Here is a 53582-nt window from a genome sequence, read left to right as displayed (position 1 = left end):
CCGTTCCTTCGAGGAGACTCGGGAAAAGCCTCGGAGTTAACAACATTCCTGACAAAGTCTGCACCTACGCCTGCGTTTACTGCCAGATAGGAAAGACGCTGAAAATGGAAATCGAGAGGAGACCCTTCTACGAGCCCGGGCAGATATTCAGGGAAGTGGAAGAGAAAGTCCAGGAAGCCAGAGAAAGGAACGAGCGGATGGACTACATCACGTTCGTTCCGGATGGGGAGCCTACCCTCGACATCAACCTTGGGAAGGAGATAGACCTCCTTAGGGAGCTTGGCATAAAACTCGCCGCCCTTACAAACGCCTCTCTAATCTGGCGGGAAGACGTTAGAGAAGACCTCTTAAAGCTCGACTTCGTCTCGCTGAAAGTTGATGCCGTCAGCGAGCCGCTGTGGAGGAGGATTGACAGGCCCCACAAGAGCCTGAGCCTTGAGAAGATCCTCAAGGGCATGCTGGAGTTCAGAAAGGAGTTCAAGGGAAAGGTAGTCACCGAGACGATGCTGATAGACGGAATAGACTACGGCGACGAGTTCGGGAAGATAGCGGAATTCCTGAGGGAGCTGAAACCCGATAAAGCGTACATAGCTGTTCCAACGAGGCCGCCAGCTGAATCCTGGGTAAAACCGGCGAAGGAGGAGTTAATCAACCACGCCTATCAGGTCTTCAGCGAGGTTCTCGGCGAGGAGCATGTGGAGTATCTAATCGGTTATGAGGGGAACGCCTTTGCGTTCACCGGCAACGTTGAGGAGGATTTGCTGAGCATAACCTCCGTCCATCCCATGCGCGAGGATGCCGTTAAGGAGTTCCTGAAAAAGGCGAACGCAGACTGGAGCGTCGTTGAGAAGCTCCTAAAAGAAGGAGAGCTTATAGAGCTCGAATACAACGGAAAGAAGTTCTACATGAGAAGGCTGAAGAGCAGGGAGTGAGCAAGCGAGGGGGGATAGAATGAAGGTGCTCTCACACTGGAGGAGCATGGCGATAGGGGTGTTTTTCTTTGCAGTGCTGCCAGCGAGCTTCATCTGCTACTTCAGGTTAGGATCTCTCCCCGCTCTCGTCCTATTCTTTTCCCTCTCTCTCCTTGAGTCGGCCCTTCTCTGGAATACGAAGATTGAACGTGCCAATAGGGAGCTGAAAACGGAGGGAAAAACTCTGATTCTCCCGAAAGAGATGGAATATCTCGTGGTTAAGTACTCCGTCGTAAAGAACCCCAAGAAAACGACGGTGGAAACGGCGGAAGTTTCGCGCGGGACTGGAAAGGCCGTGGAGGTTCCAGAATCGTCGTGCCTCTGCAGTAGAAAAATGATGATAAGAAAGGCAATGTGCATCGGTTTGCAGCTGAACGATGAGGAATACGGTGGTTTAATAGTGGCCCGAAGGGAGGGACGATTTTACCTCCTTGAAGATCCGTCCTTCTTTGCGAGCAGGCGTTTCTGCAGATGAGTTCCACAAAGCTTATAACCCATTCGGCTTCCCTAATTTTCGGAGGTGAGAGCTTGCAGATAGCCGTGAGCGGTGGAAAGGGAGGAACCGGAAAGTCAACGGTCGCGACAAACCTCGCCGTTGCACTCAGGAAGCTGGGGGTCAAGCTAACCTTAGCGGACCTTGACGTTGAGGCTCCCAACGACCACATACTCCTCGGCGTGGAGCTGGCCAACGAGGAGCCCGTGAACCAGTTCATGCCACGCTTTGACTACTCGAAGTGCACCAAATGTAGAAAGTGTGCCGAGGTATGTGAGGAGCACGCCATCATAACCATGCGCGATGGAACGCCTTTCCTGATGCCAACGCTCTGTTCGGGCTGCAGGGCCTGTGAGATAGTCTGTCCTGTACCAGGAGCCATCCTGGAAGCGTTCAGAACAATCGGCCACACCTACGTAACCCCAACACCCTACGGGTTCACCCTCGTAACGGGAAGACTGAGGGAAGGCGAGGAAAGGTCAATGCCCCTTGTAGTCGAGGCAAGAAAGAGGGCCGAGAAAGTTAGAGAGGGTCTTCTAATGGTGGACACAGCAGCCGGGACTGGCAACACAGTTTCCAAGGCCATCGAGGGCTCAAAGCTCCTCATTGCAGTCACCGAACCAACTCCCCTCGGAATCCACGACACGGAACTTATCCTCGAACTCGGAAGGCTCATGGGCATCCCAACGTGGGTAGTAGTCAACAGGGCGGACCTTGGCGATATAGAAAAGGTCCGCGCTCTCGCGGAGAAGTACGGCGCCCAAATCGTTGCTGAGATTCCATACAGCGAGAACATAGTTAAAAGCTACGTTGAGGGAAAGCCGATAGCCCTCACGGATTATCCCGAAGCGGAGATATTCAAAGGCCTCGCCGATAGGGTTGCGGAGTTCATCGGGGGTGATGAGTGATGCAGATAGCGATAGCGAGCGGCAAGGGCGGCGTCGGGAAGAGCACGATAACGGCTTCACTCCTCTACCTGCTGAAGGACGAGTACTCCTTTGTTGCGGTTGATGCCGACGCGGAGGCTCCAAACCTTGGCCTCCTCCTGGGAGTAACGAAATGGGATGAGGAGAGGGAGCACTTAGGAGCCAAAGTAGCGAGGATAAACACTGAGAGCTGCATAAGGTGCGGCATCTGCTACGAGCGCTGTCCCTATGGATGCATCTACATCGACGACGAGGGCAACTACGTGGTGAACGAACTCACCTGTGAGGGTTGCAATGTCTGCGGCCTCGTCTGCCCTGTGGGGGGGACGATAAGTCTGGAGGAGGTTCGCTCCGGCGTTATCCAGAAAGCAACCACCAAGTACGGCTTCCCCTTAATTTCGGCTCAGCTTGACGTCGGAAAACCTGAGAGCGGGAAGCTCGTCACTGATGAAAAGGAGTGGGCGAAGAAGCTCATGGAGGAGAAAGGTCTTGAACACATGATAGTCGATTCCGCGGCGGGAATAGGATGTCAGGTCATAGCGAGCCTCGGAGGGGCTGACGTGGCTATACTCATAGCCGAGCCTACCCCAGCTTCGCTCAGCGACGTGCAGAGAGCCTACAAGGTCGTCCAGCACTTCAGGGAACCGGCATACCTCATCATCAACAAGGCCGACATCAACCCAGACTTCAATGGCTTGGAAAAGTGGGCAGAGAGGGAAGGCATCCCGATACTGGGAAGAATCCCCTACGACAGGGCGATACCTGAGAGCATGAGCATGCTGAAGCCGGTTGTGGAGGCTTTCCCAGACTCAAAAGCTTCACGGGCCATAGAGGGGATAGCGGAAACAATAAAGGAAGAGCTCCTCGGATGATGCGTTCTCCATGCCCCTCTGGTCTTTACTCTTCTTCCGTTTCAACGGGTAATTCGTTTCCATGTGGGAGAATTATGATTTCCCTTCCCTCAACGAGCATCTGGGCCACTTTCTTCCGGGCGGAACTCAGAGCCCTCCAAACAGTTCCACGGGAGACACCCATTCTCCTCCCTGCATCTTCCTGGGTCAGTCCCTCGTAGTCCACTAGTCTGAGGGCCTCGAACTCCTCATAGGTTATGAAAATCGGAGGTTTTGGTTGGGAAAATGGAGGTGTGGCCGGATAGAAATGTCTGGTCTCGGGGATGAGGCCTATGTTCCGCATCTTTCTCCTCCGGCCCCTTCCGCGGCCCCAGCCTCTTCCAGACCCCCCTGGCATTTTTGAGCCCTCACTTCTTTTTCCTAAAGTTGTCCAGCAAGGGTTATAACTTTAACCCACAACTTCCCCCGGTGAGAAGGATGGGGTTTAGAATCTCCGAGAGGAGGATAAGCTGGCACAAAGACTTCGACAGCTCGCACTTCCTCGCACTTCCCTACGAGAGTAAGTGCCTCCGCATACACGGGCACACCTACAACGTTGACGTCGAGATATGGGGAGAGCTCAACGAGAACGGTATGGTATTCGACTTCAATCATCTCAGCAACCTGATAAAGCTCCTCGACCACAGGATCCTCGTGAGCAAAGACTGGATCGCAAGGGGGGAGGAGGGGATTCTCGTTATCGAGAAAAACGGGAAGAGGCTCGAAATACCGGAGGATGAAGCAGTAGTACTGGACAAGCCCAACGTTACCGCAGAATACATAGCGGAGTGGTTTGCCGAGAGAATAGTGGAAAAGGCAGGGGACAACGTGAGAAAGATAAAGGTGAAAATATGGGAGGACCCGAGGAGCTACGCGGAAGTAACTCTGGAGAGGTGATCAGCAACCTTTCTCCCTCTTTTTCGGTAGCTCCCCTTCAATTCCGCACTTTTCGTAGAGAGCCTTTAGAATTTCCCCCGCTTTATCTTTGAGTTCCCCGAAGTACTCTTCCTTAAAGTTCCCCGCCGCTTCCTCCGCAATTCTGTAGGCGAAGGTGAGATAAGAAAGGGCCTCCTCACAGTCCTCCCTCTCAACAGTCTTCCCGGCCATGTCCACGATGTAGCCGGCGAAGTTGTGGAGGAGGAGCTTCCATTCCTTCTCAAAGCCGTTCTCGTTCAGCCAGCCTTTGAGTGTGATAAAGACCTTGATGGCGGGCTTAACGACGGAGTACTCACCGTAACGGCGGTAGCGGATCAGGAGGTACTGAAAGAGCGAGATGAGGAAGTTCCCAACAGTGGAGGGTTCGAGGCCGTTTTTCCTCACGAAGGCCTCGAACTCGTTCAGTCCCGTTCTTCCAGTCTCAGCGAAGGCATTAATTAGCGGAATGTACTGGCTCGAGTACTTTGAGAAATCCACCTCTTCAAGCTCCTGAAGCTCCGGAAGAACCCTCAGCACGGCGTTTTTCGCGTCCATTTTCTCACCCAAAGGGTTAAATCAAGTGCGGTTTATTAGGGTTTAGGTGATGGTGATGAGGTTTTCAAAGGGAAGGAACTTTCTTTTCAGGATTCCAGAGGGAGAAGAGCTTCTGAGTTACATAAACCGCTTCGCCGAGGAGCACAATGTTCTCATAGGAACCATCAACGCGATAGGAAGCCTGAGGCACCCGAAGATCGGCTACTTCGATGAGAACGCCGGAGAATACAAGATGATCGAACTGGAGGGAACCTTCGAGCTGGTTTCCTTGATGGGAAATATAAGCCTCAAGGATGGAAAGCCCTTCGCGCACATCCACGTTTCGCTCGGCGGCCCGGACGGGAGACTCTACGGCGGCCATTTGGTTGAAGGGGAGGTCTTCGTTGCCGAAGTCTTCATCCAGGAGTTCCTTGGAGAACCTCTGGAGAGGAAGCCCCAGGGGAACGGATTGATCTTATGGGACGCGGGGGTATAGCCCCGTCAAAACCCTTTTTAGGTTTGGGGTAGAAATCTATACATGGGAAGGGTACACTTCTACCTACGTGAGAGACTGGACGAGGTTAGGGGTAGGGTTCTCTACGAGAGCTACGAGGCGAGAAAACTTCCCCCTTGGGAAAGGGTGGGGATCACGTGGCTGACCCTCTTCGCCTCCTGGCTCGTCGTAAGCGGCAAGTTCTCACCCCCTCACATTGTCACGGGGGCTCTCGTGACGCTCCTGATAGCGATTATAACGAGGGACTTCCTCACAGAGGACATACGACAGACGGGACACCTCCTCTCAAAGGCGGCCTACATATTCCTATTCCTCGTCCCTCAGTACCTATTCATAATGGCCTTCCGGCTCCTTGAGAGCAACCTAAGGGTCGTCAAGAACGTCATCCTCATGGACATAAACCCCGGGATAGTTAAGGTGAAGTCCGACCTCCACTCCAACGCCGGCTTAACCGTCCTCGCGAACTCCATAACGCTCACACCCGGCACTCTAACGCTCGACGTCAGCAAAAAGCTCGGTGAAGCCTACCTCTACATCCACTGGATTGATGTTGAGGCCCTCGACCAGCAGAAGGCTGGAGTAAAGATAAAGGGGGAGCTTGAAGAATGGCTGAAGAAAATCTTCTGGTAATTTTACCCTACGCGGTGGCTTTCCTCGTGTTTACTGCGACTCTGGTTAGCTACCGCGTTATTTTCGGCCCGACGCTCGCAGACAAGGCAGTCGCGCTGAACACGGCAACGACAAAGGCCGTGGTGATAATAGCGATGCTCTCGCTCCTCTACAATGCCCCCTACCTCCTCGACGTGAGCATAGTGCTCCTCATGGTCAACGCCGTCGGCGGACTCATCATAGCGAAATATCTGGAGGTGAGAGCGTGATAGCTCTCCTCTTCCTCCTCTTCGGACTGTTCATAATGTTCTTCGGGGCCCTCGGTTTGCTCCGCTTTCCCGACGTTTACACGAGGCTCCACGCAACTGCAAAGTGCGACACGGGGGGAGCGATAAGCATACTCCTGGCATTGGCTCTCGCCGCAGACTTCTCCCTCACTGGAAAGCTCAAGTTCCTTGTGATAGCCCTCATGATAGCCATGATAAACCCTATGGTCAGCCACGCGATAGCGAGGGCCGCCTATAAGAGTGGAATAAAGCCGAAAGCGGTGGTGGACATGTATGCTTGGGACAATCCATGAAGTCCTCCTAATGGCGATAATACTCCTCTCGGTTTCGGTGATCGAGGCCGGGAAGCTCACCTCTGCGGTGCTACGCTACGGCCTCCTGAGCTTGGCTTTCATAATTGTGTTAATCCAACTGAGGGCTCCCGACGTTGCCCTCTCAGCTGTCGTGGTTGGGGCGATAGTCACTGGGTTGTTCCTCTACGCGATAAAGGAGGTGGGGGAGTGAAGCGCCTCATCGGAGCGCTCATCAGTTCGGTCCTCCTGCTGGAGCTCCTTAGGCTTGACTACACCAAAGTTTCAGGGGGGAGCTACGCCTACTATCTAAATAACTGGCGCGAGGTTGGAATCCCGAACCTCGTCACGGCCATCCTCGCCGACTGGAGGGGCTACGACAGCCTTGGCGAGGCGACGCTCCTCTTCGCGGCGGCCACCGGCTTCTACCTGCTCCCCGGGAGGAGGAAGAGATGAAGATGAGCCTCGTTGTAAGGACGACGACAAAGCTCGTGGCACCTTTCCTGGTCACCTATGGAGCCTACCTTACCATCTACGGCTACGAGAGCCCGGGGGGAGGCTTTCAGGCGGGGGTTATCTTCGCCGTGAGCGTTATCCTGCTCATGACAGCCTACGGCTACAGGAGGACGAGAAAGCGCTTCCCCCTCATGACGGTCCAGCTCGTGGAGTCCTCTGCGGCCCTCTTCATAGTGGGGGTTGCACTCATGGGGCTGGCCTTCGGGGCCTTCTTCCTCAACTTCCTCCGCCCCTACATGCCGGGAGGCACCGTAATGACCTTCAACATAGGAGTTGCCCTAAAGGTTGGGACTTCCTTTGTCCTCGTCTTTTACATCATGTCGAGGTGGGTTGACCGTGATTAACGCCGAAACAGCTGGAATAGTGGTCATGCTCATCGGCCTCTACGGCCTGATGTCAAAGGAGAACCCGATAAAGCAGGTGCTCTCAATCAACGTAATCTCCCTCGGCCTGATACTCTTCTTCATGGGCACCGGGTACGTCGAGGGAGGGAGCTTCCCCATAATGCCCACCAACCCGGTTGACCCCCTCCCCTCGACGCTCATGCTGACGACCCTCGTCGTTGACGTTGCCATAACCGCGCTGGCCCTGGCGATGATACTGCGCAACGGGAGGGAGTGGGCGTGATAGCCGTCATGGTAGCTCTTCCGCTCCTCTTCGCTTTCCTTACGGCCCTCACGGTTCCCCTGAGAATGGAGAGGTATGCCAAGTACTCCTTCCTGACTGGAGCACTGTCGCCTTGGTTGATCTACCCATTCCTCGAGAAAGGAAGCGAAGTGGTCGGCGGCTGGCCGAAAATAGGGAGCATAGAGGTGGCTTTCGACGCCTACAACTCCCTCATAATCCTCGGTGAGTTTATCCTCTTCTCCGCCGTAGCCCTGTACTCCATCATCTATTTCAAAAAGGAAATAAAGGCCCTTGTACTGCTCCTCCTTGTCCACGTGGGCCTCCTCGGGGCCTTCATAAGCAGGGACCTCTTCAACTTCTACATCTTCATGGAGATAGCCTCGGTGTCTTCCTTCGCATTGGTGGGCTTCTCCGGAGGAAAAGAGGCAACCAGGGCGGCTTACAAGTACCTCATGCTCTCGCTCCTAGCTTCCTACTTCTTCGTGTTCTCGATAGGCATCATCTACCTTAAGACCGGCTACCTGAACCTCGAACTGGTTTCCCAGGCTCCACCCTCAAAGGAAATAAGGGCGGCCGTCGCAGTGGCCTTCACATCGCTCCTCCTCAAGGCCGGAATCTTCCCCCTCCACCTGTGGCTCCCCGATGCACACGCCAACGCTCCATCTCCGGTCTCGGCGCTCCTCTCTGGTGCGGTTGTCAAGGCCCCAGCCTACGGTATGGTACTCCTCTCGCTCTACCTCCCACCCCCCGAGAACCTTAGAAATGCCCTCCTCGTCCTGGCTTTCTCCTCGATGTTCTTCGGCGTCGGGGCCATGCTGCTGGAGAGGGACATAAAGCGCTTTTTAGCTTACTCGACGGTTTCCCAGATGGGCTACGTCCTCCTCGGTATAGCGACCCTCAACCCGCTGGGGGCCCTCTACTACGCCTTCGCCCACATGCTCTTCAAGGGTGGTCTCTTCCTCTCCGCTGGGGCCATGGTGGACAAAGCCAAAACGAGGGAACTTGAGAGGCTTTCCTACAGGGGTGATCCAATCCTGATGACCTCGGTCCTTATGCTCAGCCTTGCGATAAGTGGGATATGGCCATTTGTCGGCTCTCCGGCAAAGGCTGCCCTTCTTAAAGGGCTACCATATGGTAAGGAACTGTTCTACCTCGCAGGTCTGGGGACGCTCGCTTCCTTCACAAAGCTCAACTACTACCTGATGAAGGGAGAAGGGAAGGGGTACGGTTTCACAGTGCTCCCGTCTCTGATAATGGCGCTCGCAACGCTCCTCGCCGGCATTTGGCTTGGAAGCTCTCCAAAGGCGGTGGACGCTTACCTGCTCCTGGGTGGAGTGGTGCTTTTCCTGCTTCTCAGAACGAGCGGTGCACTCAACGCGAAGCTCCCAAGAACGGAGATAACGCCGAGGGACGTGAACATGGGCGCGGCCCTCTTCGCCCTCTTTCTGCTCCTCCTACTCCACCTCTCTCAGAGTTAGCTCCCTGACTTCCTCCAGCCCCGTAAGGGCCTTTTCAAGCTCCTCAAGGGGGATCCTGCTCCCACTGACGTCCACTATTGCAACTATCGCTGCGAGACCCAGCTCGGACAGCTCCTCGCTCTCGTTAAAGAGGATGTTTATCCCGTGCTTTCCAAAGAGCCCGCTGACCCTGGCCAGAACCCCGGGCCTGTCCTCCACAACCAGCTCGACCTCTACAAGCTTCTTCCCTGGCAGGGCTATCCTCTCCATGTGGGCCTCTTTGAGGTTGGTATCAACCTCTACCAGGAAGTACGCCCCCTTAACGAGCCCGAGCTCGTAGGCGAACTCAAGCGGGATTTCCACCGCCCCGTCCTCTTTAACCTTTATGAGTTCATAGTGCCTCATGTTCACTCCCCCAGAGCTTCCACACCACCGAGTAGTGCCAGACCGTTATCGTCAGCGCTCCAATGAACTCTGGTATTGCCACACCTTTGAAAGTCCTCATGGCCCAGAGGGCGAGAATCCAGGCCAGAGCAAAGAGAATCACCGTGAAGTAGAGCATACCCCTGTCCCCCGAAAGTCCCATGCCGATGCCTGCTATTAGGAATCCAAAGCCTGCCGTCAGGAAGAAACCCCAGCTGACGTAGTAGTGTGGCGAAGTTCCCTCCGGGAAGATACCTATCAAACCCAAGAAGACAAAGCCCGCCATCAAAATCCAGATTCCGGCCTTTTCGATGCTGTTTCTTACCATGCTTGGGAGGCCGAGAGCGTAGTATACGGCGAGCAAAGCGGTTATCACGAGCGGCACGTTGAGGAGCCAGTTGTGGGGAAGACCAAGCTTCCCGAGGTCGCTTATCGCGTTGTCGGTTAACCTCCACCACGAGTGGTTCACGTAGATCGCCGTGAGGATGCCGGAATAAGCAACTAGAGGGGCTATCAGCCCAGCCCACAACTGCGATTTCTTCATCAACATCACCAAAAGAGGGTTAGACTCTAAGAATTAAAAACATAGCTCACCCCTCGTAGAATACCTCGTAGTGCTGGACGTACTTCTCCTTCTCCAGGAGGAACTCGTCGTTTTCCGGGTAGTATTTGACCAGCTCAGGGTTCTCACCAGCGAACTTTTTGATGGATTCCATCGAGTCCCATATCGTCACGAGCAGGAAGTGGGTCTCGTTCTCCTCGTCCCTTCTAGTGAAGTAGAGCTTCAAAAGCCCATCAACGGAGCTGTAGTCAGGAACCACCCGCTCTATCAGAAATCGCTCGTAGGCATCTCCCTTCTCCCTCGGCACGCGCCCGTGCCAGAGCCTCATGATCGCCATGCTATCACCGCTCTACTTTGAGGCTCTCCCTATAAAAGGGTGCCCTTTTAAGCCTATGCGACACTCTTTATACCGGTGAAATCCGTGGGTCTCAAGGCCAAGCTCGCGAGGAAGTTCGTCTACACGGTCTTCCCGGACGTAAGGAAGTACACAAGCATTAAGCCGGCCTTTGGGAACTCGCCAGACTCTCCAGAGGGCCGGCTGGTGCCTGAGGTAGTTGCGTTGCACGGAAAGCCAGGAATCCACATCCTCAAGATGGTCCTCGTTCTTCCCTATCTCCTGGGTACGGCTTACTACGCTCGAAAGAGTGTGACAAGCGTAAGGAGGAACCCGGAGAGGGGCAAAAAGATCGCCCCGCCGGAGTTCTTTGAGGAACTTGAGCTCTATGCAAAATCCCTCGGCGTTTTGGAGGTCGGCTACACGAAGCTTACTCCGGACCTGGTCTTCTCCAACAGGGCTGTTCTCTTCGAGAACGCGATAGTGCTCATAGGAGAGATGCGGAAGGGAGAGATAGCGAAGGCACCCGGCGTTAGGGCTGGAATTGAGGTTTGGAGAACCTACTACCGCTTGACCAAGGCAGCGTACAAGATAGCGGAGTTTTTGAGGAAGGGGGGCTACAACGCCCAGCCCGACCCGGCCGTTGGTGGAAGCACGAACTTTCCGCTTCTGGCCCAGAAAGCCGGCCTCGGCCACATAGGCAAGTACGGCCTTTTGATAACCCCTGAAAACGGGCCGAGCGTGAGGATAGGGGTGGTTTACACTGATTTAGAGCTTCCCTACACTGACGAGCGCGTTTGGGAATACGAGTGGATTCCGGACTTCTGTGACCGCTGCAACGCGTGCGTTAGGGCCTGCCCGGCTCAAGCTATTTACACAACGCCGAAGAGGGAAAACGGCCGGGAGGTGCACGTGGACTACAAGAAGTGCGCCGTCGTCTTCTCAAGAACCCTCGGCTGTTCGGTCTGCGTAAAGGAGTGCACGTTCACGAAGGGGGACTATGGGAAAATAAAGCGGGCCTATGAGAGGGTAGTAGAAAAAGAGAAGGCCTCTAAAACACCGAGCTGAGCCTTCCGCCGTCAACCGGAATCATGGCGCCGTTTATGTAGCTCCCGAGGTCGCTGGCTAAGAACGCCACGAGGTAGCCTATCTCCTCCGGTTCTCCCAGCCTTCCGAGCGGTATCGGCTTCGCGTACTCCTGGAGCGCCTCTTCAACAGTCTTGCCTTCCCTCTCAGCCCTGTCCTTCGCGAGCTGTATCATCCTATCCGTCCTTATGATGCCGGGCATTATCCCGTTTACGGTTATCCCCTTCGGCCCGAGCTCTTTAGCGAGCGTTCTCACCAAGCCTGCCATTGAGATTCTGACCACGTTGCTGAGGGCTATGTTCGGTATCGGCTCCTTTATGGCGACGCTTGTGGAGTAGACTATCCTCCCAAAGTCCTTCCGCTCCATAGCCGGAACGAGCGCCTTCGTCAGGTAGACCGCAGGATAGAGGAGAAGCTTAACCGCCCCTTCCCAGTCCTCCATGCCCATCTCCATGAAGTAGCCCGGCTTCGGCCCACCAGTGGAGAAGAAGAATATGTCAGGTTCACCGATGTCTTTAAGTTCCTCCACCGTTCTCTCAAGGTCTTCCCTCTTGGTGAGGTCTGCAACGATGTAACTCACCTCAACATCACTCTCGGCCTTGAGCTTCTCCTTCGCCCTCTTCAGGTTCTCCTCGCTCCGTGAGAGGAGTATCACATCCACTCCAGCCTTCGCCAGAACCCTTGCAACGCCGAAGCCTATGCCCTTGCTTGAAGCGGTCGTGAAGGCAAGCTTTCCGGAGAGGTCTATGCCAAGCATTGAGAATCACCAGAACTTCTTGGTCGCCCTTCTAAAAATAGTTTACGGTTACCATTAGAGTCTCAGCGTTTCGACAAATTTATAAACGCCGCCTTTAAGCTCTCCCCATGCCTCTCCCCAGCTATCTTGGGTTCAAGCGCGACGCATACCTTCTTGTGGCCTACTCCTTCCTCGGCTGGTTAGTGGGCAACATAGCCTGGTTCATCCTCCCCTTTTACTTTAAGTCCCTCGGAATGAGCTATTCAGAAATCGGGACGATATTCTCCATTTCAACGCTGACACAGGCGACACTCCTTCTCTTCGCCGGACCTATAACGGTTAAGCTCCGATACCACAGGTCCCTCCTCCTCGCCCTTCTCCTGTTCTTAACGGGGAGAGGGCTTCAAGTCACGTATACAAGGTTTGAGGCCTTTGCCGTTGCCTCCACCCTCTTCGGATTCGGGATGGCACTCGAAGGTCCGGCCTTGATGTCCATCCTGAGCGAAGAAGCCAGTGACGAGGACAGGCACTACCTCTTTTCTCTCAACTCGGCCATGGGGACTTTTGGAGCCGGCTTCGGGATGCTCCTGGGAGGGGTTCTCCCGGGCATGTTCGAAGGGGAGCCATATCGAGCGGCACTTCTAGTTGCATTCTTTTTCATCCCCCTTCAGATGTTTCTTGTTTTCCTCGTATCGCCAGTAGCAGGAGGAGAAGTGAGGGAGATTAGGTTTTCAAAGGGACTAGCCCTTAGGATAGCTAAGTTCTCCCTTCCAAGTGCCCTCATAGGGTTGGGCGCAGGTATAACTATACCATACATGGGCTGTGGTTCAGCAGGCGCTTTGAGACATCGTTAAGCAGCATTGGAGGGCTCTTCGCCCTGCAGCAGTTCATAATGGGGTTCGGGACTTTCGTCCTTCCGGCGATAGCGGACAGAGTTGGGAGCGTCAAGACGATAGTTGCTTTCAACGGCAGCGCGAGCGGGCTGATAGTGGGGATGCCTTTCCTCCCATCATTCCAGCTCGCGGCAGTGGTTTATATAATCCGGACAATACTAATGAACATCGTGAACCCTATCCGGGATGCATTCATGATGCTCTTCTTTCCTGGGGGAGAACGTCCAACGGCGCTCGCCATAAGGAACTTCTCTTGGACACTCACCTTTGGAATCGGACAGTACCTGGGGGGATACGTCTTCGACCGCTCCCTCACGATACCCTTCCTCATGACTGAGACACTTTACGGTCTATCAATGGCAACATTCTGGGCCCTCTTCGCCGGTGAAGACCATGGGAGAACGCGCGAACCGACGAACGCTTGAGGAAACTTGAAGAAACCTGGCCTTAAAAGAACTGAGAAGAACGAAGAAGAGAGATGGAGAAGGCCCTCAGAAGACGAGGATCGCGTTGATCTGAACGATGTCCGGGCTGATGGTGTTGCCACGGACGGTCTTCTTCCTCCTCTCGCCCCTCTCCTTCGGCTTGAAGCCGGGGCCGCGTGAGAGGAGAATCTTGACCCTTCTCGGGCCGTGAACGTCCGGCCTCATGGGGAATCCGTCCCTGTCAGTGCCGCCCTTTATCTTGAGCTTGGCGTTCCCGGGTATCTCCTCACCGAATATCTCGGAGAGGTTTATTCCGAGCTCGCTGACGGGAATCTCGTCCCCGATCCTCTTTCCAACGAGTTTCTCCGCTGCTTCTCCCTCAATCTCTATCTGCCTGGCAATTCCGCTCTTTGGGTTCGACACAACAACCTTAAATGTAGCCATTCCTCCCACCTCCATTCATCAGCGGGATTCATTGGGCGTGGCCCTTTCCCGGTGGTTGTTGAGGGGACGCTTTAAAAAGCTTCTCCCCGTTCGCAAGAGATATAAACCCCTCCATCCAACCCAAAGATTACGTGGTGGTGAAAGACATGGCAGTGGTGAAGGAAGTCCTTGAAATCGCCCGGCAGATCGAGAACATGGAGATTAGGGGAGCCGGGAAGATAGCCCGCTATGCCGCCTATGCCCTCCAGCTTCAGGCTGAGAAGAGCGAGGCAAAGGACGTTAACGAGTTCTGGAAGGACATGAAGAAGGCGGCCAAAATCCTCTATGAGACCAGGCCGACGGCGGTTTCCCTGCCCAACGCGCTTCGTTACGTGATGCACAGGGGAAAGATAGCCTACTCGAGCGGGGCGGACTTCGAGCAGCTTAAGTTCATCATAATAAACGCCGCCAAGGAGTTCATCCACAACTCTGAGAACGCTGTCAAGAGGATTGGAGAAATTGGGGCCAAGAGGATAGAGGACGGGGACGTCATAATGACGCACTGTCACAGCAAAGCGGCCGTAAGCGTTATGAAGACCGCGTGGGAGCAGGGCAAGGACATAAAGGTCATCGTTACCGAGACGAGGCCCAAGTGGCAGGGTAAGATAACGGCGAAGGAGCTTGCCTCCTACGGTATCCCGGTTATCTATGTGGTCGATTCAGCGGCGAGGCACTACATGAAAATGACAGACAAGGTCGTCATGGGCGCCGACAGCATAACCGCCAACGGGGCAGTGATAAACAAGATCGGAACTGCCCTGATAGCCCTCACAGCCAAGGAACACCGCGTTTGGACGATGATTGCAGCGGAGACATACAAGTTCCACCCCGAAACCATGCTCGGCCAGCTCGTCGAGATAGAGATGCGCGATCCAACCGAGGTCATTCCAGAGGAGGAGCTCAAGGAGTGGCCGAAGAACATAGAGGTCTGGAACCCAGCCTTCGATGTAACACCACCGGAGTACGTGGACGTCATCATCACCGAGAAGAGCATACTCCCGCCGTATGCAGCCATAGACATTCTGAAGGAGGAGTTCGGCTGGGCCCTGAAGTACAGCGAGCCCTGGGAGGACTGACCTTTTCTTTATTCTCCTCTTACTCTTCTCCTTGGAGGGACTCAAGCAGTCTTGCCTGCTCCTGCGCCTTCTTTAGATGTTCTGCAGTCACCTTAGTGTAAATCTGGGTCGTTGAGAGGTTTGAATGTCCGAGGAGCTCCTGGATGGCCCTTATGTCAACTCCCCTTTCGAGCATGTGGGTGGCGAAGCTGTGGCGGAGCATGTGGGGGGTAACCTTCACTCCAGCGCGAACCCCGTATTCCCTCAGGAGGTACCAGACGTTTCTAGGGGAGAGTTTGTCCTTTTTCTTGCGCCTCTCCTCGACGATGAGGTACTCACTGTCATCGTTCCTCGTTGAGAGATAGGAACGGATTTCATCCAGAAGGGCACTGGAGACCGGCACGACCCTGTCCTTTGCCCCTTTTCCCCCGCGCACAACGATGAAGCCCCTCTCGAAGTCAACATCGCCTATCTTGAGGTTGCAGAGTTCGCTGACGCGCAAACCGGCACCGTAGAGAAGGAGAAAGATGAGCCTATCCCTCTTTCTTGTGGGAGGAATAACCGAGAGTATCCTCTTAACTTCCTCCCTGCTCAGGGCCTTGGGGAGGCTCTTGGGAACTTTGGGAGGCTTTAGCTTCTCGGCCTCATCGTCGGCTCCCTCAAAGCGAAAGTAGGACCGGAGGGCCTGCACCACGAGGTTGAGGCTCTTGCTGGAATAGCCGGATTTTCTAAGCCGGGTGAGAAAGCGGAGGGCGGAGCGGGCGCTCAAACTGCCACCCCATTCCAGATAGCGCCTCACGTAGTAGGTGTACATCCTGACTGTGTGCTGGCTCTTCCCTTCCAAGTCAAGGTAGGTGGCGAACTCCTCGATAGTCTCCTCCACGTTTTCAGAGATCTCGATGGCTGCGGCTCTGAGGGACATCTTCTATCCCACTTCACTCGCTGCTCGCGTTTATCCCGGAGAGTATCTTCTTCAGCTCGTCTTCCTCTCCCTGCTCCTCGGAGGTCTCCTTGACGGGTTCACTGGCCTTCTCCTCAACAGGGGCCGGCTCTTCCGCTTTTCCCATGTCGGAGGCTATTATCATACTGAGGTAGACCGTTTTGAGGAGTTCGTTAACGGCTTCCTCATCCTCGGCAAAGATATACCCCTGCCCGACAACTATCTTTCCGTTGAGACCGAGCTTCTCCACGGCTATCGCGAGGTGTCCCTCGGGTGGAACCGGCTCCGCCGGGAAGAGTGCCTTCCATGCATCTTCTATTTTAACTGGCCTCGTCTTCTTCTCTAGGAGCGCCTGGAGGCTCTCATTCTCCTGTTTAAGTCTGGTGTATTCACCTCTAAGCTCGTCGTACTTCTTCTGGAGGTCCTCGTGCTCGGCCATCAGGCCCTCGTACTCGTTTGCCAGGTTGTCGTACTTGCCCTTGATGTCGAGGAGCTGCTTCCGGAGCTCCATGTACTCCGGTAGAACGTTGAGGCTCTTGAGGCCCGCCCTTACGAGTGTGTTCTTGAGCTCCTTCCTTACCAGCTCGACGTCGACGTGCTCAAGGTCGTGACCGAGGGGGAGCTTCATCCTCTCGATGTGGCCGACCATCTGGCCCAGTTCGTTGAAGAGCCTCTCAGCCAGCTCTCTTCCGACCCTATCCGCGTCGGTGGCTATGATCAGGAGGTCCGCCCCAGCGGCGGCGCTCTTCGCTATCTCCACATTGGTTGTCGGGATTATCGCCGAGATCGTGATGTTGTACTCACTCCCCAGTGCCAGACCCTGGAGGGCCTTGCTTACGACCTCCACATCGCTAGCGCCCTCTACTAGTATTCTAACATCGACTATCGTCATTACCTTCACCCTTCCCATCTAGTGCAGGGTTCTTAAAAAGGTTGAGTCGTGGTTAGATTTTTAAACGCTCACCCATACTATCCTCGGGTCGTGGGCCGGTGGCCTAGTCAGGACGGGGCGTCGGCCTCCGGAGCCGAAGGTCGCGGGTTCGAATCCCGCCCGGCCCGCCAGAAAACAAACTTTTGCCAAGCAAAAGTTTGATCAAAGTTCGTGGTTCTTCTTAAAATTGCCCTTCTACAATGATTTTCGTGATACACAGGCTAAAAAGGCATGAATTCCAAAATTCAGTCTACTAAAAAAGAGTTTCTCTCACTTTGACGCCCTACGGGCGTCTATTACAAAGCAAACTCATAGAGAACAAGCCCACTAAAACTGGAATTCAAAATGAGAGAAGAAGCTTCTAAAGGAAATCTCCTCCTAAAAACAGCACTTTTGAGAAGAACCATAACCTTTGATGAAACTTTGCAGAGCAAAGCCCTCCTAACGAAGCTTTTCAAAGTCTCATCATCGTAAGTTTTCGGTATATACCTTTCACTCCTGCCCTAATCTGATGTAGGATATTGAACACTCGAAGAGTACATAGACGCAGGGTTGATAACACACTTGCTTAACATTGGATTTCTCATAAAACAGAACCCCTTTCGAAGGGCTTATATTCTTCGAACCGAAAATCCTTCGAGGTGATTCTGATATGGAGGCTAAAGGAGGATACTGGGGCAGGATTCTAAGGGTTAATCTGACTACCAAGGAGACCAAGGTAGAGCCCCTCCCCGAGGAGTTCCCGAGGAAGTACCTCGGCGGTGTAGGTTTTGGAACAAGGGTTCTCTACAACGAGGTTCCGAAGGGAGCGGACCCGCTCGGGCCGGAGAACAAGATGATAATAACCCCAGGCCTGTTCGTTGATACTGGCATAGGAACCGGCTCAAAGACTGCATTCAACTTCAAGAGCCCGCTAACCGGCGGATACGGGCGTTCTATGGCCGGTGCCGAGCTCGGCGTCCAGCTCAAGAGGGCCGGCTATGACATGCTCATAATCGAGGGCCAGAGTGAGGAGCCCGTTCTTCTCGTCATCGAGGACGATGAGGTCAAAATCGTCCCGGCAGATGCCTACTGGGGTCTGACCACTGGTGAGGCGAGGGCAAAGGCCGCTCAGGAGTATCCAAGATTTGCAACCGCTTTCATCGGTCCGGCCGGTGAGAAGCTCAGCCTCATCTCGATCATCGAGACCGACGAGAGGCAGGCCGCCCGCGGTGGCCCCGGTGCAGTCCTCGGAAGCAAGAAGCTCAAGGGAATACTCGTCAAGGGCAGCAAGAAGGTCCCGATTGCCGATCCGGAGAAGCTCCGCGAGCTGATAAAGAAGTGGGCGTTCATCTTCAAGGATCACCCGGCCACTAAGGCTGACATGGGGTACGGAAGCGGTGAGTTCCTTGACTGGATGAACCGTGAGCGCGGCACCTTCCCTGTTAGGAACTGGCAGATGGGCTTTTTCAAGAAGGCCTACGAAAAGGCCAAAGAGGAGGGAAGGGAGCACATTGGAATCGATCCCTACTTCTGGGCGCCGAGATACCGGGCCGGCAGGAGGCCATGCCCGATGTGCAACAAGCCGTGCAGCCAGTACGTTCACGTTGAGAGCGAGAAGTGGGGTACCTTCGAGGTCGACGGACCGGAGTACGAGACCCTCTACTCCTTTGGCGGCGTCCTTGAACTGGACGACTTTGAGACCGTTGCTTACCTTAACAAACTCGCTGATGAATACGGACTTGACACCATTTCGGCCGGCGTTACAATAGCCTGGGCTATGGAGGCCTACGAGCGCAGTCTCCTCACCAAGGAGGATACAGATGGCATTGAGCTCACCTTCGGCAACGGTGAAGCTGCCGTCGAGGCCCTAAGGAAGATGGCGCTACGCGAGGGCAACCTTGGAAAGCTCCTTGCCGATGGTGTCAAAAGGGCCAGCGAGCGCTTGGGTAAAGACAGCTGGAAGTTCGCCATGCACGTTAAGGGCATGGAACCGCCGGCCTACGACGTCCGCGGTATAAAGGGAATGGCCTTAGCGTTCGCCGTCAATGTCCGCGGTGCCGACCACCTGACCAGCGGCGCCTACGGAACAGAGCTCGTAGGAAAGTGGTGGAAGTTCGAGGACATCGACAGAACCAAGGGCGAGAACAAGGGCTTTGAGATAGCATTCCACGAGAACCTCATGGCAATCTACGATGCCACCGGAACGTGCAAGTTCTCAAGGCATATGTACTTCCTTGAGGGCTTCCCGCCGCTCGTTGAGGCCGTCACCGGCATGAACATCGGCGAGGCTGAGCTTGCCGTCATCGGCGAGAGGATAATGAACATCGCCAGGGCCTTCAACGTCAGGGAGGGCTTCAGCAGGAAGGACGACACGCTCCCGTACAGGGTCATGTGGGAGCCGATTCCGGAGGGAGTCAGCAAGGGCCTGCACGTCCCGCCGTGGGAGCTCGACAGGATGCTGGATGAATACTACCAGGCCCGCGGCTGGAGCAGGGACGGAATCCCAACCAAGGCCAAGCTCATCGCCCTCGACCTCCCGGACATCGCGGAGGACATTGGAGCAGGGATTTGAAATCTTTTTGTCTCTATTTTTCTTTCCAGGTGAGCTGGGATGGAGCAGAACCTCAAAGCCTGCAAGAACTGCCGCTGGTCGGCCCGATAGACTCATGCCTTCCAAACCACGGGATATGCAGAAAACACATGAAAACCGTCCATATGAACTTCGTCTGCGACGATTGGGAGCCTCTCTGGGGGGAGAGGGAGTAGCTACCGCTTGTAAACCCTCACATCGACGACAACATGCCAAACTCCTGGGGCGTAGCGCTTTACCACCAGCTCGTTCAGCTTCTCCGCCTCGTAGCCGTGCTCTCTTGCGATTCTCTTAAAGGTGGCAAAGGGTTCTTCAGGTCTCAACTTTTCAGGGACTGTGTTGTGGTAGTGAATTACCGCCTCGTCCTTCGCTATGCTCAGGGCTTTTGGGATGAACTTGTGGGTGGTAACCACGTAGCCCATCAGTATTCTGTCGGCGATGCTTTCAGCGGGAAAGTCGCGGTTATCCATGTTGTAGGGCGTCATTAAATCCTGAACTCCGTTGAGCCAGATGTTTTCGACCAGAAAGCGGAAGGTGTAGGGACTCTTCTCTATCGCTATAACCCTGGTTCCCTTGTGAACTGCCATTGGGAGGCTCAGATGTCCGATTCCGGCGAACATATCCACCACAAGCTCGCCCGGCCTGGCTACTTCGGCCATTCTCACACGCTCTTTCACGTTTGCAGGCGAGAACATAACCTTTGCAGCGTCAAGCTTGTACTTGACGCCGTTCTCAATGTGAACCGTTACAGTATCGTTTCCGTAGAGGAGCTCGTAGTTGGTCTCGCGGAACTCTCCCCCTATGCGGCCCTTCCTCAGGACGGCCTTGACCCCGATAACTTCCGCATAAACCTCAGCTATCCTACTCTTGTACGGCTCAAGCTCGGGTCTGAGCGGGAGGATCAGAACATCCCCTATCTGCACCCAGTGCTTTGGGAGGAGCCGGATGAGCTCTCCCGGGAGCTCTTTGGATAGTATCTCCCTTATCCTTGGCTTTATGACCTGCGTCCCCGTCATCATCCAGTGAGACGATGGCGGGGTATATTAGGCTTTCCTTGGATTCCTGTTGTTTCGTCGAAAAACGATGAGAAAGCCTTAAAAGTCCTATAAACAGAGAAAACACTGGGAAACATCCCAGACCGGAGGTCGATGAAGGGTATGGAGGACGAGTCCTCAAGTAGTAGTTGGTTTTCAAGGATATTTGGCTCTAGGGAGGAAGAGGAACGGCCTTTTCTTGAGCAGTCCCTCAGCAGGGAGGCGTACGAGGAGTACCGCAGGCTCCTGATGAAGGCGAGGCCAGAGGTTTCAGGAGACAGCCTCCGCGTTAGGCTCCCCGACGGAGAAGTCGAGCTCAGGCACGGAAAGCTCGTAGTCCGCGCGAAGAGCAGGGAGTCGGCGGAGAAGATACTCAGGAACCTCCACCACTACGAGAGCCCGCCCAGCCTGTGGCCGGCGTACGGCCTCAGCTACTCGATACGGCGCGGTGAGAAGGGCCGTATTAGAGTCTGAGGGCCTTCTATTTTTCTCCCGCCTTTTTTAGGCAAAACGTTTTAAGCCCTCCAGCGTAGCCCACCCGCGGATGACGACCCTTGCCCAGTCTGACGGGTGATGATGTCGGTATTAGCTGACGCAGGGGCGGCGAGGTTTGCGGGCCGATGACCCGCCCCGCTATGGAGGCAGCGCTATGATGGTGGATGGGGGTAGAGAAGAGAACGATGGCCTCATAGAGTTCTATGCGAGCGAGGCTTTAACCTGCCCGCGAAGGATATACTACCGGCTTAAGGGCTACCCTGAACGCTGGCCTGAGTTCCTTAAGGTGAGGCTCAACCAGGGGATAAACACCCACGGCGTTCTTGGGGAGATTCTGGAGAAGCGTTTTGGGTTTGAGCTTGAGAAGCACCTGATTCTTCGCTCAAACAGGTTGGGCTTTGAAATTCACGGCAGGATAGACGCGTTTAAGGAGTTCCCAATCGAGATAAAGGGCAAGACCAGTCTACCCAGGGTTCCCTACGAGCAGCATCTGGCACAGCTCAACATTTATCTTCGGTGGGCGGGGGCAGAATACGGCTATCTCTACTATATTAAACTCCATGAGGAGCCGGTGAAGATAATAAGGAAGCTCGATTTCTCCGAGTTCCCAGTAGTGAAAGGCCCGAATTTCAGGACGTTCGAAGTGCCCTACGATGAGGGCCTGTTCAAGGAGACTCTAAGGCGGTTCTACACCGTCAAAAAGGCCTACGAGCGCGACCGCCCTCCCCGCGGCGAGTACTCCTACGCCTGCCGCTTCTGCCCATACAGATACCTGTGCTATCCTGATGAAGAGTGAGTCTGTGGATAATACCCACAAAGAGAAGACCAATCTTTGTGGTTGCTAATCACAAAGTTTTCCTGAAATTGTGTGGTTAGTAACCGCAAAGTTTAAGGGAATCAGGAAAATAATGGGTTACCATGAAGGTCGAAGAACTCAAAAACGTGCTGACTTCTCAGAGGGAAGAGCTCCTGGATTTTGTGAGCAGGGAGCGACTCGTAGAGAGGGACGTCGAGAAAAGCGCTAAGGAGCTCCTTTCCTTTCCCAACGTGCTTGCCATACTCGGCGTGCGGCGCTCTGGAAAGTCCGTTTTATCGTGGCGCCTCGCCGGGAAAGACGTCCTTTACGTCAACTTCTTCGATGAGAGGTTGATCGACTTCAAAAGCGGGGACTTTGAGAGGCTCCTAAGCGCCGCACGGGAGCTCTGGGGAGAGCCCCCAACTATAGTCCTCGATGAGGTTCAGGAGGTAGGGGGCTGGCAGAAGTTCGTCTCGCGCATGAGAGTGAACAAAAGGGTCATCGTTACTGGCTCCTCATCGAAGCTTCTCTCCGGAGAGATGGCCACATACCTGACGGGGAGGCACGTTGAGCTCACGCTCTTTCCGTTTTCCTTCCGTGAGTTCTTAAAGCTTCGTGGAGTCGAGCTGGGGGAGAACTGGGAGCACTCTGACAGAAAGCTGGCGGAGATAAAACGCTCCCTCGGTGAGTATCTGGAAATGGGCGGTTTCCCTGAAGTCGGAAAGTTCGGAAAACTGTACCTGAGCCAGATATACCGGGATTTGGTGGAGAGGGACGTGATAATGAGGCACAACGTGAGACATCAGGAAGCCCTCAGGGAGCTCGCGAGGTACCTGATTTCGAACTATTCCTCCGAGTTCACCTACTCCAAGATGGGTTCAATAGTTGGCCTAAAGGACGTTCACACAGTCAGAGATTACGTTTCATATCTGGAGGAGGCCTACCTAGTCTTCACACTGATGCGCTTTTCTTTTAAGCCCAAAGGCCAATTACTCGCCCCCAGGAAGGTCTATCCGATAGATACGGGCATAGCAAGGGTGCTCTCCCTAAAGGCCCATCCAGAGAGAGGAAAACTCATGGAGCTGGCGGTGTTCCTCGAAATCAAGCGTTCACTGAGCTACTCTTTCTCTCCGGGAGAAGTCTATTACTGGAGGGATGATAAGGGGGAGGTGGACTTCGTAATTCGGTTGCCCAATACCATGCTTCCCCTCCAGGTGATCTTCTCCCTTGAAGATACACGAGAGAGGGAAATTGGAAACCTGGTAAGGGTTTCCAGGCTTCTGAGATCAAAGAAAGCCCTCATGATCACATGGGAGGAAAAGGGCCGGAGGGCAGTGGATGGTGTCGAAATCGAAATCCTTCCCCTATGGGAGTTTCTAATGAGGGGACTCACTCCTTTCTTACCCTCCACTTAAGTCCGTTGTCAACGACCGCATCTATTTCTCCTTCGTTGTAAAGCTCGGCTATGAACGCCCTAACAGGGACGAGGTTGAGAGCGAGCTTTTGGGGAGTTATTTCAACGCCGTAGTGCCTCATTATTCTGAACGCCAGCTCGTCCAACCCCATCGGTTCCCTGAGGAGTTCAAGGATAAGGGACCCAACCTCGTTCACTCTGGATGCGTTGTAGTCAAGCAGTTCAAGTGCCTCCTCACCACTGACGGGTTTCCCATGGGAGGGTATGAGGAGAAAGCCCTTTTTTGCATAATTCTGTAATTCATTAATTGATGTTTTAAATAATTCTGGGTCGACGAGGTACGGGATCCCCACTGAATCTATGACCCTGGAGCCGAAGAACGCATCCCCAGCGTACAGAACACCGTCCCCCTCGTGGAGAAAGCCCGTCATTCCCGGGGAGTGCCCGTTGAGTTTGATCGCCCTCATTCCAAAGAGTTCATCGCCCCATTCAAAGACCGCGTGCACCTTGACTTCCTCGGGGAACTGAAAGACGAGGAAACCCTGCGGCGCCTTCGACCCGAAGGTGAGGACCTCCCTGTTCAGCGGGCTCTCCGCTATCGAGAACTCAAAGCGGTGAATGAAGAGGGGAGCTTCTATCCTGGGGGAGACGGATACGTGGTCGGCGTGAGCGTGGGTGGCCAGCTGGGCCTTTATCCCCAGGCCAAGCTTTTTGACCTCCCTTCTCAGGTCCTTATGCCTGCCCTTTCCATGTCCTGGGTCAACCAGAACGGCTTTCCCATTGGAGAGGACCACCATGGTGGAGGGGCTTCCTGGGTAAAGGTAGGTAGAATCACCAAGTTTCTGGAGCGCCATTGGTAACACCTAAGAGAATTAGAAAAGGAGAATAAAAACGCATCGCAATCAGACGTGCCTCGGGTAGAGGGTCTTCTTGCCCTCGTCCTTGGCCCTCTTGACGGCCTTCTCGATAAGGGCCTTGACTTCGGCCTCAAGGGCGTCGTAGAACTCCGGGTTAACCCTCATTTCCTCATCCATGCCCTTAACGGCTTCCTTAACCTTGGACTTAACCAGCAACTCGACCATCTTTCAACACCTCCTATTGAGGGCTGCCTCGTGGCAGCTCCGTCTATATTTGGCATCAAGCCTTTATAATTCTTCCCCTTGGCATTCGCCGGTGAGAGCGCGCGGGCAAAGGTTAAAGCCATAAGGGGGTAATATATATGGTGATGGTATGAAGCTCGTCCTGGTGGATGGGGAGCACTACCCTCCCGTGACCGCTTGGGCCCTGAAGAAACTCGGTGATGTCTGCTGTGCCGTTTTTCTCGGAGGGAGTGAGAAAATAGGAGATTTAAAGGACGTTGAGCTGGAACTCGGGGTGAAGCTTTATCATTCCGAGAGTTACCTTGATGCCCTCAGAAGGGCCCTCGATGAGAACGATGTCGATGAGGTAGTCGACCTGAGCGACGAGCCGGTTGTTGGTTACGAGGACAGGTTCAGGATAGCCTCCCTCTGCATGGCCCGGGGAGTAACTTATCGGGGAGCAGATTTCTGCTTCACGCCCCGGCCATTAAAAAGGACCGAAAAGCCGAGCATAGCAGTGGTGGGGACTGGAAAGCGCGTTGGGAAGACCGCCGTCAGCGGTTTCGTCGCGAGAACCCTAAAGGGAATAGCCAGACCGATCATAGTCACGATGAGCAGGGGAGGGCCGGAGGAGCCGGAGATAATAGACGGTGAGACCTTTGAGATAAAGCCTGATTTCCTCCTAACGGTCGCAGAGGAGGGCAGGCACGCTGCGTCGGACCACTTTGAAGATGCACTCACTTCGAGGGTGACGACAATAGGATGCAGGCGCTGCGGCGGGGGAATGGCGGGCTTTTCCTTCTTCGACGTTGTTGAGGAGGGAGTAAAGCTGGCCGAGAAGCTTCCCCACAACTTAGTAATCCTCGAGGGGAGCGGCGCCACGTTCCCGCCGTACAGGGCGGATGGTTATATTCTCGTGGCGGGGGCTTCTGGCGGTGTGGGTTCCTTAACCTCATACTTCGGGCCCTTCAGGCTCTCGCTTGCTGACATCGTAGTGATTACAGGGGCGGAGAGCATTGGTGAAGGAGAGCGGAGGGCCATTCTAAAGGCAGTTTCCTCCCTCAACCCGAGAGCTGATGTGCACTTCGTCGAGTTAAGGCCCCGGCCGCTTGGAAAGGTGGAGGGAAAGAAGCTTGCACTGATGATGACGTCAAAAACCGCTCTCCCGCGGGTAAAGAAGCACCTGGAGGTCATGGGCGCGGAGGTTCCCCATGTTTCGGGCAACCTATCCAACAGGAGAATTCTGTGGAGAGACCTGGAGACCTTTGATGGGATAGATGCAGTCGCCGTTGAGCTGAAGGCCGCTGCAGTGGACGTGGTGACGAGATGGGCCCTTGAGAGGGGGATAGGGGTTATATACATTGACAACGAGCCAGTTAACGTGGATGGAAAAGACCTGGGGAGCGCGGTTCTTGATCTTGGGAGGAGAGTTTTATCAAGGGAGGGCGGAGGATGATAATAGTAACGGACTCCGAGAGGAGGGTGAGACTGCCCTTTTCCAGGGGCATACTAACGCGCTCGATAACCCTCGCTGGTGTTGATGTTGGCATAGCATACGCGATAGCCGCGGGGGTTCAAAAGGAACTTGAGAGGAAGGGGAAGTACGCCGTAACGAGCGACGAGATAGGGGAGATTACCTATTCAAAGCTCCTTGAGAGGGGCCTGAAAGAAGCCGCGGAGAGGTACCTCTTCTGGAGAACCCTTAGGGGGAGAAGGGTAAGGCTGGCCGTTCTGCTGGGGGGCACAACTGGAGTTGGAAAGTCCACGATAGCTACCGAACTGGCCTTTAGGCTCGGAATAAGGAGCATAATAGGCACAGACACCATAAGGGAAGTTATGAGAAAGGTAATAGCGAAGGAGCTTCTGCCAGATATACATGTCTCGTCGTTCATGGCCGAGAGGGTTGCGAACGCCCCAAAAGGTATGGACCCGTTGATCTATGGCTTTGAAACGCAGGTGAAGCACGTGTCCGTCGGAATAAAGGCTGTCCTGGAGCGCTCAAGGAGAGAGGGCTTGAACGCCTTGATAGAGGGAATCCACGTGGTTCCTGGATTCGTAGAGCTCAAGGAGAACGAGTTCATGTACGTTATTACCGTCCCGAGCGAGGAGCACCTCGTATCCCACTTCTATGAGAGGGCAAGGTACTCCGTGAGAAGCGCGGAGAGGTACGTGAAGAACGTGGATAGGATAATGAGAATCCAGGAGCACCTCGTGGAGCGCGCGCAGGAGTTCGGGATACCCGTCATAGAGAACGTCGAGCTGGAGAAGACAGTATCCACCATAATGGAGGATATGATGAAGAGACTGAGGAAGGGAGAGAGCAGAGAAGGAAGTTAGTTCTTCCTCTTCCATATCCCAAGCAGCTTCCTGCTACCCCAGGTCGACTGAACCTCCCAGACTACGACCATATCGGTGTAGATATCGATGAGGTTGAAGCTGTTTCCGAAGGGGTTTCTGTGGAGCTCCCAGCTTACGGAGCCGGCGTTAACTATCGGCGTTCTCTCTATGCGTGTCCCGTAGGCGTTCCCACCGTGCCCAGTGAGAACCAGTTCTGTTTTTTTGTCTGTTAAAATCTTCAGAACATCCCCTCCATCTTCTAGAAAGCCTATCTCCCTGCTCCTCGGGATGGGGATGACGTTGTGGTGCATTGCCACTATCCTGAACTTCCCCTCGTACTCTTCCAGTGTCTTCTTGAGCTTTTTCTGCCCCATCCTGCCCACCACGCCGATGGGCGTCTCGTACTGGGCGCTCAGGAGGGGGATGACAACGATTCCGTTCAGCTCCAGTACCTCGGGTTCCCCGAAGTACTCCTGAAAGAGCTCGTATCCGAGGTAGGTTATGTCATTGTGGCCAGGGATAACGAGCTTATCGGGTTTTACTGTTTGGTAGTACTCATGGGCCCTGTCATAGTAGCGCTCTATGCCCGCATCCACGATGTCGCCGTTGTGTATCACAAGGTCGGGCTTCAGCCTCTCGTTTATCATCCGGATGACGTTCTCAAGGGTCTTTCTGCGGAAGTAGACCCTGTCCGAGACGTTGCTCTCGCTCAGCTGGGCTATTCTCAGAAGCCTCTTTCCGGAGGGGACGAATATCTTTGGCTTAATTGGCCTGTGCTCCTTGGTGGTCTCGTCGCCGGTTACGCGCCTTATCGTTACCCTAACGCTCCCGTTGTCGTGGAGCTCTATTATGCTGTAGCTGTTCACGTCTCCCCTCCTGGTCTTCTTGCAGGAGGTGCAGCCGGCGTTGTCTATCACGAGGTCTTCAACGCGGTAGACGTTTGGGACGTGTTTGTGGCCGCAGGTGTAGAGCGTGACCTCGTGGCGGAGGAGCAAATCCAGGACATCTCCCGCGTTGAAGAGGACGTTTCTTTCCCTTCCCGTGTCGGGGAGGGGGACGAGGTGGTGGTGGGCAGCTACTATCTTGAACTTCCTGTCCGAGTACTCCTCAAGCTTCTTTTTGAGCCAGCGGAACTTGTGGCCGCCTATCCTTCCATCGCTGAGGTCTGGAATGGTCGAATCGACCCATATGACAACCCCGTCTTGGAACTCGTAGACACCATTAAGTGGCCCGATAAAGTCTTCAAAGAGCTTGTAGCCGACGTTCCTGACGTCGTGGTTTCCGGGGAGGACTACGAGGGGCTTTTGAATCTTTTTAAGCTGATATGCTGCCTGCTCGTACTCCTCGCGAAGGCCCTGGTTGGTTATGTCGCCGGTGTGGATAACGAAATCGAAGTTTCCCCTGTTGATCTCCTCAACTATGAGGTCGAAGGCGTAGCCTTTGAAGGCTCCCTCCGTGGTTATGTGGGTGTCGCTTATGTGGGCTATCCGCATCATGCCCATCACTCCGTCGCTATGGCCGTTTCGAGCTTTCTCCTGCTCGCCTCGAGGAGGTCGGAGAGGGAGAAGATACCGACGATTTTGGAGTCCTTTTCGATTAAGACGTGCTTGATGCCCTTCTTCGCTAGGAGGTCGAGGACTTCGCCGAGGGGGGTTGTGGAAGGAACTGTGAGGAGGTCTTTGGTCATTACCTCCTCAACGGGGGTCGTGTTGGGCAGTCCAGGGACGATGACGCGCCTGATAAGGTCGCCCTTCGTTAGAAACCCTACGACATCCCCATTGTAATCCACGACGACGAGTGAGCCGATATCAAACTCGTTCATAACTTCCCCCGCGCGCTTGACGGTATCGCCCGGGCGCACCCCTATGAGCTTTCTCGTCATGTACACCTCTATGGGGGCCCTCATCTCCATAAGGAATCACCAAGAATAATTTAGGGCACAAAAGTATAAAACCCTACCTCACCCGAGGACGAGCTCCCTAAGGCTGAAGGCCTCCCTTTCGAGGTCGATGTCGACGTAGAAAGCTGTGCCGTTCACCGCATTCCTCCATTCTACCTCATGGTACAGCTCCAACGTGGATGAACTCATCGCGAAGAGGTTTTCCTTCCTGAGGACGATCTGTCTGACGTAGTCCCAGTTCTCACGCTTCAGCAGATACGTGGGCTTTGAGTAGGCCGTTACGAAGCCGGTGGCCCTGCCAGAAGGGGTCAGAAAAAGCGTTCCAGTGTTGAGGCTGGTATTGGCGGTTTTTGCAAGTACCGAGTAGTGCTTCAAAACCTCGTCCACCTCGAAGGATTCCAGCTTTCTGCACAGGTATGCTCCCATGGCGTAGCTGTCGGAGGCTTTTTCGAAGTGAGCCTCCTCGAAATCCGCTAGCTTTATTATCTCTGACTTATTGAGGTCGCCGTTGTGGTAGAGCCAGAAGGAGAAGCCCTTCCTGCTTGAGAACGCGAACGGTTGAGCGTTGAAGGGGTTTTTGGCCCCTTGGGATGCCGCCCTAGTGTGGGCAATAACGGCCAGAAAACCATTGAGGGAGTCCTTAAGCCTTTCGACGCCTTCAATATCTTCGAAGATGGGTTTGCTGGAGCGGTAATGGGTCAGGGAGTCCTTTTTCAGGAGTGCGTATCCCCATCCATCCCTGTGCGCCTTTCCCTTTCCCCTGGCCTCTTTGTAGGGGTCGTTTTCCGAGGCTTTAACGAGGGCATCGATGAGGGGTGCTATCTCCTCACCGTTTCCAACTGCGAACAGAACGCGACACATGTTTTTCACCATGCCGGTTAGGAGCCGCTCCACAAAAACCTTTTCCAAAACCCTTATTTAGGAGTTGGCACAAGTTTATACCCGGCAGGTGAGTGGATGGAGGACGTCAAGGATGTTGCCCGTGGTGATGGTACAATTGTCTCTATGTCTCAGGGAGTTCGAGACCTGAGTTCTATAGCCGCGAGCATAATGCGGGTTTTGAAGAAGGTTAACGCTCACAGGAAGCTCTATGAGAGCAACGAGGAGGCAGTAAAGCAGCATTTGATTGGGGAGATAATGAGTGCCCTTGGATGGGAGTGGGACAACCCTGAGGTAGTGCGGCCGGAGTGGAGGACGGACGAGGGAAGGGCTGACTATGCTATAATCCTCGGCGGGGAGACGATAGCTTACTTGGAGGCAAAGAACCTTGGCGTCAACATAATGAAGAGGGAGGAGCCGCTCCGTCAGCTGGCAAAGTACTGCTTCAGTACGGGGGTTAAATACGGCATCCTGACGAACGGAGCCATGTGGATCGTGGTCAAGGCCTTTGAGGTCGGTTCCAGCCTTAGAGAACGGATCCTGGTCTCTGTCAACCTTCTGAACGAGCCCCCGATGAAGGCGGCGTTGAAGCTGTCCCTCATAGAGAAGTCCAAGATAATGGATATAGAGCGCGTTTCTTCTCTCCTCAAGGCCCTCGAACTCAGCTTCATGGGGCTCGTAAAGGAAGGTTACCCAATGGAGGCCCTCTTCGAATACCTCAAAATAGACAAGGGCAAGAGAATAGTGCCGGTTTATCTCCTTGAGGGGCACGAGAACCCCAAAGCGGCGTACGTCTACGACAACGGTTGGAAGTTGCTGCCTCTGCCTGAGAGGACGATGAAGGGTGTTCTCCTCTCGGTTCTGCTCTACATGGGCAAGAAGACCTTTGGGGATGAGAAGAAGGAGATAATGGCGGCCTACGAGCAGCTCAAGAGAATCCCGCTTGAACAGAAGAAGGCCCGCGAGATACTTGTCAAGCTGGAGGAAGAGGAAAAGCTCAACATATCAGTGGAGTTATGAGACCCATCGTGGCTAAAGAAGACAATCCTTTCTCGTCCAAGTTATTTTTCATTGTGAAGTTTTAGGCCAAATTTTCTCATCTTCTCAAAGCCTTTGTCATGTGATGGTATCAATAATCAAATTTTTCGTTTCTTCCGAGCTTGAGCGGTTTCCTTTCGATTTCATCAACATCGACTTCTCCAGATTTTACGAGCTCTATTAGGTCCCTCGCGAGAATCGCCTTTTCCACGTACTCTTTTACCTTACTCGTCCTTCGACCTTTGAAGTTTCTGATTTTGATAACTGCTTTCATTCCCCTTCAACCTCCACGGTTATCTTTAATTTCCTGGCCTCCTTCTCATCGAGGCCCTCTTCTCTCACGAGATATTGGATAATAGCATCCCGCACGAGACTCTTAAGCTCCTCTGGGCTAATGCCCTCTGGGATGTCAATCCGTATCTCAATCGTGTTTCCTGACCCTGTTTTTGCCCTCATTTCAATCACGGATACTATGGAGACGTTCGTTATTAATTTTTCTTAAGTTCAGTCTCAGTCCTGCGATTAAAACATCTTCCACAGCTCGTCAGTCTCCGGTCTTGGGAAAGGCACTTCATCGCCCCGTGTTATCGCGATCCTCTTGTTTTCGGCCAGGAACTCTCCTATAATGGCCGCGTTGATTCCCTTCGCCATGAAACGCTCCACAAGAACCTTCGTGTGGTCTCTTTTTACTGCTATAAGGAGCGTGCCAGAACTAACGAGGGCGAGTGGGTTTAAGCCGTAAAAATCGCAGATGGTCTTTGTTTCCTCCCTAATTGGGATTTTCTCCGGGTAAACCCTTAAGCCCAAGCCCGCTGAATCCGCCATCTCGTGGAGTCCGTTGGTAACTCCCCCCTCCGTTGGGTCGTGCATTGCATTAACACCAAACTCAGCCGCCATCATTGCCTCGGGGACGATGCTGAGGTACTCCATGAGGGAGGCGGCCCTCTCAACGAAGTCCTCCCCGAAGGCGTTTGTCAGTTCCCCCCTTTTCTCCCGTGCTATTATTGAAGTCCCCTCAAGGCCGGCCCACTTCGTCATTATTATAGTGTCCCCGGGTCTCGCTCCATCGGGCCTGACGAGCTTTTCTTTCTCGACCTCACCGAGCATCGTTCCAACCACTATCGGCCTGTCGAGGCCTGGAGTTACCTCCGTGTGGCCGCCGATGATGGCGATACCGAGCTTCTTTGCCTCCCGGTCAATATCTCGCATTATCCTCTCAGGAAGTCCTTCGTCGGAACCTTTGGGGAGGAGCAACGTTACCAGGAACCATCTTGGCCGTGCGCCTGAGAGGGCAACGTCGTTCGCGTTGACGTGGACCGCGTAAAACCCGATGTCTTCAACTGCCCCGGTTATGGGGTCGGTCGAGGCAATGAGAATTCTGTCTCCAAAATCTACGGCCCCGAAGTCGATGCCGGTTCCGGGCCCTACGATGACCAGCGTATTGTCAGTTCCCAGGTGTTTTAGGAGTTTTTTCAGGGTTTCAGGCGGTATTTTCCCGGCGGGGAGCATGTTTACTCCTCCAGCAGTTTTATTGGGTTTTTACCTGCCTCACTCAAAACGGTTGATCGAAGTTCCTTTAATTTATTGTAGTGCTCGGTGCCAGCTTGTGAGAGCTTCAATAAAAGTCCCTTCACGTTTGAATCGGTTGCATTTTCTGCAAGGTGAGAGTAGACCTCAATGGCAAGTCCTTCAAGCCCAAGGAGATACTCCAAAAGTTCTCCGAAGTTTCCTTGATACACTAACTCTCTGAGCATCTCCTTTGAGAGTTCAACTTCAATTGAGGGAACTCCTGATTCCGCCATTTTCTCATAGGGGAACTGCTTTTTGAAGGTTTCAACTAGCTCCTCCGCCTGCCCAAGGCTCTCCTCGTAGAGTTTACCAAAAAGTCTGGAGACCCTCTCATCCCAGCTGACGTCCCCGTTCAACTGGTGGAGGAAGTGGTACATTTCGGCCTTCTTCATCTCCTGCCTGGTCCAGTATGTTAGAAGCTCCCTGTAATCAAGGCGGGAGACTATGTCTATTATCTCTCCCAGCCTCTCCATCTCCGCGGCCCGGTAACTGATTCCCGACATCGTTCCACCCTTGGAAAGTCCGCGGTTGGTGATTTATATGTTTCGTATAAAAGTGGAGAATGGGAACAGGGGGGATGGAAAAGCCTAAGGCTTCATGCCGTGGCGTAGTAGTACTCTCCCCTTTCCTTCTGCTCCCTGTCCTTAACCGAGCCCTCCTTGTTGGCCCTCGGCCTCCCTGTGTCCGGGTCGCGCCTGAAGGTTATGCCCACTCCCGCCAGGAAGCGGTTCATGCCGTCGCGCATTCCCATCGGCGGGAGGGCCCTTCCATACATTCCAGGTTTTCCCTCGAAGACTATGAGGCGGTCGCTGAGGTAGTCTATCATCATCATATCGTGCTCGACTATCAACGCCGTCTTCTCGTCCTTCGCCATCAGAGAGCGGATTGCCTTCGAAACGGCCAGCCGCTGCTCGGAGTCGAGGTGCGCCGACGGCTCGTCAAGGAGGTATATGTCAGCGTCCCTGAGCAGACAGGCGGTTATGGCAACGCGCTGGAGCTCACCGCCGGAGAGCTCGCTCACCTTCCTGTCGTATAGTTCCGGAATGCCGAGCGGGTTGAGGAGCTCGCTCTTGTAGAAGCTGCTTATGAGCTTTGAGGCGTTGGCCTTGCTCAGCAGTTCGAAGACCGTTCCCTCGTAGTCTGTCTTGATGTACTGCGGTTTGTAAGAGACCGTCAGCGACCAGTCCACCTCTCCCTCCGTCGGCTTCTCAACACCCGCGAGCATCTTCACGAAGGTGGTCTTTCCAATACCGTTCGGCCCGACGATGCCGACGACCTCGCCGATGTAGAGCTCTCCGCCGTCCACCTCAAGCCTGAACGAGCCGTTTTCATACTCCTTGACGAGCCTCGGGTACTGGACAAGGATCTCTCCTTCCTGGCTCTTCCTCTCGCTCTTCTTCGTGAAGCTTATCTCATAGGGCCTGAAGCGGACGTTCTCATCCTTTAGGTAGCCCCTGAGGAACTCGTTTATGCCGTTTCTCGTTGACTTCGGCTGGGAAAAGATACCGTAGGCTCCGGGCTTGCCGTAGACGACGTGAATGATGTCGCTGAGGTAATCGAGAACCGCCAGGTCGTGCTCCACCGTCAGGACGTTCTTTCCCGAGTCGGCCAGTTTTCTGATTATCTCCGCCACTCTGAGCCTCTGCCTTATGTCGAGGTAGCTTGAGGGCTCGTCGAAGAAGTAGAAGTGGGCATCGCGGAGGAGGGCGGCAGCTATGGCAACGAGCTGGAGTTCACCGCCGGAGAGCTGCCCAATCTCCCTGTCTAGGATTCCCTCAAGCTCAAGCTCTTTCACAACTTCATCGAACTTTCCGGTATCGTCGGCCTTCTTGAGCAGGTCTCTCACTTTGCCCTTAACGGCCTTGGGGATTAAATCGACGTACTGCGGCTTCACAACCGGCCTTATCTCCTCCCCCCTGAGCTTCTCAAAGTAGTTCTGGAGCTCGCTGCCGCGGAAGGCCTTGATGACGTTGTCCCAGCTATCGTTATCTCCGCAGAGGTTCGGAAGGAGCTGGCCGGAGAGAATCTTTACCGCTGTTGTCTTACCCGTCCCGTTCGGACCGAGGACGCCGACCACCATTCCCTCCTTGACGAGGGGAAGCCGGTAGAGGACGAAGGAGTTGATGCCGTAGCGGTGAACGCAGTCTTCATCAAGCTGCTCCGGGAGGTTCACTATCGTTATCGCGCCGAAAGGACACTTGTGGACGCAGATTCCGCAACCGGTACAGCTCGCCTCCTGAATCACCGGTCGATAGTTCTCTTCGTCTATGATTATCGCCTCGCCGCCCATTCTGTTGACGGGGCAGACGCGAACACAGAGGAAGTTACCGCACTTATCGGGGTTGCACCTGTCGTAATCGATGACCGCTATCCTGCTCATTCTCATCACCGGGCCGGAGTGGGAAAATGCCTTTTAAAGGGTTGCGGGGCTGCGCCCGTGATTCTCCACGTGGTGGGGATAGGATAAAACAGATTTTCAACGGGATACTGATTATTACAGCCATTTTTTTGTCCTGTATTTTATTTTATCCTTAATAAACAAGGCGCAATGAAGTTTTCTCGCCCTGTTATCCCTTAAATTGGAGAAAAATGGAAAATCCAACTACCTTAAAAGCGGGGGTTGTGGAAGGTTTGGAGCATCTTTTTTAGCTGAATAGGGGAAATCCACAGGAGATAGGTGGATTGATACCCGCTGAAAATTCCTTGATGGACTTACAGGGGAAGCTCCGCGCTTTTCAATTTTGCAATTTTAAAACGTAAAAATCCAAATTTCAAAATAAAAAGTCGCATGAACGGGCTTATCTCCACTAAAACAGGCATTAGAATATTCCTAAATCCAAAAAGGACAAAATCCAACTACTTAGAAACGGCCCTCTGTTGGAGCCAGTGCTGCCCTCTCTTAAGCCAACGGAGGGGTTTTACGGGAGATACGTGGAGTAATTTTTTATGAGAAGCCTTAAATACCATTATGGTCTTCTCTCCACATTTTAAGTCGCAGGGTAACATTTCAAGGAGGAGAACCCCCTGATTAGAGGACCTGAATGCCCCCAACGTCCCGCTTACTATTGAAGATAATACCAGCAAAGCCCCCATAACACCCTCTTTTTAAGGCTCTAAGGAACCAAAAAGCTTATAAAAAGACAGTTCCTTATCCCTTCTGTCCATACAGGTGAAAAAGTGAACCGTTTCAGAACCAGCTTTACAGCTCTGAGAACTCAAAGATCGAAAAATTTGACTTCGAGACGATGACACGAATTGTTTCAGAACCAGCTTTACAGCTCTGAGAACTTCTGCTATAATAGGGACCCTCACTATAAACGTTTGCAGAGTGTTGTTTCAGGTTTCAGAACCAGCTTTACAGCTCTGAGAACTTGTGCCTGCGCCTGTTCATGCTGTAAAGTTCCTTTATTGGCGAAAAGAGGTTTCAGAACCAGCTTTACAGCTCTGAGAACGTAATAGTACCAACCACCGTACCCGAAACCGGCGCGGCAAAAGTTTCAGAACCAGCTTTACAGCTCTGAGAACCATCGACCCCGGCGAGTCACATATATAATACACGTGGAGTTTCAGAACCAGCTTTACAGCTCTGAGAACCCGTGGACCTCGACCTCATTTATTGTGACCCATCTACCCTCCATTTTTTGAGTTTCAGAACCAGCTTTACAGCTCTGAGAACTTCCAACCGTTATAAATTTTGTCACTTTTTTCACCTCCTTTTTCGTTTCAGAACCAGCTTTACAGCTCTGAGAACCCGTGGACCTCGACCTCATTTATTGTGACCCATCTACCCTCCATTTTTTGAGTTTCAGAACCAGCTTTACAGCTCTGAGAACTTCCAACCGTTATAAATTTTGTCACTTTTTTCACCTCCTTTTTCGTTTCAGAACCAGCTTTACAGCTCTGAGAACATCATAAAGTATTTCCCTGTCCTCTTCTGTGATTTGAGTGTTTCAGAACCAGCTTTACAGCTCTGAGAACAGCCGCATTTACGGTCAGAGCATTCAAGTAGACTGGCTGTTTCAGAACCAGCTTTACAGCTCTGAGTGCAAATCAGACTTCGCGGGAATTTCCATCTCAACCACCTCGTGGTTTCAGAACCAGCTTTACAGCTCTGAGTGCAACGCTTTTCACACCCCGAAACCACGAGCTTCGTACTCTTGTTTCAGAACCAGCTTTACAGCTCTGAGAACACTGTCGTGTATTGTTATTGTACCGAGCTCGGTGTTTATCTGTTTCAGAACCAGCTTTACAGCTCTGGGTTCTGTAATCTTGATGTTGAGGGCGGGATAAAGGCGGCGTGCACTTTTCTCAAGTTGTAGATGGGGCAAACTCTTAGAATCGAAGGGGAGCCCGGAGGGGAGTGTTCTTAGTTGTTGAGAAAAACGGGAAAAATAGAAAGGGATCACTTCGAGGCGGCAATGAGCCTGGCCTGTTCCATCATAAGCCTGCATTTCTTCTTCTCCTTGAAATAGTAGCCAGCCGTACCAGCCAGAATGAACAGGCCAAGGAGCACTGGTATCGTTGCAACGCCGAGTACGACGAGGACGATCATGGCGATCTTCTCAGGAACTGAAAAGCAGGAGATTCCCTTCTCCGCCTTTTTTCCCGTGGACTTAACATCCGTATCTCCGGCCATCCTTCCGATCACCGGGTTTCAGAACCAGCTTTACAGCTTTGGAAACAAACGCCCTGATGACCTGTCCGAGCGGTAACCCGGACTGGAAAACAGGAGGTTGGGGTGTCTCAAGGGGGCTTCACCGCCCCCGCTTGCCCTCCTTCTTCGGGTTCAAAAACCCGAACCCGAGGCTGTTGAGCTCGCCGATCCCGGCGTCCATTATGAAGGCGTAGAAGTCCCTGTTGGACTCGTCAATTGGTGCCTCAAGGTACTCCCAGGTGGTTCCGGGAACGTCGAAGTACCTCCCCCTGATGTTCACCCGGACGTAAATGTCGAACCAGCCCTTTCTCCTCACCCTGGGCACGAGCCTCGTGAAGAGCGGCCCGTCGAGGTGGAAGTTCTCGCCCGTGAAGGCCGAGTACTTGACGAGGGCGTTCTCGGTGAGCCTCTCGATGAAGTACTCCAGGCTCCTGTGGTGGTGGAAGGTGAAGAAGCGGCCGTTTTGGGGGGCGCGGAGGACAACCGGGGAGCCGGTTATGAAGGCCCTCTTCGGCATCAGCGAGAACTTTTTAATTGAGAGGACGTTGAGGGCATGCTTTCCGAGGTAGAGCCTCTCGTTCGGTAAAAGCTTCTCGTAGAGGGTCTCAATAAAAGCTTCATCGGGGGAGCTTATGAGGAGGGTTTTCTTCTCGGGCCCGAAGGGGCCGCTGGGGAAGACGTCGGAGAAGCAGAAGAACTTGAAGCCCCTCCTGTCGTGTAAACTCTCGTAGGGGGTGCCGTTGAGGTGGGTGTACACCATCGCCTGAATCGCGTGCTTGCCTATGGCCCATTCCGGAAACCTCTCGTCAGAGTTGAGCTCTATTTTAATCCGCATGGTGGTCGGTATGGGCGTTGGAATAGAAAAACTTTTTCCCTCCCAGGTTGGGGAACGCGGACGGGGCTTTGCCAGCCTATAAGGGTGATAAAAACGTTTTAATGCCTTTTTATCAATTACCACCGTCTATTCAGGACGCACTAAACCCAAACAGCCAAAAAACACCGGAAAAGACAAGAAAAGGGAAAATCCAACTACTTTCAAACTGGGGTATGGAGAAGCCTCTTCCTTCCTCTGATAACATAACCGGGAGAGAAAACTGGAGATAGATGGAGTAATTTCCAATTAAATCCCTCCTTTCGAGATTTAAAGCCCTTCAGACACTTTTTCATTTTACAATGTCAAAAGATGAAATTCTCTACTCTAAAAATCGAAAGTTAAGGAAACGGCCCTTCCTGGACAGATCGGTGATGAAAATGCCCGTTTTCCCAAAAGGGGCAAAATCCAACTACTCCAAAATCGACCTCCACCGGGGCTTTTGACAGGCCCCGCCGGCGGAACGGGGCACTTTCAGGGGAGATACGTGGAGCGATTCTCGATTAGACCGGCCGGTTTTAATCTTTCAGCCTTTGCTCCGCCCTGATCCAGGGGCACCCGTTTTTCCTTTCTTCTCCTGAAAGCCTCGCCCTTTAGGGCGGGGATGCAGTAATCGAAAATTCAGCCTGAGGACAGGAAAGCGAAAAGCATTTAAGCAATAAAGCATACCATACATTAAGGGGTTCACAATGCAGAGTGAATCACTGAAAATCAAAAGAACAAGGCACGCAAGACACTTTTTAACTTATCACTTCGTATGGATACCAAAATACAGGAGAGACATTCTCATCGGGAAAGTTGCTGAAAGGCTTAAAGAAATGCTCAAGGAATACGCTGAGGAAATCGGGTGCGAGGTTATTGCCCTCGAAGTGATGCCCGACCACGTTCACGTCTTCCTCCAAGCCAAGCCAGACTTATCTCCAGCGAAAATAGTGAACCACTTGAAGGGCAAGACTGCGAGAAAACTCCTCCAAGAGTTTCCAGAATTGAGGAGCAAGACAACACGCGGAAGACTCTGGTCTCGCTCCTACTTCGTCGCTTCCGTCGGCTACATAACTGACGAAATAGTCAAACACTACATTGAAACCCAATGGGAGCGTGAGTTAAAACGAAAAGGAGCGTAACCGTTAAACTCCAACCCTCAAAAGCCCAAGAGAAAACCCTCAAAGAGTTAGTTCTCATCAGCTTCAGAGTCTGGAATAGAGCAAACTACCTTCGCAGACAAGAATTCTTTGAGGGGAAGCCAATAGACTTCAACAAAACAGAGAAAATAGTTTATGAAGAGTTCAAATCCGAGATAGGCTCGGCAACAGTCCAACAAATTTGTAGGAAGAACGCCGAAGCTTGGAGAAGCTTCTTCTCACTCCTTAGGAGCAAGAGAAACGGAGAACTACCAGACTGGTTCAAGCCAAAACCGCCAAACTACATCAAAGAAGGAGGCTTAATAATCCTCAGGAACGACCAATACAAGATTGAGGGAAACAAACTACTCCTCAAGGGTCTTGGAAAGTTCAAGAGACTGGAAGTCCAGTTCAAAGGGAGAATTCACCTTAAAGGCAAGCAAGGACGGTTAGAGATAACTTATGACCCCGTAAGGCGGAAATGGTATGCTCACATCAGCATAAGCGTTGAGAAGAAACTTCAGGGTGGAGAATGGGTAGAAGTTCCAAGAGAGCCTTTGGGGAACTTTTCCGCAGGAATAGACCTCGGAGTGAACAACCTAATGGCTGTCTATGTGGAAAACGGGGAAAGTTTCTTAGTGAATGGGAGACCACTTAAGAGCATTGATTTTTACTGGAGGAAGAGGATTGCCGAGTATCAGTCTTTAATCAATAAATCAGGAGCTAAAAAGAGTAAGAAACTCTCCAGAATGCACCAGAAGGCTAAGCTTCAAGCCAAACACTACATTAACACGGCTGTAAGACAAACCGTCGAGAGGCTCTATCACCTCGGCGTTTCCAGAATTGTAGTGGGCTATCCAAAGGGCATCAGTAGGAACTCCGACAAGGGCAGGAAGCAGAATTATCTCCTCTCCCACGTTTGGCGGTTCAACACGGTAATAAAACGCCTGAAAGAGGTTGCAGAAGAGTATGGTATTCAAGTTCTGGTGGTTAATGAGGCTTTCACTTCGAAGGCTTGTCCCGTTTGCGGGAAGCCTCACAAGGGGGCTCGTTTTGTTCGTGGATTATTTAAGTGTCCCGAAACGGGGCTTATCTTCAACGCTGACCTTGTTGGAGCTTTCAATATCCTGAAGAAGGTGGTGAAAACCATAACCCCGAACTTGGGCGGTTTGTATGCCCAAGGGAGGGGTAACTGGGGGAAGACCCTCCCGGAGGGGTCGAAGACCCAACTGAAGTTCGGGCTTAATGAGACCCCTCAAACCTCTCCGTCAATGGCGAGGGGTTAACTCGTTGGAACCCTCGCCGTTCACGGCGGGGAGGAGGTCAGCATCACGGTTGGTACCAGAACGGGGGTCACGCGCCCAGTTTTTCCGGCGGGCAGGGAATCAAAAGCTTATAAGGAATGAGCTCGTTACTTTATCTGCCCAACGGGGCAAAAAAGTTAACCGTTTCAGAATCGCCAAAGACTTGGAAAATTCGTTGAAGATATCGGCGAACTCGAAAGAAATACCGTGCTCCGTGTTTCAGAATCGCCAAAGACTTGGAAAATTGCGTTGATGTAGTTCAGTAAGTACTGCTCCACAACAACCTTTGGTTTCAGAATCGCCAAAGACTTGGAAAATTCATCTCATCCACCTTGCTTATCCTTTTCTCTTCATTCCCCGTTTCAGAATCGCCAAAGACTTGGAAAACCTGAAACCTCGCGTAGGAGTTTTATGAATATTCCGGCGGAGGGGAAGTTTCAGAATCGCCAAAGACTTGGAAAACTTTCTTCGTAGCGCGGGTCTGATTCAAGCGCCCGCACTACTGTTGTGTTTCAGAATCGCCAAAGACTTGGAAAACCTCTTCATCGACGATGGATGGTATGTCTATGGTCTCGATGTAGTTTCAGAATCGCCAAAGACTTGGAAAACACCCTCTACGTGCGCGGGTAATGCGAGCGGGTTGATTTTTCTCGCGTTTCAGAATCGCCAAAGACTTGGGAAACTGAAAAAGTCAAGTGGCTGTTTCTGTTTGGGCTTTAATTCTGATGGGGAATTTTGTTCTGGAAACCTCCTAGAGTTTATGTCTAATTTTTTGGCTTATGTTCCGACTCTGGCTGCACCATAAGCATAAAGATAGATACGAAAAGCTTTTATAATTTGGCTTCCCTCATTTGACACTGGTGAGCATAACCATGCATCATAGAACTCCACCGGTCTGTTCTCACGGGAGGGATACGGATGTATGAGGCCATCTTTGAGCTTGAAGCCATAACGCCCCTCTTCATGCGCGGTGCCGACCAGAGAAAAGCCGAGTTCCGCTCGGCCAGTGTTAAGGGAGTGATGCGCTGGTGGTTCCGGGCTCTGGCCGGGAACTACTTTGGAAACAACATCAAGGCACTTAGGGAAGCGGAGGGAAAGGTTTTCGGCTCCGCAGGTAGTGGTGAGGCTAAGAAGAGCAGGGTCTTTGTTCGGGCTGAGGTTAAAGATAAGAGGGAGGGGAGTGTATTTCAACATGCCGCCAGCTGGAGAGACGAAAAAGCTATAGTCTGGTCGGAATACGTTGATTACCTGTTCTTCTCGGCGTTGGACAAACGAAAAAATAGAAACACTGGAGGAGTTGATGTAAAAAGCCGCTTTAGGTACTATGACACAGGGTCAAAGTTTGAAGTTGTACTGTCTTCTCATGATAGGGACGCTTTTCTCCTGGCAGAAGCGGCTTTGTGGATGGCAATAAACCTGGGAGGCTTTGGTTTCAGGGCAAGACGTGGGGCTGGGAGTTTGAGGGTAACAAAGACCAAGGGGGATTTTAATCTCAAGTTCAACAACTTTGGTTCCCTGAGGGAGTTCGCACAAGAGGTATCCACTGTTGTCTCTCAGTTCAATGAAGCCATTGGCAATTTAGGAGTCTCCCCCGGAAAAAATAAAAGAGATAGGGCAGATTATCCGCTGTATCCAGTGTTTGAGCAAGAAAATTCGTTGATATTCACCAGGGAGGAATGGGCAGGAATTCGCTATCATTCCGATAGAAAAGAAAAGTGGGTAAGCGCCCTCGACAACTTTGGCCGCTGGTTTCTGGATATAAAACGGGGAAGGAAGTTCTCTGGTGGGTTCAGGTTCAGATGTGCTGACTATGCTCTGTCCCACACATTTGAGAGGCTTACTGATAACAAGGTTATTAATGAGGTCTCTGACCAGAGAACTTACAAATCCCGGTCTCCAAGAGAAAAACGGTACTACCTTGGACTGCCGATAAGGTACGCAAACTACAGTACAACGGTATCCGGATGGTTGGGGAGCGTACCCACAGACAACAAAGATATTGAGGGGGCATTAAGATCAAAGAAAAACACGGTGGAGAGAAGAGCCTCAGGATACTGGTTGAGCCTCGTTGACATCGGGGGAATACTTTATCCGATGGTCACAGTGTTTGCCTCCCAGTTCTACCCTGATTATAGTGGCGTCTTTTATTTCGATAAACAAGACAAATGGAATAGGATATACGCCAAAGGTCTGGTAACTATTACCGGAGAAAACAATTCCTCAGCATACCGCTTCTACAAAAAGTGGATTGAAAACATAGCTCAGGGTATAGATGGAAAATTCGTAGTTCTATGGCCAAGGAGGGAATTCTGATGCCTGAGAAACTCTGGGAATCGTACGCAAATGCCCTTATCGAAGTTGCTCCCTCAAAGATACTTGGCAACTTACTCAGAGTCAACGAACTCCCACCAGCATGGAGGCGGCTCTCAAGCTATCCCCTTCCTGCTAACCGGGGATTCAACAACGTGGACTTCGTGGACTTCCGGTTCATTCTTAAACATCCGATAAGTGCGGAAGAGAAGCCCCTTGAAAACCTCACACGGTTCTGGAACACCACCGATAGGGAGACCAAGGAGAGGTTCCTGAAAGCACTTGAAGGGGCCGAAAGAAAGGTAGCGGAGGAACTTAGAAGTGCAAATTCAATGGAAAAGTTTGCAAAGTTGTGGGACAATCTGGTAAAGAGGCTCCAGCAAGAATACGAAAATGCTCTGTATGAAAACAATTTTAATCCCACCATCGCTGAGGAGCTCGTTCATCTCCCCGCCGACCCCCTCGTGCCCGACCACGACTGGCTCAGCAGACTCGATATCTACGCCTCCCTTAAATCTGGAGAATTTAAGCTCCTTCGCTTCAAGCTCTCCCCCATCCAGGGGTTTATAGGGAACGCGAGGACGGAGCGCGACCTCTGGGCCGGGAGCCACATGCTCAGCCTGCTCACATATCTAGCTATCTCGGTGATCTGGAGAAAGTTCGGGCCGAACGCGATAATCTTCCCACACTTGAGGGGTCAGCCATTCTTCGAGCATGAACTTGGTACTCTCAATTACGAGAAAAGGCTCCTCATCGGGAACATGCCCAACAAGGTTCTCGTTATGGTCCCAGGGGATACCGATGTTAAGAAGCTTGAGGAGGAGATTGAAAACGAGATAAGGGGCTTCCTTGAGAGGCTTGCAAAAGCGGCGTGGGAGTTCTACGAGGTTACGGAACATCTAAAGGTCAAAAGGAAAAACGAAGAGCAATCTCAACCAGAGAAAAAAGAAAAGTTTGAAGACTATAAGGATTCAGTGAGGGGATATTTCTCGATAACCGTGGAGAGCATCCCCGTAACGTCCCTGAACCTCAACGAAATCATCAGCGATGTGCTCAGGAAATACCTAGGGGCAATTCCAGATGGCACCGAGAGCCCCATCCACTCATACTCTGAGCTCTTCCTCCTCCTTGACCAGGCCACGGACTTCAAGTCGAGGGACTACGTCCGCCCAGGGGAAGATGGGGGATTCAAGTGCATGCTCTGCGGTGAGCACCTGGCGATCGGTGGAAACTCTCCATACCCAGATGTCAGGGAGAAGTGGGCGAACTTCGTGGAATATCTTCACAACAATGGAATCTACGACGTCAAGAAGGGAGAGAGGCTCTGTCTCCTCTGCCTGGCAAAGAGGTTTTACCACAGGTTCTACGCCCTGTGGAAGGAGGATTACTGGATTGTTCACAAGAGTGGTGAGGAAATTGGAAAGCTAGTCAAGGATCACTTTGAGGGGAAGTACCTTGACAGGATGTCTTTCAGATCCGTTAGCGAAGTTGCGATAGCCAAGCCAACGGAAAAGGCCATAGAGCTCAAGGAAACCAATAAACTCTACATCACAGATCCAGATGGAAAATCCCGTCCAGTTAGCTGGGCAGATGTCTACGACGAGGTACTGGCGGAGCTTGGTATTGAAGGGGGGAAACGGCATAGTTTCGGTGGCGTAAAATCCCCTGATATCAGGGCTCTAATTGACAAGCTTGCAACTGCTCTCCTTATACCCTTTGGAAGGTTGGCGCCCAACAGCGAGGTCTTCTACATAGAGAACCTGAGAGATTTGAAGTCCCTTGCTAAGGCATATGGTACCGATGAGAATGACTCCCGCCTTAGAGGGGTAAGCGTTGACGCCATTCGGTCTTTAGTTGAGGAGCTTTCAAAGATTATCGGCGAACCTCCTAAATACTATGCCATCCTCAAGATGGACGGGGACAACATGGGTAAGGTAATAAGCGGGACGGAGGCCGTGAAGACACTTGAGGAATACGCCCACAGTTCGGTATCCAATGCGGTTCCCAGGATAAACCGCCCTGTAACACCAACGGTTCACATAGGCATAACCCGCTCCCTCAGCAACTTCGCCGTCAACGCCGTTCCTTTATTGAGTGATTCTCACGGAGCCGAGTTGCTTTACGCAGGTGGAGATGACGTGTTCGCCCTCGTGCCGGCAAACGAGGCCGTTTCCCTTGTCTTCGAACTTCAGAAAACCTTCAGGGAAGACTGGGAGGAGTTTGAACCATTGCAGGGCAAGACGAGGAGCATGAGTGCTGGTCTCCTTTTCCTCTATTACAAGGAGCCCCTCTATTCGGCGGTGAGGCGGGTCAACGAGATGGAGCACCTCGCGAAGGAGAGCGGAAGAAACGCTCTCGCCGTGGGCTACCTCAAGCACAGCGGTTCATACTACAGGGTTTCCCTCAACTGGGGAGTCTTTGGAAAGCCACTTCAGAACCTTCTGGAAGAGCTCGGTAATGAAGAAGGTGGACTCAGCAACAGGATAATCTATGAGATAGCGGAGGGCATTGAAGTCTGGCCCAACGAGCCAAAGGCCATAATCAACCTCCTCAAATACGAAATGGGGAGGCACTCGAACTATGAAAAAGACGAGAAATCCCAACAACGGGTTTTCAAGAGGCTCGCTGAATTCCTATGGGTCGCGAGGAACGTGAGGGTAAAACTCTCCAAGGAAGACCTTGAGAGGAGTGGATTCAGGGGAGATAAAACGCTTAGAGATCTCGTAAATAGGTTCAATGAGCTCATACAAAGCGTCGTGGTTGACGATCCAGAGAGGGAAGGGGTCAGTGATGAATACCAAGAGGTCGAGAACGGTCTCAATGAGTTATTCAAGGGGCGTGAAAGCTCCCTTTGGATTTTCAAATTGGAGGAGAAACTTACAGCGGCGGCTCCCAGCGGTAAAGCCCCTGGGATAGCAGGCATCGTCCTGAGAAAACAGCTCCGCGGGGCGGCGCATCTTTTGAAAATCCTCAAGGAGATGGGGGTGGGCCTATGATCAAGATGACGATAACCCCCTATGATGTCCTGTTCTTCAGGGAGAGCAGGGACTTTTCGGCCGGGGAAAACCATGTCGCCGAGAGCATTGAGCCGATGCCCCACACGATAGCGGGGGCCATAATGGGATTCCTCTACCATACAGAAGAGAGGAGAAAGCTGATTGATCTCAAAAACAAAAAGCCCAACTTTTCAATTCAGGGAGCATTCTTCAGCCTGAACGATGAGCCTCTCTTCAGAATCCCGATGGACGTGGTTGAAGCCGAGGAGAAGCTGGCGTTTTTGGAACCCCACAAAACGCCCTCTGACAACCCTGACAACTGGGCAGTCATGGCCGTTCGGGAGGGAAAGAGGACTCTCCACTTCTCCCCGGCGAATGGATTCATTGACTACGGAACCTTGAAAGACTACCTCGGTGGCACTTTAAGTCCAGGGGTTATGGAGGAGGATATCATAGAGCCGGAGAAGGTTTATAAGAATGAAGTCAGGGTCGGTATAGGACTTAACAGCGCTAAAACCACAGAGGAGGGCCTCCTTTACAGAATAACTACCCTACGATTCAAAGAGAACGCTGGAATTGTTGTCTATGTATCTAAAAATGAAGAAGAACTTCAAAAAGTCCTTGGAAGTTCTGGGATACTGAAGCTTGGAGGGGAAAGCAGGTTCGCGGAATTTAAGATCCATCCCTCCGAAACCGAAGAATTTCCATTGAATAGCGAGCCCATAGAACTAGGTAAAACGTTCAAGCTCTACTTTGCAACACCATTGATTATCAACGGGAACAGTGTAACTGAGTTCTTCGAAAAAGAAATTGAAGGAGCTAAAGTCCTCAAGATCTTCACTGACAGGCCCATCCCAGTTACCGGATGGGATATGGAGGAGAAGAAGCCAAAGCCGATCAGATGGGCCCTCCCAGCTGGAACCGTCGTGTGGATGAGAGCGGAAGGGAACGTAACTGTCGCTCCAAAAATAGGGGAAATGAAGGAGTTTGGTTACGGCCTTGTTTTTGTTGGAAAATTCAGGGGGTGATAACAGATGGGGGTTTACCACATTTCGGGTCTTGGAAAAAGCCCGGGGGCACTCACAATGCCCCTCTCGATCGTCTATATCTTGCAAGCAGGTGCACAGCTTGGGATTAAGGAAGCCCAGGATTTCTTTGCAGGCTCCGGGGAGAGTGAGAGAAAGGGAAGCTATGAAAAAACACGTGGAATGCCAGAGTACGTGATAGTTTTTGACTCTCCTGAGGTTATAGATGGTAAGGTTATAGATGATAAGTTTAAGCTCTTGTACAAATCGAACTGGTTTGATATGAAGAGCAAGAACAGGCCAGAGCCCATCAAAGAGCCCATAGTTCGCTACATCAACAAGCTCATCGGCTACCTTGAAGACAGGTTTTCGGTTGATCTGAGACCGCCCAAGAAGCTGTACCTTGTAAGGACGGACTATCAGAGCTTTGAAGATGCGTTCTACAAGATGGGAGTGACATTGGAGGGATTGAGGAGGAAGGAAGTCTGGTTGAACCTAATCGGCGGCTCCAACCAGATGAACCTTGCTCTCCTGCTTGCCGGAGCGTACACGATGGTTCCAAGCAGATACTATTACGTGTTTCAAAGCAACGCCAAGATGATGGAACCCTCCTGGATCGAGAAGCCCTCCACCGAGTATGAGCTTAGGAAGGTGGTTAGAGATCTTATTCTAAGGTGGTACGACCTTCCGCCCTTGGATCTGGGGTTTGGGACTATCCTGCGGGAACTCGCCACGCTGTTTATTAAAGGGAACAGAGAACGCATATCGAAAAATGAGCTTATTGACATTTTTAAAAAGAAAAATCGCGGATACGATGAAACCTTTATACCCAAACTTTTGGGGACTCGCTACCTAGTAAGCGTCGAGGACAATATGTTCCAGAAGGGGGAAATGTTGGACAGGATTCTGGAGATGTTCTCAAGGATTGCCGGAACTAAGGTCAAGAACTCCTCTGCTTGGAAAAAGTGGGCTGATGAAAAAGGAATCCTTGAGGAGGCTGATTTCGGTGAAGTTTGAGACGAGGGAAGCCGAAAAGTACACGATCGTCAGCCTTGAAACTGGGGGAGTAATAGAGCCCTCCATCCTGAAGGAGCTCAAACCTCCCAAAGTTAATGCTAAAAAAGGCATCATCCTCACAGGAAGAGGGCCGATATGGCTCTACGGCTTTCTCGTTCATTTTTACCACCCAACGGCCTGGGTGGCCACTTATGACCCCAGGCTGGGGGGAGCGGTTGTGGTTGAATCTCACGTCCCGGGTGTTGAACCGGGTGATGTGATACCCATTAAGGAGGTGGGGTAGATGTACGGGAAGAAACTCGTTTTGGGAATCTACACGATGACTCCGCTCCACGCGGGGAGCGGTTCGGAGGTCAGCGTGATAGACCTGCCAATCCAAAGGGAGCGGCACACGGGATTCCCCGTAATATGGGGACAGAGTCTCAAAGGCGCACTACGGAGTGCGTTCAGGGAGCTCAAAGAAGACGGGGAGCTTGAATCGGTTATATTTGGGCCGGATCCAAACGCGAATACGGCCCCCGGGCACGCAGGAGCGGTGGCAGTGGGGGACGCCAAGGTGCTCCTGTTCCCTGTTAGGAGCGCCAAGGGGGTCTTTGCTTACATTACCTCGCCGCTGGTGCTTGGGAGGTTCAAAAGGGACATGGAACTGACTGGCAGGGAGTTTAAGGCATCCATTCCCACATTGGAAGCAGGGAAGGCAGTGGTTCATAATAACTCCTCCCTTCTAATAGGAAAGAACGTAGTCCTGGAGGAGATTTCCTTAACAACCGACGATCCAAGGGATCTTTCAGGACTCGCCAACGTCATCTCTCAGGTCGTCCCGATAGAGAAGGACGAGCTTCTCAAGAGACTTGCCATAGTCCCCGACGACGTGTTCTCGGCCTTTGTGAAGCTCTCGACCGAGGTGGTCGCAAGGGTGGCAATTGACACCAATACAGGCACGGTGAAGAAGGGTGGCCTCTGGTACGAGGAGTTCCTCCCGAGAGACACGGTGATGTATTCCGTGGTGGCCGTGGCAAAGCCGAGGAAGAAGGAATCAAACGTGACCGTGGAGGAAGTAGAGGAGGCCCTTGTTAAAGCCTTCAACGGCAAATTCCTCCAGCTCGGTGGCGACGAGACGGTGGGCAAAGGCTTCGTTAAGATAACACTGGGGTGATAGCATGGATCTGCGAAGCATCGAGCAGGAGAGGGCAAAGTTTGCCTACGAGAAAGTCTCAGATGTTAAGAGGGAGGACACCAAGACCCAGGGACGCTACAGATCCTACGTGAAGAGTGCCCCCGTCATGATACTGACAAACGGCCTCGGGCAGACACTTGCTTTCTACCTCTCGAAACTCGATAAGAACGAGGCCGTTGACCACAGCTCTCTCGATCCCAAGAATGAACAGGAGGGCGACAAGAGGGCCTACGCCTACCTTTACAGGCATCTGGGTGAGTGGCTCGCCATGAAGGTCACCGGCGGTGAAGACCCCCTGAGGTTCTACATGAACGCATCTGGAACTCAGGCAATCGTGCTAACGGATGAGGCAATAGCCCTTCTCAGCTGGCTCAAGAGGTTCGCCGACGCGATGCTGGCAGAGGACAAGAACGGTGATTGATATGTACGGATCCCGGAAAAATTATCGGGGCCGTCCTCCCGACCGCAACAGGAGGGATAGGGGGCATCCACCAAGAAAAAACAATCGGAGAGCGAGAGATAAAGACGAAAAACGGATCAAATACGTCGTCCCAGGGAAAACGTTGAACCTCCTACACGACCCACTGAGGGGAGTTGACAACCTCTCCCTCAAGCTGGAGAAATATGCCCCCTTTGAGGTGGACAAAAACGGCTCCAAAAAGCCCTCTATCAAGGCTCTCCAGAACATTCCTGAAGCCCTGCGGATGACCAAGGAGGCACGTGAGCTGTATAGGAAGTTTTTCGAAGAGCATAAGAAAATGCTCGACTCGCTCAAGGCAAAGAAGTTGGATATTGATATGAAAAACACCTCAAGGCTCGTCGTCGGCCTCGGAGACGAGAGCGTTTACGAGGTGAGTATCAGGCTGATGCGAAACTACGGCGTTCCATACATCCCTGGCTCGGCCCTGAAAGGGGTTGCGAGGGCCTACGTCATCGAGATGCTGGCTGAAATTCTAACAGAACATTCAAACCTGTGCAACGACTTCTTTGAGTGCGCTGGAAATGTTCAGGGATGGCTTAACGGTGGAGCAGTGGATAACTTCCCCGAAAGGGTCAGGGTAGAAAGTAGGTCAAAACAGCTTGAGGAGTTCCTCGGGATCTTCCTTAGAGAACCAATCCCAGAAGAAATTCCTGTGAGAAAAATTGCACAAACCGCAGTCACAATGTTCGGGACGACAGAAAAAGAGGGTTCTGTGGTCTTCTTCGATGCACTCCCCTATCCTGAACCCCTCGAATCCTCCAACGGTGAAGTTTTGGAGTTCGACATAATGAACCCCCACTACGGGCCCTACTACCAGGGGGAGGGAAACGCGAACCCGCCCGGGGACTGGTACGACCCCGTGCCCGTGCCCTTCATCACCGTGAAGGAAGGAGTAAAGTTCCTCTTCGCCGTTGGCAGGTCAAAGACGTGCAAAGATCAAGAGCTCGTCAATAAAGCGGAAAAGCTTCTCAAACTGGCCCTGAAGGAACACGGCGCCGGGGCAAAGACGAGCCTCGGCTACGGGAAGTTCGGGGAAGTATAGAAAAACCGTAACGGGAGTCTTAAGGAAGTGCAATAAAAGCGAGCCTTCTGGTTTTCTACCTCTTTCTTGGTGGTCGGTATGGCGAGCTACTACATAGTCGTCTACGACATCAACGAGAAGCGCGTTGCCAGGATCCACAAGATACTCCGCGGGTACCTCCAGTGGAGGCAGAGGAGCGTCTTTGAGGGCTGGTTGAGCGATTCGGAACTGGCGGAGCTGATGAGGAAGCTGAGCTCGGTCATCAACGAGGAAGAGGACTCGGTACTCTTCTACAGGCTGCCCAGCGATAAGGTAATTAAAAGCTTCCACATCGAGAAACCCCCCGATAAATTTGACAACATTATATAACTCCTTTCCATCTTATTTCCAGGGTTAAAAGGCCGCATTGCCATCATAACCCACCCACAAACCTGAAAAACACTGGAGAAGCCATATCCAACTACCCCCAGATGGAAGTTAAGGGAAGGAACGAAGCCAGTTCTATTGCCTTTTTCAGGCACGATAGCTGAGATAGGTGGGGCGATCTCCAATGAAATCTTTCCTTTTTGAGTTTTAGGGCCTCCACGCGCCTTTCCATTTTACAATGTTGAGAAGTTAAAATTCGTACTTCGAAAATCAAAGTCCGGGGAAACTGACTTTCCAACCAAAATCGGTTAGAATAACACCGTTTTTTGTAAAAAGGCGAGAATCCAACTATTTCTATTTCGCCTCCGATCGGGGGCCTCTCCCGGCTTCTTTGGGCTAACGGGGCGTTTTCAAAGAATATACGTGGAACAATTTCCGAGGAAAAAGGCCAATTCTTGGTTAAGAGCGTTAAAAATCCTCCATTGGATCCAAGGACGATTTCCGGAAGGCGGTTCCAAAGAAGAAGGGTCACCCAATCCCAGATGGCGTTTTTACTATGGAAGTTAATACGAAAAAAGCCCTCCTGTGCCCTATTTTCCACGCCGTCAGAGAACCGAAATACTTATAAGGAATGAGTTCGTCACTTTACCTGCCCAGCGGGGCAAAAAAGTTAACCGTTTCCGAGCTACCCTCGGTCTGGAAAATTGCCTCCCATGTACGAGGTGTCCTTGGTTTGGCAAACCCCGTTTCCGAGCTACCCTCGGTCTGGAAAATTTCACAACCTTCTTCGCGAGGGTGCTTTTTCCGGCGCCAGTTTCCGAGCTACCCTCGGTCTGGAAAATAGCTCTATGGCGAGCACGGGGATTTCCTTGACGCTACCGGTTTCCGAGCTACCCTCGGTCTGGAAAATTGGCGAGCACGGGGATTTCCTTGGTGGTTCCCTGATCTTCGTTTCCGAGCTACCCTCGGTCTGGAAAATGTAAGCTGTGGGAGAGATCGGGCTTGAGGAGCTCCTCCAGTTCCGTTTCCGAGCTACCCTCGGTCTAGAAAACATGGACACCACATACTCAAGTGTATCACTTAAATGGGAGAATGGTTTCAGAACTGCCAAAGCAAGGCGTGAAGAAAGAGTATTCCGCGTTTCCGGGGGCTTTTCCTCGTATCCCCTTTTCTATGTGAACAATTTGTTTTACATTTTCTAAAGTTCCTGGGCCCCTCTGCCCGTCCCGGTGGGGCCTGCCGGGAAAGAGGTCGGCAGCTTCAGGTCTTCTGAAGGGATCCGTGCTGCGGGTGTTCTGCCTTCACCCCCCACCTGAAAAGGGAAGTGCAAAAAGGGTTCGTTCGGGGGGTAGGGCTCCGACGAAGAGGAACCTTTGAACTATAGGCGGTAATGAAAGATTCAGTGGAAAAACTGCACAACAAAACAGGGCCCCAAAGTTCATTCTCCGTCATAATGTTGGTGCACGTTGATGTCCCGAATTTTAACCTATTCTGGCGGGAAGTCCCCTTCCGAAAGGGAGGGGATGAAAGCCCTAAACCCTTAGATACTTTCATAGTTGTACAAATTTTGGATAACTATGAAATACAAAATTGACAAAGGAGCACACTCAGTCTATTCGCTCTACTACCACCTCATTTTAGTCGTAAAATACCGCAGAAAAGTTTTTACAGATGATAGGATAATAGACTTTCTCAAACAGAAAATCCACGAAATATCAGAAACCCACGAGGTAGAAGTTCTCGCCATCGAGACAGACCAAGACCACGTTCACATCCTCTTCAAGGCAAAACCCACCCTCAACATACCAAAATACATCAACGCCCTAAAGACAATCACGTCACGGGAAATACGCAGGAACTTCCCGGAAGTGAAAGAAAAACTCTGGAGAAACGCCTTCTGGTCGCCCTCATACTTCCTCGCAACCTCTGGACAGGTGACCCTCGACGTTCTCAAAGCTTACGTTGAGAGCCAAGGTGAGAAGAGTTGATGCGTTCCTACCGCTTCAGAATTTATCCCTCAAAAGCACAGCAGGAAAAGATGCTCCAACATATGGAAGTCTGTCGCTGGCTCTACAACGAGTTATTGAGGACAATACGGGAAAACCCTTCGCTAAGGAGAACCGACACCCAAAGGCTAATCGTTGAATTAAAGAAGGAAAATCCCGAACTCAAGGAAGTTTACTCCAAAGTCCTCCAAATGGTGAACCACCAGCTCTGGAACAACCTAACCGTCCTGAAGGCTCTAAAAAAGAACGGACATAAAGTTGGGGGGCTTAGATACAAGACCTCACCGAATAGCTGGAAGTCGCTGAACTACAACCAAAGCGGTTTCAAGCTTGACGAGGAGAAGAAGAGACTGCACCTCTCCAAAATTGGAGAAGTCCCCATAAAGCTCCATAGGAGAATTAAGGGCACTGTTAATGGTGTAATCATAAAGCGGACGAAGACTGGGAAGTGGTATGCTACTTTTCAGGTCGAGGAAGAACCAGAACCGCTACCCAAAACAGGTAGAGCAGTCGGGATTGATTTGGGAGTAGCCAATTTCGTCGTTGATAGCGACGGTAACGCTTTTGAGAACCCGCTGTTCCTTGAGAAATCCCTTGAAAAAATTAAGAAAATACAGAGAAGGCTCTCAAGGAAGCAAAAGGGCTCAAAGAACTGGGAAAAAGAGAGGGTGAAGCTGGCCAAAGCATATGAGAAGCTGGCCAATCAGAGGAGGGACTTCCTGCACAAGCTCGCCCTCTACTACGTCCGGAATTATGATGTCATTGTCGTGGAGAAACTAAAAGCGAAGAATATGGTTGAGAACGGTCATAAAAACCTCAACCGCCATCTGCTCGATTCTTCTCTCGGTGCTTTCATTAGGATACTCTCCGACAAGGCTGAGAGAGCTGGTCGGAGGGTTGTTTTCGTTGAGCCAGCCTACACTTCGAGGACTTGCTCCCGTTGTGGATTTGTAGTGGAGAAATTGCCTCTTTCGGAGAGGATTTTTCGCTGTCCGAAGTGTGGGCTGGTGATGGATAGGGATTTGAACGCTTCCCTCAACATATTGAGAAAAGGTTTGGATGAAGGGTTGGGACGACCCGGATTGCCTGTGGAGGGAAGACCTCTACCCCGTGTCGTGTCTTATGAGGCTGTTGTCACGGGGCAAGTCTTCCTTATGAAGCAGGAAGCCCCGCCCGAAAGGACGGGGTAGTTCACGCAGGCAGGAATGATAAACCTGCAACAA

61 protein-coding genes, 1 tRNA gene, 1 pseudogene and 3 CRISPR repeat arrays (1 of these 66 cut by a window edge) are annotated in these 53582 nt (G+C 52.3%); of the genes and pseudogenes, 40 read left to right on the top strand and 23 right to left on the bottom strand.

Translation table 11 applies throughout. From position 1 onward, the window contains the following. The 4 genes in view from E3E29_RS02100 to E3E29_RS02085 are tightly spaced (at most 53 nt apart) and all read left to right on the top strand, a layout consistent with a single transcriptional unit that may run on beyond the window. Positions 1-932 carry the 3' portion of a radical SAM protein gene (locus E3E29_RS02100; protein ID WP_167909277.1) on the top strand. Its footprint begins 16 nt before the window's first position, so 932 of the gene's 948 nt are visible here — the last part of the coding sequence; its start codon lies off the left edge, out of view; it ends in the stop codon at positions 930-932. Positions 933-951: 19 nt separating this feature from the next. Next, positions 952-1446: a hypothetical protein gene (locus E3E29_RS02095; RefSeq protein ID WP_167909276.1), complete on the top strand. Its 495-nt coding sequence runs from the start codon at positions 952-954 to the stop codon at positions 1444-1446. 53 nt (positions 1447-1499) lie between these two features. After that, on the top strand, positions 1500-2372 hold the full coding sequence (locus tag E3E29_RS02090) for a P-loop NTPase (protein WP_167909275.1): 873 nt from the start codon (positions 1500-1502) through the stop codon (positions 2370-2372). Next, positions 2372-3262 (top strand): P-loop NTPase, encoded by an 891-nt coding sequence (locus E3E29_RS02085; RefSeq protein WP_167909274.1) that lies wholly within the window; start codon positions 2372-2374, stop codon positions 3260-3262. Before E3E29_RS02090 ends, E3E29_RS02085 begins: the two co-directional genes overlap by 1 nt. 25 nt (positions 3263-3287) lie before the next feature. Here the strand turns inward: E3E29_RS02085 and E3E29_RS02080 are convergent, their stop codons facing one another. After that, positions 3288-3638, bottom strand: coding sequence for a DUF134 domain-containing protein (locus tag E3E29_RS02080; RefSeq protein ID WP_167909273.1), 351 nt, complete (start codon positions 3636-3638; stop codon positions 3288-3290). A gap of 80 nt (positions 3639-3718) precedes the next feature. On the opposite strand from E3E29_RS02080, the gene E3E29_RS02075 reads away from it, so the two are divergent. Next, positions 3719-4177 carry a 6-carboxytetrahydropterin synthase gene (locus E3E29_RS02075; RefSeq protein ID WP_167909813.1) on the top strand — a complete coding sequence of 153 codons (459 nt, stop codon included), beginning with the start codon at positions 3719-3721 and terminating at the stop codon, positions 4175-4177. Here the strand turns inward: E3E29_RS02075 and E3E29_RS02070 are convergent, their stop codons facing one another. Next, complete coding sequence (locus E3E29_RS02070) at positions 4178-4750, bottom strand: hypothetical protein (RefSeq protein ID WP_167909272.1); 573 nt, start codon at positions 4748-4750, stop codon at positions 4178-4180. 55 nt (positions 4751-4805) lie between these two features. On the opposite strand from E3E29_RS02070, the gene E3E29_RS02065 reads away from it, so the two are divergent. From E3E29_RS02065 to E3E29_RS02025, 9 genes are read left to right on the top strand one after another with little or no spacing between them, the layout of a single operon-like run. Next, positions 4806-5225, top strand: a complete 420-nt coding sequence (locus tag E3E29_RS02065; RefSeq protein ID WP_167909812.1) for a PPC domain-containing DNA-binding protein — start codon at positions 4806-4808, stop codon at positions 5223-5225. 42 nt (positions 5226-5267) lie between these two features. Next, positions 5268-5873 carry a Na+/H+ antiporter subunit E gene (locus tag E3E29_RS02060; RefSeq protein ID WP_167909271.1) on the top strand — a complete coding sequence of 202 codons (606 nt, stop codon included), beginning with the start codon at positions 5268-5270 and terminating at the stop codon, positions 5871-5873. After that, a complete protein-coding gene (locus tag E3E29_RS02055) occupies positions 5849-6121 on the top strand; it encodes a monovalent cation/H+ antiporter complex subunit F (protein ID WP_167909270.1) in 273 nt (90 codons plus the stop codon). Before E3E29_RS02060 ends, E3E29_RS02055 begins: the two co-directional genes overlap by 25 nt. Then, the gene (gene mnhG / locus E3E29_RS02050) at positions 6118-6432 is read left to right on the top strand and encodes a monovalent cation/H(+) antiporter subunit G (protein ID WP_167909269.1); all 315 of its coding nucleotides are present in this window, start codon (positions 6118-6120) and stop codon (positions 6430-6432) included. Before E3E29_RS02055 ends, mnhG begins: the two co-directional genes overlap by 4 nt. Continuing rightward, complete coding sequence (locus E3E29_RS02045) at positions 6413-6643, top strand: hydrogenase subunit MbhD domain-containing protein (RefSeq protein ID WP_167909268.1); 231 nt, start codon at positions 6413-6415, stop codon at positions 6641-6643. The genes mnhG and E3E29_RS02045 overlap by 20 nt, the downstream gene beginning before the upstream one ends. After that, a complete protein-coding gene (locus E3E29_RS02040; protein ID WP_167909267.1) occupies positions 6640-6885 on the top strand; it encodes a hypothetical protein in 246 nt (81 codons plus the stop codon). The genes E3E29_RS02045 and E3E29_RS02040 overlap by 4 nt, the downstream gene beginning before the upstream one ends. Further along, positions 6882-7289, top strand: a complete 408-nt coding sequence (locus E3E29_RS02035) for a Na(+)/H(+) antiporter subunit B (RefSeq protein ID WP_167909266.1) — start codon at positions 6882-6884, stop codon at positions 7287-7289. The genes E3E29_RS02040 and E3E29_RS02035 overlap by 4 nt, the downstream gene beginning before the upstream one ends. Next, positions 7282-7572 carry a cation:proton antiporter subunit C gene (locus E3E29_RS02030; protein WP_167909265.1) on the top strand — a complete coding sequence of 97 codons (291 nt, stop codon included), beginning with the start codon at positions 7282-7284 and terminating at the stop codon, positions 7570-7572. Before E3E29_RS02035 ends, E3E29_RS02030 begins: the two co-directional genes overlap by 8 nt. After that, positions 7569-9050: a monovalent cation/H+ antiporter subunit D family protein gene (locus tag E3E29_RS02025; RefSeq protein WP_167909264.1), complete on the top strand. Its 1482-nt coding sequence runs from the start codon at positions 7569-7571 to the stop codon at positions 9048-9050. The genes E3E29_RS02030 and E3E29_RS02025 overlap by 4 nt, the downstream gene beginning before the upstream one ends. Here E3E29_RS02025 and E3E29_RS02020 read toward each other — a convergent pair. The 3 genes from E3E29_RS02020 to E3E29_RS02010 are packed head-to-tail and all read right to left on the bottom strand — an operon-like array spanning position 9027 to position 10351. Beyond that, a complete protein-coding gene (locus tag E3E29_RS02020; RefSeq protein ID WP_167909263.1) occupies positions 9027-9434 on the bottom strand; it encodes an ACT domain-containing protein in 408 nt (135 codons plus the stop codon). The genes E3E29_RS02025 and E3E29_RS02020 overlap by 24 nt on opposite strands. Continuing rightward, positions 9421-10002 carry a DUF998 domain-containing protein gene (locus E3E29_RS02015; protein WP_342764672.1) on the bottom strand — a complete coding sequence of 194 codons (582 nt, stop codon included), beginning with the start codon at positions 10000-10002 and terminating at the stop codon, positions 9421-9423. The genes E3E29_RS02020 and E3E29_RS02015 overlap by 14 nt, the downstream gene beginning before the upstream one ends. Positions 10003-10042: 40 nt before the next feature. After that, positions 10043-10351: an antibiotic biosynthesis monooxygenase gene (locus E3E29_RS02010; protein ID WP_167909262.1), complete on the bottom strand. Its 309-nt coding sequence runs from the start codon at positions 10349-10351 to the stop codon at positions 10043-10045. Between the two features lie 75 nt (positions 10352-10426). On the opposite strand from E3E29_RS02010, the gene E3E29_RS11715 reads away from it, so the two are divergent. Further along, positions 10427-11416, top strand: a complete 990-nt coding sequence (locus tag E3E29_RS11715) for a 4Fe-4S dicluster domain-containing protein (RefSeq protein WP_342764648.1) — start codon at positions 10427-10429, stop codon at positions 11414-11416. Here E3E29_RS11715 and E3E29_RS02000 read toward each other — a convergent pair. Beyond that, positions 11400-12191: an SDR family oxidoreductase gene (locus E3E29_RS02000; protein ID WP_167909261.1), complete on the bottom strand. Its 792-nt coding sequence runs from the start codon at positions 12189-12191 to the stop codon at positions 11400-11402. The genes E3E29_RS11715 and E3E29_RS02000 overlap by 17 nt on opposite strands. Positions 12192-12298: 107 nt before the next feature. On the opposite strand from E3E29_RS02000, the gene E3E29_RS12020 reads away from it, so the two are divergent. Both E3E29_RS12020 and E3E29_RS12015 read left to right on the top strand, forming a co-directional pair. Beyond that, positions 12299-13024 carry an MFS transporter gene (locus E3E29_RS12020; RefSeq protein WP_342764647.1) on the top strand — a complete coding sequence of 242 codons (726 nt, stop codon included), beginning with the start codon at positions 12299-12301 and terminating at the stop codon, positions 13022-13024. Next, positions 12982-13488, top strand: coding sequence for an MFS transporter (locus E3E29_RS12015; RefSeq protein WP_342764671.1), 507 nt, complete (start codon positions 12982-12984; stop codon positions 13486-13488). The genes E3E29_RS12020 and E3E29_RS12015 overlap by 43 nt, the downstream gene beginning before the upstream one ends. 66 nt (positions 13489-13554) lie before the next feature. Here the strand turns inward: E3E29_RS12015 and E3E29_RS01990 are convergent, their stop codons facing one another. Continuing rightward, entirely contained in the window at positions 13555-13932 is a 378-nt protein-coding gene (locus E3E29_RS01990; RefSeq protein ID WP_167909260.1) for a 30S ribosomal protein S6e, read from the bottom strand. A 146-nt stretch (positions 13933-14078) separates the two neighbouring features. Between E3E29_RS01990 and E3E29_RS01985 the strand changes: the two genes are divergently transcribed. After that, the gene (locus tag E3E29_RS01985; protein WP_167909809.1) at positions 14079-15047 is read left to right on the top strand and encodes a ribose 1,5-bisphosphate isomerase; all 969 of its coding nucleotides are present in this window, start codon (positions 14079-14081) and stop codon (positions 15045-15047) included. 19 nt (positions 15048-15066) lie between these two features. Here the strand turns inward: E3E29_RS01985 and xerA are convergent, their stop codons facing one another. Next, positions 15067-15948 carry a site-specific tyrosine recombinase/integron integrase gene (gene xerA, locus E3E29_RS01980; RefSeq protein WP_167909259.1) on the bottom strand — a complete coding sequence of 294 codons (882 nt, stop codon included), beginning with the start codon at positions 15946-15948 and terminating at the stop codon, positions 15067-15069. 13 nt (positions 15949-15961) lie between these two features. Next, complete coding sequence (locus tag E3E29_RS01975) at positions 15962-16858, bottom strand: toprim domain-containing protein (RefSeq protein WP_167909808.1); 897 nt, start codon at positions 16856-16858, stop codon at positions 15962-15964. Between the two features lie 92 nt (positions 16859-16950). Between E3E29_RS01975 and E3E29_RS01970 the strand changes: the two genes are divergently transcribed. Next, positions 16951-17028 (top strand) — tRNA-Arg (locus tag E3E29_RS01970). 165 nt (positions 17029-17193) lie between these two features. On the opposite strand, the gene E3E29_RS11625 is transcribed toward E3E29_RS01970, so the two are convergent. Beyond that, positions 17194-17355 carry a hypothetical protein gene (locus E3E29_RS11625; RefSeq protein WP_206205744.1) on the bottom strand — a complete coding sequence of 54 codons (162 nt, stop codon included), beginning with the start codon at positions 17353-17355 and terminating at the stop codon, positions 17194-17196. A gap of 194 nt (positions 17356-17549) precedes the next feature. On the opposite strand from E3E29_RS11625, the gene E3E29_RS01965 reads away from it, so the two are divergent. Beyond that, entirely contained in the window at positions 17550-19451 is a 1902-nt protein-coding gene (locus tag E3E29_RS01965; RefSeq protein WP_167909258.1) for an aldehyde ferredoxin oxidoreductase family protein, read from the top strand. Positions 19452-19480: 29 nt separating this feature from the next. Further along, a complete protein-coding gene (locus E3E29_RS01960) occupies positions 19481-19645 on the top strand; it encodes a hypothetical protein (protein WP_167908966.1) in 165 nt (54 codons plus the stop codon). Here E3E29_RS01960 and E3E29_RS01955 read toward each other — a convergent pair whose 3' ends face one another. Continuing rightward, positions 19646-20485 (bottom strand): class I SAM-dependent methyltransferase family protein, encoded by an 840-nt coding sequence (locus E3E29_RS01955; protein WP_167909806.1) that lies wholly within the window; start codon positions 20483-20485, stop codon positions 19646-19648. It lies immediately after the preceding gene. Between the two features lie 141 nt (positions 20486-20626). Here E3E29_RS01955 and E3E29_RS01950 point away from each other — a divergent pair, with 141 nt between their 5' ends. The 3 genes from E3E29_RS01950 to E3E29_RS01940 all read left to right on the top strand — a co-directional run bounded on the left by E3E29_RS01950 (position 20627) and on the right by E3E29_RS01940 (position 23209). Further along, positions 20627-20977 carry a hypothetical protein gene (locus tag E3E29_RS01950; protein ID WP_167909807.1) on the top strand — a complete coding sequence of 117 codons (351 nt, stop codon included), beginning with the start codon at positions 20627-20629 and terminating at the stop codon, positions 20975-20977. 178 nt (positions 20978-21155) lie between these two features. Next, complete coding sequence (cas4, locus tag E3E29_RS01945) at positions 21156-21794, top strand: CRISPR-associated protein Cas4 (RefSeq protein ID WP_394352971.1); 639 nt, start codon at positions 21156-21158, stop codon at positions 21792-21794. Between the two features lie 122 nt (positions 21795-21916). Further along, on the top strand, positions 21917-23209 hold the full coding sequence (locus tag E3E29_RS01940) for an ATP-binding protein (RefSeq protein ID WP_167909257.1): 1293 nt from the start codon (positions 21917-21919) through the stop codon (positions 23207-23209). Here E3E29_RS01940 and E3E29_RS01935 read toward each other — a convergent pair. Both E3E29_RS01935 and E3E29_RS01930 read right to left on the bottom strand, forming a co-directional pair. After that, entirely contained in the window at positions 23184-24062 is an 879-nt protein-coding gene (locus tag E3E29_RS01935; RefSeq protein WP_167909256.1) for an MBL fold metallo-hydrolase, read from the bottom strand. The genes E3E29_RS01940 and E3E29_RS01935 overlap by 26 nt on opposite strands. A gap of 48 nt (positions 24063-24110) precedes the next feature. Further along, positions 24111-24290, bottom strand: coding sequence for a hypothetical protein (locus tag E3E29_RS01930; RefSeq protein ID WP_167909255.1), 180 nt, complete (start codon positions 24288-24290; stop codon positions 24111-24113). Positions 24291-24438: 148 nt separating this feature from the next. On the opposite strand from E3E29_RS01930, the gene E3E29_RS01925 reads away from it, so the two are divergent. Next, positions 24439-25743 (top strand): 2,3-diphosphoglycerate synthetase, encoded by a 1305-nt coding sequence (locus tag E3E29_RS01925; RefSeq protein ID WP_167909254.1) that lies wholly within the window; start codon positions 24439-24441, stop codon positions 25741-25743. Further along, on the top strand, positions 25740-26624 hold the full coding sequence (locus tag E3E29_RS01920) for a 2-phosphoglycerate kinase (protein ID WP_167909253.1): 885 nt from the start codon (positions 25740-25742) through the stop codon (positions 26622-26624). Before E3E29_RS01925 ends, E3E29_RS01920 begins: the two co-directional genes overlap by 4 nt. Here the strand turns inward: E3E29_RS01920 and E3E29_RS01915 are convergent. The 3 genes from E3E29_RS01915 to E3E29_RS01905 are packed head-to-tail and all read right to left on the bottom strand — an operon-like array spanning position 26621 to position 29385. Further along, on the bottom strand, positions 26621-28120 hold the full coding sequence (locus E3E29_RS01915) for a metallophosphoesterase (RefSeq protein ID WP_167909804.1): 1500 nt from the start codon (positions 28118-28120) through the stop codon (positions 26621-26623). The two genes, E3E29_RS01920 and E3E29_RS01915, sit on opposite strands and share 4 nt — an antisense overlap. A gap of 5 nt (positions 28121-28125) precedes the next feature. Continuing rightward, complete coding sequence (locus tag E3E29_RS01910; protein WP_167909252.1) at positions 28126-28536, bottom strand: cyclic nucleotide-binding/CBS domain-containing protein; 411 nt, start codon at positions 28534-28536, stop codon at positions 28126-28128. Positions 28537-28584: 48 nt separating this feature from the next. Then, positions 28585-29385: a class II glutamine amidotransferase gene (locus E3E29_RS01905; RefSeq protein WP_167909803.1), complete on the bottom strand. Its 801-nt coding sequence runs from the start codon at positions 29383-29385 to the stop codon at positions 28585-28587. A 144-nt stretch (positions 29386-29529) separates the two neighbouring features. On the opposite strand from E3E29_RS01905, the gene E3E29_RS01900 reads away from it, so the two are divergent. Next, positions 29530-30423, top strand: coding sequence for a type I restriction enzyme HsdR N-terminal domain-containing protein (locus tag E3E29_RS01900; protein WP_240922757.1), 894 nt, complete (start codon positions 29530-29532; stop codon positions 30421-30423). 109 nt (positions 30424-30532) lie between these two features. On the opposite strand, the gene E3E29_RS01895 is transcribed toward E3E29_RS01900, so the two are convergent. From E3E29_RS01895 to cas6, 7 genes are all read right to left on the bottom strand, one after another. Continuing rightward, positions 30533-30715, bottom strand: a complete 183-nt coding sequence (locus E3E29_RS01895; RefSeq protein WP_167909250.1) for a hypothetical protein — start codon at positions 30713-30715, stop codon at positions 30533-30535. After that, complete coding sequence (locus E3E29_RS01890) at positions 30712-30897, bottom strand: hypothetical protein (protein ID WP_167909802.1); 186 nt, start codon at positions 30895-30897, stop codon at positions 30712-30714. Before E3E29_RS01890 ends, E3E29_RS01895 begins: the two co-directional genes overlap by 4 nt. A 66-nt stretch (positions 30898-30963) precedes the next feature. Next, the gene (locus tag E3E29_RS01885; RefSeq protein ID WP_167909249.1) at positions 30964-31950 is read right to left on the bottom strand and encodes an AIR synthase family protein; all 987 of its coding nucleotides are present in this window, start codon (positions 31948-31950) and stop codon (positions 30964-30966) included. Positions 31951-31952: 2 nt separating this feature from the next. Then, entirely contained in the window at positions 31953-32513 is a 561-nt protein-coding gene (locus E3E29_RS01880; protein ID WP_167909248.1) for a rubrerythrin, read from the bottom strand. Positions 32514-32605: 92 nt separating this feature from the next. Continuing rightward, complete coding sequence (locus tag E3E29_RS01875) at positions 32606-34390, bottom strand: ribosome biogenesis/translation initiation ATPase RLI (protein ID WP_167909801.1); 1785 nt, start codon at positions 34388-34390, stop codon at positions 32606-32608. Positions 34391-35194: 804 nt separating this feature from the next. Continuing rightward, a CRISPR array of direct repeats spans positions 35195-36272; the repeat unit is 28 nt; unit sequence GTTTCAGAACCAGCTTTACAGCTCTGAG. A 140-nt stretch (positions 36273-36412) separates the two neighbouring features. Further along, the gene (locus E3E29_RS01870; protein WP_167909247.1) at positions 36413-36658 is read right to left on the bottom strand and encodes a hypothetical protein; all 246 of its coding nucleotides are present in this window, start codon (positions 36656-36658) and stop codon (positions 36413-36415) included. Positions 36659-36764: 106 nt separating this feature from the next. Beyond that, positions 36765-37499 (bottom strand): CRISPR-associated endoribonuclease Cas6, encoded by a 735-nt coding sequence (gene cas6 / locus E3E29_RS01865; protein ID WP_167909246.1) that lies wholly within the window; start codon positions 37497-37499, stop codon positions 36765-36767. A 725-nt stretch (positions 37500-38224) separates the two neighbouring features. Between cas6 and tnpA (E3E29_RS01860) the strand changes: the two genes are divergently transcribed. The 13 genes and pseudogenes from tnpA (E3E29_RS01860) to E3E29_RS01800 all read left to right on the top strand — a co-directional run bounded on the left by tnpA (E3E29_RS01860) (position 38225) and on the right by E3E29_RS01800 (position 53549). Next, positions 38225-38659 carry an IS200/IS605 family transposase gene (gene tnpA, locus E3E29_RS01860; RefSeq protein ID WP_167909245.1) on the top strand — a complete coding sequence of 145 codons (435 nt, stop codon included), beginning with the start codon at positions 38225-38227 and terminating at the stop codon, positions 38657-38659. Further along, positions 38647-39942, top strand: a pseudogene (locus E3E29_RS01855) (RNA-guided endonuclease InsQ/TnpB family protein); the annotation flags it as partial. The gene tnpA (E3E29_RS01860) and the pseudogene E3E29_RS01855, both read left to right, overlap by 13 nt. A 161-nt stretch (positions 39943-40103) precedes the next feature. Beyond that, a CRISPR array of direct repeats spans positions 40104-40642; the repeat unit is 28 nt; unit sequence GTTTCAGAATCGCCAAAGACTTGGAAAA. 236 nt (positions 40643-40878) lie between these two features. Further along, positions 40879-42273: a type III-B CRISPR module RAMP protein Cmr1 gene (cmr1, locus tag E3E29_RS01850; protein WP_167909244.1), complete on the top strand. Its 1395-nt coding sequence runs from the start codon at positions 40879-40881 to the stop codon at positions 42271-42273. Further along, positions 42273-45266 carry a type III-B CRISPR-associated protein Cas10/Cmr2 gene (gene cas10, locus E3E29_RS01845; RefSeq protein ID WP_167909243.1) on the top strand — a complete coding sequence of 998 codons (2994 nt, stop codon included), beginning with the start codon at positions 42273-42275 and terminating at the stop codon, positions 45264-45266. Before cmr1 ends, cas10 begins: the two co-directional genes overlap by 1 nt. After that, entirely contained in the window at positions 45263-46294 is a 1032-nt protein-coding gene (gene cmr3, locus E3E29_RS01840) for a type III-B CRISPR module-associated protein Cmr3 (protein WP_167909242.1), read from the top strand. The genes cas10 and cmr3 overlap by 4 nt, the downstream gene beginning before the upstream one ends. A 6-nt stretch (positions 46295-46300) precedes the next feature. Beyond that, positions 46301-47308 carry a hypothetical protein gene (locus E3E29_RS01835; RefSeq protein ID WP_167909241.1) on the top strand — a complete coding sequence of 336 codons (1008 nt, stop codon included), beginning with the start codon at positions 46301-46303 and terminating at the stop codon, positions 47306-47308. Next, positions 47298-47591 (top strand): CRISPR-associated ring nuclease Crn3/Csx3, encoded by a 294-nt coding sequence (gene crn3 / locus E3E29_RS01830; RefSeq protein WP_342764646.1) that lies wholly within the window; start codon positions 47298-47300, stop codon positions 47589-47591. Before E3E29_RS01835 ends, crn3 begins: the two co-directional genes overlap by 11 nt. Further along, on the top strand, positions 47592-48464 hold the full coding sequence (gene cmr4, locus E3E29_RS01825) for a type III-B CRISPR module RAMP protein Cmr4 (protein ID WP_167909239.1): 873 nt from the start codon (positions 47592-47594) through the stop codon (positions 48462-48464). It begins immediately after the preceding gene. A gap of 4 nt (positions 48465-48468) precedes the next feature. After that, on the top strand, positions 48469-48906 hold the full coding sequence (cmr5, locus tag E3E29_RS01820) for a type III-B CRISPR module-associated protein Cmr5 (RefSeq protein ID WP_167909238.1): 438 nt from the start codon (positions 48469-48471) through the stop codon (positions 48904-48906). 142 nt (positions 48907-49048) lie between these two features. Next, the gene (gene cmr6, locus E3E29_RS01815) at positions 49049-50008 is read left to right on the top strand and encodes a type III-B CRISPR module RAMP protein Cmr6 (RefSeq protein ID WP_167909237.1); all 960 of its coding nucleotides are present in this window, start codon (positions 49049-49051) and stop codon (positions 50006-50008) included. A gap of 78 nt (positions 50009-50086) precedes the next feature. Further along, positions 50087-50356 carry a CRISPR-associated endonuclease Cas2 gene (gene cas2, locus E3E29_RS01810; RefSeq protein WP_167909236.1) on the top strand — a complete coding sequence of 90 codons (270 nt, stop codon included), beginning with the start codon at positions 50087-50089 and terminating at the stop codon, positions 50354-50356. Positions 50357-51027: 671 nt separating this feature from the next. Further along, positions 51028-51405: direct repeats of the CRISPR family, unit length 29 nt; unit sequence GTTTCCGAGCTACCCTCGGTCTGGAAAAT. A 525-nt stretch (positions 51406-51930) separates the two neighbouring features. Next, entirely contained in the window at positions 51931-52341 is a 411-nt protein-coding gene (gene tnpA / locus E3E29_RS01805; RefSeq protein ID WP_167909235.1) for an IS200/IS605 family transposase, read from the top strand. A 50-nt stretch (positions 52342-52391) separates the two neighbouring features. Further along, entirely contained in the window at positions 52392-53549 is a 1158-nt protein-coding gene (locus E3E29_RS01800) for a transposase (RefSeq protein WP_240922727.1), read from the top strand. The last annotated feature ends 33 nt before the right edge of the window (positions 53550-53582 follow it).

The organism is Thermococcus sp. Bubb.Bath (assembly GCF_012027595.1).
Taxonomy (GTDB): Archaea; Methanobacteriota_B; Thermococci; order Thermococcales; family Thermococcaceae; genus Thermococcus.
This window is presented reverse-complemented; position numbering and strand designations above follow the sequence as displayed.

What these genes read in the sequence shown, in the direction of transcription:
- E3E29_RS02000 (WP_167909261.1), bottom strand. Translation starts at nt 12,191, where the DNA reads ATGCTTGGCATAGACCTCTCCGGAAAGCTTGCCTTCACGACCGCTTCA.
- cmr4 (WP_167909239.1), top strand. Translation starts at nt 47,592, where the DNA reads ATGTACGGGAAGAAACTCGTTTTGGGAATCTACACGATGACTCCGCTC.
- cas2 (WP_167909236.1), top strand. Translation starts at nt 50,087, where the DNA reads ATGGCGAGCTACTACATAGTCGTCTACGACATCAACGAGAAGCGCGTT.
- cas10 (WP_167909243.1), top strand. Translation starts at nt 42,273, where the DNA reads ATGCCTGAGAAACTCTGGGAATCGTACGCAAATGCCCTTATCGAAGTT.
- E3E29_RS01950 (WP_167909807.1), top strand. Translation starts at nt 20,627, where the DNA reads ATGGAGGACGAGTCCTCAAGTAGTAGTTGGTTTTCAAGGATATTTGGC.
- E3E29_RS02045 (WP_167909268.1), top strand. Translation starts at nt 6,413, where the DNA reads ATGCTTGGGACAATCCATGAAGTCCTCCTAATGGCGATAATACTCCTC.
- E3E29_RS01935 (WP_167909256.1), bottom strand. Translation starts at nt 24,062, where the DNA reads ATGGCGCTCCAGAAACTTGGTGATTCTACCTACCTTTACCCAGGAAGC.
- E3E29_RS01800 (WP_240922727.1), top strand. Translation starts at nt 52,392, where the DNA reads ATGCTCCAACATATGGAAGTCTGTCGCTGGCTCTACAACGAGTTATTG.
- E3E29_RS01890 (WP_167909802.1), bottom strand. Translation starts at nt 30,897, where the DNA reads ATGAGGGCAAAAACAGGGTCAGGAAACACGATTGAGATACGGATTGAC.
- E3E29_RS01905 (WP_167909803.1), bottom strand. Translation starts at nt 29,385, where the DNA reads ATGTGTCGCGTTCTGTTCGCAGTTGGAAACGGTGAGGAGATAGCACCC.
- E3E29_RS01875 (WP_167909801.1), bottom strand. Translation starts at nt 34,390, where the DNA reads ATGAGCAGGATAGCGGTCATCGATTACGACAGGTGCAACCCCGATAAG.
- E3E29_RS01930 (WP_167909255.1), bottom strand. Translation starts at nt 24,290, where the DNA reads ATGGTCGAGTTGCTGGTTAAGTCCAAGGTTAAGGAAGCCGTTAAGGGC.
- E3E29_RS01910 (WP_167909252.1), bottom strand. Translation starts at nt 28,536, where the DNA reads ATGGAGATGAGGGCCCCCATAGAGGTGTACATGACGAGAAAGCTCATA.
- E3E29_RS02010 (WP_167909262.1), bottom strand. Translation starts at nt 10,351, where the DNA reads ATGGCGATCATGAGGCTCTGGCACGGGCGCGTGCCGAGGGAGAAGGGA.
- E3E29_RS01915 (WP_167909804.1), bottom strand. Translation starts at nt 28,120, where the DNA reads ATGATGCGGATAGCCCACATAAGCGACACCCACATAACCACGGAGGGA.
- E3E29_RS02075 (WP_167909813.1), top strand. Translation starts at nt 3,719, where the DNA reads ATGGGGTTTAGAATCTCCGAGAGGAGGATAAGCTGGCACAAAGACTTC.
- cas4 (WP_394352971.1), top strand. Translation starts at nt 21,156, where the DNA reads ATGGTGGATGGGGGTAGAGAAGAGAACGATGGCCTCATAGAGTTCTAT.
- xerA (WP_167909259.1), bottom strand. Translation starts at nt 15,948, where the DNA reads ATGTCCCTCAGAGCCGCAGCCATCGAGATCTCTGAAAACGTGGAGGAG.
- E3E29_RS02070 (WP_167909272.1), bottom strand. Translation starts at nt 4,750, where the DNA reads ATGGACGCGAAAAACGCCGTGCTGAGGGTTCTTCCGGAGCTTCAGGAG.
- E3E29_RS01955 (WP_167909806.1), bottom strand. Translation starts at nt 20,485, where the DNA reads ATGACGGGGACGCAGGTCATAAAGCCAAGGATAAGGGAGATACTATCC.
- E3E29_RS02055 (WP_167909270.1), top strand. Translation starts at nt 5,849, where the DNA reads ATGGCTGAAGAAAATCTTCTGGTAATTTTACCCTACGCGGTGGCTTTC.
- E3E29_RS02065 (WP_167909812.1), top strand. Translation starts at nt 4,806, where the DNA reads ATGAGGTTTTCAAAGGGAAGGAACTTTCTTTTCAGGATTCCAGAGGGA.
- E3E29_RS02035 (WP_167909266.1), top strand. Translation starts at nt 6,882, where the DNA reads ATGAAGATGAGCCTCGTTGTAAGGACGACGACAAAGCTCGTGGCACCT.
- E3E29_RS01990 (WP_167909260.1), bottom strand. Translation starts at nt 13,932, where the DNA reads ATGGCTACATTTAAGGTTGTTGTGTCGAACCCAAAGAGCGGAATTGCC.
- E3E29_RS01885 (WP_167909249.1), bottom strand. Translation starts at nt 31,950, where the DNA reads ATGCTCCCCGCCGGGAAAATACCGCCTGAAACCCTGAAAAAACTCCTA.
- E3E29_RS02015 (WP_342764672.1), bottom strand. Translation starts at nt 10,002, where the DNA reads ATGTTGATGAAGAAATCGCAGTTGTGGGCTGGGCTGATAGCCCCTCTA.
- E3E29_RS01835 (WP_167909241.1), top strand. Translation starts at nt 46,301, where the DNA reads ATGGGGGTTTACCACATTTCGGGTCTTGGAAAAAGCCCGGGGGCACTC.
- tnpA (WP_167909245.1), top strand. Translation starts at nt 38,225, where the DNA reads ATGCAGAGTGAATCACTGAAAATCAAAAGAACAAGGCACGCAAGACAC.
- E3E29_RS01925 (WP_167909254.1), top strand. Translation starts at nt 24,439, where the DNA reads ATGAAGCTCGTCCTGGTGGATGGGGAGCACTACCCTCCCGTGACCGCT.
- E3E29_RS01975 (WP_167909808.1), bottom strand. Translation starts at nt 16,858, where the DNA reads ATGACGATAGTCGATGTTAGAATACTAGTAGAGGGCGCTAGCGATGTG.
- E3E29_RS01880 (WP_167909248.1), bottom strand. Translation starts at nt 32,513, where the DNA reads ATGTCGGGAATCAGTTACCGGGCCGCGGAGATGGAGAGGCTGGGAGAG.
- tnpA (WP_167909235.1), top strand. Translation starts at nt 51,931, where the DNA reads ATGAAATACAAAATTGACAAAGGAGCACACTCAGTCTATTCGCTCTAC.
- E3E29_RS02085 (WP_167909274.1), top strand. Translation starts at nt 2,372, where the DNA reads ATGCAGATAGCGATAGCGAGCGGCAAGGGCGGCGTCGGGAAGAGCACG.
- E3E29_RS02060 (WP_167909271.1), top strand. Translation starts at nt 5,268, where the DNA reads ATGGGAAGGGTACACTTCTACCTACGTGAGAGACTGGACGAGGTTAGG.
- E3E29_RS02020 (WP_167909263.1), bottom strand. Translation starts at nt 9,434, where the DNA reads ATGAGGCACTATGAACTCATAAAGGTTAAAGAGGACGGGGCGGTGGAA.
- cmr3 (WP_167909242.1), top strand. Translation starts at nt 45,263, where the DNA reads ATGATCAAGATGACGATAACCCCCTATGATGTCCTGTTCTTCAGGGAG.
- E3E29_RS01965 (WP_167909258.1), top strand. Translation starts at nt 17,550, where the DNA reads ATGGAGGCTAAAGGAGGATACTGGGGCAGGATTCTAAGGGTTAATCTG.
- E3E29_RS01895 (WP_167909250.1), bottom strand. Translation starts at nt 30,715, where the DNA reads ATGAAAGCAGTTATCAAAATCAGAAACTTCAAAGGTCGAAGGACGAGT.
- cas6 (WP_167909246.1), bottom strand. Translation starts at nt 37,499, where the DNA reads ATGCGGATTAAAATAGAGCTCAACTCTGACGAGAGGTTTCCGGAATGG.
- E3E29_RS02080 (WP_167909273.1), bottom strand. Translation starts at nt 3,638, where the DNA reads ATGCCAGGGGGGTCTGGAAGAGGCTGGGGCCGCGGAAGGGGCCGGAGG.
- E3E29_RS01920 (WP_167909253.1), top strand. Translation starts at nt 25,740, where the DNA reads ATGATAATAGTAACGGACTCCGAGAGGAGGGTGAGACTGCCCTTTTCC.
- E3E29_RS01900 (WP_240922757.1), top strand. Translation starts at nt 29,530, where the DNA reads ATGTCTCAGGGAGTTCGAGACCTGAGTTCTATAGCCGCGAGCATAATG.
- cmr1 (WP_167909244.1), top strand. Translation starts at nt 40,879, where the DNA reads ATGTATGAGGCCATCTTTGAGCTTGAAGCCATAACGCCCCTCTTCATG.
- E3E29_RS01940 (WP_167909257.1), top strand. Translation starts at nt 21,917, where the DNA reads ATGAAGGTCGAAGAACTCAAAAACGTGCTGACTTCTCAGAGGGAAGAG.
- E3E29_RS12020 (WP_342764647.1), top strand. Translation starts at nt 12,299, where the DNA reads ATGCCTCTCCCCAGCTATCTTGGGTTCAAGCGCGACGCATACCTTCTT.
- cmr5 (WP_167909238.1), top strand. Translation starts at nt 48,469, where the DNA reads ATGGATCTGCGAAGCATCGAGCAGGAGAGGGCAAAGTTTGCCTACGAG.
- E3E29_RS02095 (WP_167909276.1), top strand. Translation starts at nt 952, where the DNA reads ATGAAGGTGCTCTCACACTGGAGGAGCATGGCGATAGGGGTGTTTTTC.
- E3E29_RS01985 (WP_167909809.1), top strand. Translation starts at nt 14,079, where the DNA reads ATGGCAGTGGTGAAGGAAGTCCTTGAAATCGCCCGGCAGATCGAGAAC.